General features: G+C 66.7%; 40 protein-coding genes and 3 pseudogenes. 29 read left to right on the top strand and 14 right to left on the bottom strand.

Going from position 1 to position 44,312, the window contains the following annotated elements:
- The 3 genes from N415_RS26705 to nudC all read left to right on the top strand — a co-directional run.
- Positions 1-1,999, top strand: a 1,999-nt coding sequence (locus N415_RS26705; RefSeq protein ID WP_161630359.1) for a 3'-5' exonuclease, incomplete at its 5' end; no start/stop codon positions are given.
- A 5-nt stretch (positions 2,000-2,004) separates the two neighbouring features.
- Positions 2,005-3,075 (top strand): potassium channel family protein, encoded by a 1,071-nt coding sequence (locus N415_RS26700; RefSeq protein WP_068188149.1) that lies wholly within the window; start codon positions 2,005-2,007, stop codon positions 3,073-3,075.
- Positions 3,076-3,081: 6 nt separating this feature from the next.
- Complete coding sequence (gene nudC, locus N415_RS26695; protein WP_068188147.1) at positions 3,082-4,005, top strand: NAD(+) diphosphatase; 924 nt, start codon at positions 3,082-3,084, stop codon at positions 4,003-4,005.
- A gap of 6 nt (positions 4,006-4,011) precedes the next feature.
- Here nudC and mrx1 read toward each other — a convergent pair whose 3' ends face one another.
- On the bottom strand, positions 4,012-4,263 hold the full coding sequence (gene mrx1 / locus N415_RS26690) for a mycoredoxin Mrx1 (RefSeq protein ID WP_161630358.1): 252 nt from the start codon (positions 4,261-4,263) through the stop codon (positions 4,012-4,014).
- 152 nt (positions 4,264-4,415) lie between these two features.
- Here mrx1 and N415_RS26685 point away from each other — a divergent pair, with 152 nt between their 5' ends.
- The 3 genes from N415_RS26685 to N415_RS26680 all read left to right on the top strand — a co-directional run bounded on the left by N415_RS26685 (position 4,416) and on the right by N415_RS26680 (position 7,193).
- On the top strand, positions 4,416-6,527 hold the full coding sequence (locus N415_RS26685) for an ATP-dependent DNA helicase UvrD2 (protein WP_161630360.1): 2,112 nt from the start codon (positions 4,416-4,418) through the stop codon (positions 6,525-6,527).
- Positions 6,528-6,628: 101 nt separating this feature from the next.
- Positions 6,629-6,790 carry a hypothetical protein gene (locus N415_RS32980; RefSeq protein WP_239645712.1) on the top strand — a complete coding sequence of 54 codons (162 nt, stop codon included), beginning with the start codon at positions 6,629-6,631 and terminating at the stop codon, positions 6,788-6,790.
- A gap of 136 nt (positions 6,791-6,926) precedes the next feature.
- Complete coding sequence (locus N415_RS26680) at positions 6,927-7,193, top strand: WhiB family transcriptional regulator (protein WP_068135074.1); 267 nt, start codon at positions 6,927-6,929, stop codon at positions 7,191-7,193.
- Positions 7,194-7,269: 76 nt separating this feature from the next.
- On the opposite strand, the gene N415_RS26675 is transcribed toward N415_RS26680, so the two are convergent.
- Together N415_RS26675 and N415_RS26670 are read right to left on the bottom strand one after the other, a co-directional pair.
- Positions 7,270-8,613, bottom strand: a complete 1,344-nt coding sequence (locus tag N415_RS26675; protein WP_068188178.1) for an AarF/ABC1/UbiB kinase family protein — start codon at positions 8,611-8,613, stop codon at positions 7,270-7,272.
- Positions 8,614-8,675: 62 nt separating this feature from the next.
- Positions 8,676-9,536: a cyclodehydratase gene (locus N415_RS26670; protein ID WP_068188142.1), complete on the bottom strand. Its 861-nt coding sequence runs from the start codon at positions 9,534-9,536 to the stop codon at positions 8,676-8,678.
- A 267-nt stretch (positions 9,537-9,803) separates the two neighbouring features.
- On the opposite strand from N415_RS26670, the gene N415_RS26665 reads away from it, so the two are divergent.
- Positions 9,804-10,310 (top strand): PE family protein, encoded by a 507-nt coding sequence (locus tag N415_RS26665; RefSeq protein ID WP_081665542.1) that lies wholly within the window; start codon positions 9,804-9,806, stop codon positions 10,308-10,310.
- 44 nt (positions 10,311-10,354) lie between these two features.
- On the opposite strand, the gene N415_RS31725 is transcribed toward N415_RS26665, so the two are convergent.
- The 4 genes from N415_RS31725 to N415_RS26650 form a co-directional block, all read right to left on the bottom strand.
- A complete protein-coding gene (locus N415_RS31725) occupies positions 10,355-10,618 on the bottom strand; it encodes a hypothetical protein (RefSeq protein ID WP_152531597.1) in 264 nt (87 codons plus the stop codon).
- Positions 10,619-10,673: 55 nt separating this feature from the next.
- A complete protein-coding gene (locus tag N415_RS26660) occupies positions 10,674-11,471 on the bottom strand; it encodes a hypothetical protein (RefSeq protein ID WP_193376510.1) in 798 nt (265 codons plus the stop codon).
- 218 nt (positions 11,472-11,689) lie between these two features.
- Complete coding sequence (locus N415_RS26655; protein ID WP_068188131.1) at positions 11,690-12,430, bottom strand: C39 family peptidase; 741 nt, start codon at positions 12,428-12,430, stop codon at positions 11,690-11,692.
- Positions 12,431-12,505: 75 nt separating this feature from the next.
- Entirely contained in the window at positions 12,506-13,888 is a 1,383-nt protein-coding gene (locus N415_RS26650) for a zinc-dependent metalloprotease (RefSeq protein ID WP_152531596.1), read from the bottom strand.
- Positions 13,889-13,965: 77 nt separating this feature from the next.
- On the opposite strand from N415_RS26650, the gene N415_RS26645 reads away from it, so the two are divergent.
- Positions 13,966-14,988 (top strand): PDZ domain-containing protein, encoded by a 1,023-nt coding sequence (locus N415_RS26645; protein WP_068188125.1) that lies wholly within the window; start codon positions 13,966-13,968, stop codon positions 14,986-14,988.
- Here the strand turns inward: N415_RS26645 and N415_RS26640 are convergent.
- Positions 14,985-15,491 carry a hypothetical protein gene (locus N415_RS26640; protein ID WP_081665541.1) on the bottom strand — a complete coding sequence of 169 codons (507 nt, stop codon included), beginning with the start codon at positions 15,489-15,491 and terminating at the stop codon, positions 14,985-14,987. The two genes, N415_RS26645 and N415_RS26640, sit on opposite strands and share 4 nt — an antisense overlap.
- A gap of 98 nt (positions 15,492-15,589) precedes the next feature.
- Here N415_RS26640 and N415_RS26635 point away from each other — a divergent pair, with 98 nt between their 5' ends.
- The 4 genes from N415_RS26635 (at position 15,590) to N415_RS26620 (ending at position 22,446) form a co-directional block, all read left to right on the top strand.
- Positions 15,590-18,595 carry a UPF0182 family protein gene (locus N415_RS26635; protein WP_068188123.1) on the top strand — a complete coding sequence of 1,002 codons (3,006 nt, stop codon included), beginning with the start codon at positions 15,590-15,592 and terminating at the stop codon, positions 18,593-18,595.
- A gap of 48 nt (positions 18,596-18,643) precedes the next feature.
- Positions 18,644-19,333 carry a helix-turn-helix domain-containing protein gene (locus N415_RS26630; RefSeq protein ID WP_152531595.1) on the top strand — a complete coding sequence of 230 codons (690 nt, stop codon included), beginning with the start codon at positions 18,644-18,646 and terminating at the stop codon, positions 19,331-19,333.
- A gap of 76 nt (positions 19,334-19,409) precedes the next feature.
- Positions 19,410-21,107, top strand: coding sequence for a thiamine pyrophosphate-dependent enzyme (locus N415_RS26625; protein ID WP_068188119.1), 1,698 nt, complete (start codon positions 19,410-19,412; stop codon positions 21,105-21,107).
- A gap of 7 nt (positions 21,108-21,114) precedes the next feature.
- Positions 21,115-22,446, top strand: coding sequence for an FAD-dependent oxidoreductase (locus N415_RS26620; RefSeq protein WP_068188115.1), 1,332 nt, complete (start codon positions 21,115-21,117; stop codon positions 22,444-22,446).
- A gap of 19 nt (positions 22,447-22,465) precedes the next feature.
- Here N415_RS26620 and N415_RS26615 read toward each other — a convergent pair whose 3' ends face one another.
- The 3 genes from N415_RS26615 to N415_RS26605 all read right to left on the bottom strand — a co-directional run bounded on the left by N415_RS26615 (position 22,466) and on the right by N415_RS26605 (position 25,246).
- Entirely contained in the window at positions 22,466-23,482 is a 1,017-nt protein-coding gene (locus N415_RS26615; RefSeq protein ID WP_068188168.1) for a TIGR03617 family F420-dependent LLM class oxidoreductase, read from the bottom strand.
- A gap of 24 nt (positions 23,483-23,506) precedes the next feature.
- Positions 23,507-24,481 carry a GlxA family transcriptional regulator gene (locus tag N415_RS26610; RefSeq protein ID WP_081665539.1) on the bottom strand — a complete coding sequence of 325 codons (975 nt, stop codon included), beginning with the start codon at positions 24,479-24,481 and terminating at the stop codon, positions 23,507-23,509.
- 222 nt (positions 24,482-24,703) lie between these two features.
- Positions 24,704-25,246, bottom strand: a complete 543-nt coding sequence (locus tag N415_RS26605; RefSeq protein WP_068188113.1) for a carboxymuconolactone decarboxylase family protein — start codon at positions 25,244-25,246, stop codon at positions 24,704-24,706.
- 20 nt (positions 25,247-25,266) lie between these two features.
- On the opposite strand from N415_RS26605, the pseudogene N415_RS26600 reads away from it, so the two are divergent.
- Positions 25,267-25,761 (top strand): annotated as a pseudogene (locus N415_RS26600) (LuxR C-terminal-related transcriptional regulator); the annotation flags it as partial.
- 399 nt (positions 25,762-26,160) lie between these two features.
- Here N415_RS26600 and N415_RS26590 read toward each other — a convergent pair.
- Both N415_RS26590 and N415_RS31720 read right to left on the bottom strand, forming a co-directional pair.
- Positions 26,161-27,789 (bottom strand): PE family protein, encoded by a 1,629-nt coding sequence (locus tag N415_RS26590; RefSeq protein ID WP_161630357.1) that lies wholly within the window; start codon positions 27,787-27,789, stop codon positions 26,161-26,163.
- A 308-nt stretch (positions 27,790-28,097) separates the two neighbouring features.
- Positions 28,098-28,346 carry a hypothetical protein gene (locus N415_RS31720; RefSeq protein WP_152531593.1) on the bottom strand — a complete coding sequence of 83 codons (249 nt, stop codon included), beginning with the start codon at positions 28,344-28,346 and terminating at the stop codon, positions 28,098-28,100.
- Positions 28,347-28,542: 196 nt separating this feature from the next.
- Here N415_RS31720 and N415_RS26580 point away from each other — a divergent pair, with 196 nt between their 5' ends.
- From N415_RS26580 to N415_RS26510, 16 genes and pseudogenes are all read left to right on the top strand, one after another.
- The gene (locus N415_RS26580; RefSeq protein ID WP_068188097.1) at positions 28,543-29,193 is read left to right on the top strand and encodes an HD domain-containing protein; all 651 of its coding nucleotides are present in this window, start codon (positions 28,543-28,545) and stop codon (positions 29,191-29,193) included.
- An 88-nt stretch (positions 29,194-29,281) separates the two neighbouring features.
- A pseudogene (locus N415_RS31715) lies at positions 29,282-29,446 on the top strand (FAD-dependent oxidoreductase); the annotation flags it as partial.
- Positions 29,447-29,606: 160 nt separating this feature from the next.
- On the top strand, positions 29,607-30,305 hold the full coding sequence (locus N415_RS26575) for an alpha/beta hydrolase (RefSeq protein ID WP_239645711.1): 699 nt from the start codon (positions 29,607-29,609) through the stop codon (positions 30,303-30,305).
- Between the two features lie 118 nt (positions 30,306-30,423).
- Positions 30,424-31,074 carry an HD domain-containing protein gene (locus N415_RS26570; RefSeq protein ID WP_068188161.1) on the top strand — a complete coding sequence of 217 codons (651 nt, stop codon included), beginning with the start codon at positions 30,424-30,426 and terminating at the stop codon, positions 31,072-31,074.
- 17 nt (positions 31,075-31,091) lie between these two features.
- Positions 31,092-31,796, top strand: coding sequence for a nitroreductase family protein (locus N415_RS26565; RefSeq protein ID WP_068188096.1), 705 nt, complete (start codon positions 31,092-31,094; stop codon positions 31,794-31,796).
- A 43-nt stretch (positions 31,797-31,839) separates the two neighbouring features.
- Positions 31,840-32,325: a cupin domain-containing protein gene (locus N415_RS26560; RefSeq protein ID WP_239645710.1), complete on the top strand. Its 486-nt coding sequence runs from the start codon at positions 31,840-31,842 to the stop codon at positions 32,323-32,325.
- A gap of 980 nt (positions 32,326-33,305) precedes the next feature.
- Entirely contained in the window at positions 33,306-33,950 is a 645-nt protein-coding gene (locus N415_RS26555) for a UbiX family flavin prenyltransferase (protein WP_068188094.1), read from the top strand.
- 59 nt (positions 33,951-34,009) lie between these two features.
- Complete coding sequence (locus tag N415_RS26550; protein ID WP_068188092.1) at positions 34,010-35,602, top strand: UbiD family decarboxylase; 1,593 nt, start codon at positions 34,010-34,012, stop codon at positions 35,600-35,602.
- Positions 35,603-35,626: 24 nt separating this feature from the next.
- The gene (locus N415_RS26545) at positions 35,627-36,613 is read left to right on the top strand and encodes an alpha/beta hydrolase (RefSeq protein WP_068188090.1); all 987 of its coding nucleotides are present in this window, start codon (positions 35,627-35,629) and stop codon (positions 36,611-36,613) included.
- A 2-nt stretch (positions 36,614-36,615) separates the two neighbouring features.
- Entirely contained in the window at positions 36,616-37,629 is a 1,014-nt protein-coding gene (locus N415_RS26540) for an LLM class flavin-dependent oxidoreductase (RefSeq protein WP_068188088.1), read from the top strand.
- Between the two features lie 406 nt (positions 37,630-38,035).
- Positions 38,036-39,862, top strand: coding sequence for an amidohydrolase (locus tag N415_RS26535; RefSeq protein ID WP_204366843.1), 1,827 nt, complete (start codon positions 38,036-38,038; stop codon positions 39,860-39,862).
- A 62-nt stretch (positions 39,863-39,924) separates the two neighbouring features.
- Positions 39,925-40,590 (top strand): hydrolase, encoded by a 666-nt coding sequence (locus N415_RS26530; RefSeq protein WP_204366842.1) that lies wholly within the window; start codon positions 39,925-39,927, stop codon positions 40,588-40,590.
- 146 nt (positions 40,591-40,736) lie between these two features.
- Positions 40,737-41,699 carry a zinc-binding alcohol dehydrogenase family protein gene (locus tag N415_RS26525; protein WP_204366841.1) on the top strand — a complete coding sequence of 321 codons (963 nt, stop codon included), beginning with the start codon at positions 40,737-40,739 and terminating at the stop codon, positions 41,697-41,699.
- A 40-nt stretch (positions 41,700-41,739) separates the two neighbouring features.
- Entirely contained in the window at positions 41,740-42,621 is an 882-nt protein-coding gene (locus tag N415_RS26520) for a dioxygenase (RefSeq protein WP_068188084.1), read from the top strand.
- Positions 42,622-42,634: 13 nt separating this feature from the next.
- Positions 42,635-43,168 carry a carboxymuconolactone decarboxylase family protein gene (locus tag N415_RS26515; protein ID WP_068188081.1) on the top strand — a complete coding sequence of 178 codons (534 nt, stop codon included), beginning with the start codon at positions 42,635-42,637 and terminating at the stop codon, positions 43,166-43,168.
- Positions 43,169-43,180: 12 nt separating this feature from the next.
- Positions 43,181-43,723 (top strand): carboxymuconolactone decarboxylase family protein, encoded by a 543-nt coding sequence (locus N415_RS26510; protein WP_068188078.1) that lies wholly within the window; start codon positions 43,181-43,183, stop codon positions 43,721-43,723.
- Positions 43,724-43,772: 49 nt separating this feature from the next.
- Here the strand turns inward: N415_RS26510 and N415_RS31065 are convergent.
- Positions 43,773-44,312: pseudogene (locus N415_RS31065) on the bottom strand (hypothetical protein); the annotation flags it as partial.

Raw genomic sequence — 44,312 nt, 5'->3', positions numbered from 1 at the left:
CGCCGACGCGGCGCCCATCGCCGACGCGCTTCGCGCGCGCGGAATCCCGGTCGAGGTGGTGGGTTTGGCCGGCCTGTTGTCCATCCCCGAGGTCGCCGACGTGGTGGCCATGCTGCGGCTGGTGGCCGACCCGACGGCCGGAGCGGCGGCGATGCGGGTGCTGACGGGCCCGCGCTGGCGCCTCGGCGGTCGCGATATCGCCGCGCTGTGGCAGCGCGCGCTGGCCCTCGCCGGGGAACGCTCGGGCCCGGCGTCGCCCGAGTCGATCGCGATGGCGGCCGGGCCCGATCCCGATACGGCCTGCCTGGCCGACGCGATCAGCGATCCCGGCCCGGCCGGCGCGTATTCGCCCACGGGCTATCGGCGCATCACCGCGCTGGCCGCCGAGCTGCGCGCCCTGCGCGGCCACCTCGGTCATTCGTTGCCCGACCTGGTTGCCGAGGTGCGCCGCGCGCTGGGTGTCGACTGCGAAGTCCGCGCCGGCGCGGCGATCCCGGCCGGCTGGACCGGCGCCGAACACCTCGACGCGTTCGCCGACGTGGTCGCCGGCTACGCCGAGCGAACACGGGTGGCGACCGACCAGTCGGTGACGGCATCGGTCGCCGGCCTGCTGGCCTACCTCGACGTCGCCGAGACCGTGGAGAACGGTCTGCCGCCCGCCCCGGCGGCGGTCGCGCGCGACCGCGTCCAGATCCTCACCGTGCATTCGGCGAAGGGTCTGGAGTGGCAGGTCGTCGCGGTCGCGCACCTGTCGGGCGGCATCTTCCCGTCGACCGCGTCGCGCAGCAGCTGGCTCACCGACGCCGCCGAGCTGCCGCCGCTGCTTCGCGGCGACCGCGCCTCGGCGGGCTCGCTGGGCGTCCCGGTGCTGGACACGTCGGACGTCACGAATCGAAAGCAGCTGTCGGACAAGATCTTCGAGCACCGCCGCCAACTCGAGCAGCGGCGCGTCGACGAGGAACGCCGGCTGCTGTACGTGGCGATCACCCGGGCCGAGGACACGCTGCTGGTGTCCGGCCATCAATGGGGATCCACCGGGGTCAAACCGCGCGGCCCGTCGGAGTTCCTCTGTGAGCTCAAGGACATCATCGACCGCTCGGCCGCCGACGGCGATCCGTGCGGGGTGGTGGAACACTGGGCACCCGATCCCGCCGACGGTGAACGAAATCCGATGCGCGACAACGTCGTCGAGGCGGTCTGGCCCGCCGACCCGTTGGCCGCACGGCGCGCCGCCGTGGAAGCCGGGGCCGCGCTGGTGACCGGGGCCATGGCGGGCGATCCGGACGAGACCGGGGCCGACGTCGACGGGTGGGCGGCCGACGTCGACGCGTTGCTGGCCGAGCGGGCAAGGGCGGCCGGCCCGGGCCCGCACGCCCTGCCCAGCCAGGTCTCCGTCAGCGGCCTGGTGGACCTGGCGCGTGACCCGGTGGCCGCGGCGCAGCGGCTGGTGCACCGGCTGCCCACCCGCCCGGACCCGCATGCCTTGCTGGGCAACGCCTTTCACGCCTGGGTCCAGCGGTTCTACGGCGCCGACTCGCTGTTCGACCTCGGCGACCTGCCGGGCGCGGCCGACTCCGAGGTCGGCGACACCCGCGAATTGGCCGCGCTGCAGGAAGCGTTCGCCAAATCGGGGTGGGCGGCGCGCACGCCGGTGGCCGTCGAGGTGCCGTTCGAGATGCCGATCGGCGAGACCGTGGTGCGTGGCCGCATCGACGCCGTGTTCGCCGACCCCGACGGCGGGGCGACCGTCGTCGACTGGAAGACCGGCGAGCCACCGCGCGGGCCCGAAGCCATGCGGCAGGCCGCGGTCCAGCTCGCGGTCTACCGCTTGGCCTGGGCCGCGTTGTCGCAACTCCCGGAGTCGTCGGTGCGCACCGCGTTCTACTACGTGCGCACCGGCGCCACCGTGACGCCCGAGGAACTGCCGGATCCCGACGAGTTGGCCGCGTTGCTCGGCGACCGTCCACCTGATGGCAGGCTCGCCAGCGTGGTTACATAGGACTCGTGGGCAACGGTAGGGCGCGCAAACTCAGCGGCCTGGACGAAACCCTGACCGCCCAGCCCGGTCACCAGTTGGTCGGCGTGCTGCGCATCCCCGAAGACCCCGCGAGCCCCACCCGCGTCATCACCCGCCGGGTCGCGATCGCGCTGCTGGTGTTGTTGGCCGCCACCGTCGTCGTGTACCTGGATCGCGGCGGTTACCGCGACGTGCGGGGCGCGCCACTGACGTTCCTGGACTGCCTGTACTTCTCCGCGGTGTCGCTGTCGACCACCGGTTACGGCGACATCACCGCCTACTCGGAAACCGCGCGCCTGGTCAACACGGTGGTCTTCACGCCGCTGCGGATCGCGTTCCTGGCGGTGCTGGTCGGCACCACGCTCGAGGTGCTCTCGGAGCGGTCCCGGCAAGCGTGGAAGATTCAGCGTTGGAGGAGCAAAGTGCGCAACCACACGATCGTGATCGGGTACGGCACCAAGGGCAAAACGGCGGTCGGCGCGATCCTCGGCGACGAGGCCTCGCAGGGCGAGGTCGTCGTCGTCGACATGGATCCGTCCGCCCTCGAGCACGCCGCGACGGCCGGGCTGGTCACCGTCCGCGGCGACGCCACCCGGTCCGACGTGCTGCGGCTGGCCGGCGCGCAGCACGCGGCGTCGATCGTTGTCGCCACCAGCCGCGACGACACCGCCGTGCTGGTGACGCTGACGGCGCGGGAGATCGCGCCCAAGGCCAAGATCGTGGCGTCCATCCGCGAGGCCGAGAACCAGCATCTGTTGCAGCAGTCGGGCGCCGACTCGGTGGTGGTCTCCTCGGAAACCGCCGGCCGGCTGCTCGGCCTTGCCACCAGCACGCCCAGCGTGGTGGAGATGATCGAGGATCTGCTGACCCCCGACGCCGGGTTGGCCATCGCCGAACGCGAGGTCGAGCAGACCGAAATCGGTGGCTCCCCAAGGCATTTGCGCGACATCGTGCTCGGCGTGGTGCGCGATGGCCACCTGCTGCGCATCGGCGCCCCCGAGGTGGACGCGATCGAGGCCACCGACCGGCTGCTCTACATCCGGCACGCGGGGCACTAGGCGATCGTGGACTTCCAGCTGCAGAGTGTCCCGCTGCTGTCGCGCGTCGGCGCCGACCGCGCCGACCAGCTACGCACCGACGTCGACGCCGCGACGGCGGGGTGGGCGGATGCGGCGCTGCTGCGGGTGGATTCGCGCAACCAAGTTCTGGTCGCCGACGGCCGGGTGGTGCTCGGCGCCGCGTCCGCGCTGGGCGACAAGCCGCCGCCCGAGGCGGTGTTCCTGGGCCGCATCGACGGCGGTCGCCATGTCTGGGCCGTCCGCGCCGCGCTGCAGGCGCCCGAGGACCCCGACGTCAAGACGGAGGTGCTGAACCTGCGCAGCCTCGGCCCGATCTTCGACGACACCAGCAGCCAACTGGTGTCGTCGGCCATCGCGCTGCTCAATTGGCATGACAGCGCGCGATTCAGCGCGCTCGACGGCTCACCGACGCGCCCGGCGCGGGGCGGCTGGGCGCGGGTCAACCCGGTCACCGGCCACGAGGAGTTCCCGCGCATCGACCCGGCGGTCATCTGCCTCGTCCATGACGGCGGCGACCGGGCGGTGCTCGCCCGCCAGGCGGTGTGGCCCGAGCGGATGTTCTCGTTGCTCGCCGGGTTCGTCGAGGCCGGTGAGTCGTTCGAGGTGTGCGTCGCTCGGGAGATCCGGGAGGAAATCGGGCTGACCGTGCGCGACGTGCGCTACCTGGGTAGCCAGCCGTGGCCGTTCCCGCGCTCGCTGATGGTCGGCTTCCACGCCGTGGCCGACCCGAGCGAGGAGTTCTCGTTCAACGACGGCGAGATCGCCGAGGCGAAATGGTTCACCCGCGACGAGGTGCGCGCGGCGCTTGCTGTCGGCGATTGGAGCAGCGCCTCGGATTCCAAACTCCTATTGCCCGGCTCGATCTCGATCGCCCGAGTGATCATCGAGTCCTGGGCCGTGCTCGACTGAGCTCCGTCAGCCGACTTCGGCCAGCTTCGCTTTGATCTGGGCCGCACTCGGATTGGTCAGCGTCGACCCGTCGGCGAACTTCACCGTCGGGACCGTCCGATTGCCGCCGTTGACCGAGCTGACGAACTCCGCCGCGGCGGGGTCTCGCTCGATGTCGACCTCGTCGTAGGGGATGCCGTCGGAGCGCAGCACCGTCTTGAGCCGGTGGCAAAAGCCACACCAGGAGGTCGTGTACATGGTCAGCGAGGACATGATCAATTCAACGTAGCGCGACGACGATGGATTCCGCGCAGCGGGATGCTGAGGAGTTGGGCAATCGGGGAGCGGAGCGGGCCACGAATTCCGAAGCGACCCGATTCACACGTGGCGCCGCACCCGGTTTGTCGGCCATCGCTGACAAGATGGACGCCATGCCGATGGTCGCCGACGCACTGACCGCCGAGCTGGACGACGAGCAGCGCGAAGCGGTGCTGGCGCCGCGCGGACCGGTCTGCGTGCTCGCGGGCGCCGGAACAGGCAAGACGCGCACCATCACCCACCGCATCGCCCAGCTCGTCGCGGGCGGTCACGTCGCGGCCGGCCAGGTCCTGGCGGTCACGTTCACCCAGCGTGCGGCGGGGGAGATGCGCTCCCGGTTGCGCACGCTCGCCAACGCCGGGCACGCGGGTCCCGGGGTCGGCGCCGTGCAGGCCCTGACCTTCCACGCCGCCGCGCACCGCCAGCTGCGGTACTTCTGGCCGCGCGTCGTCGGCGACACCGGCTGGCAGCTGCTCGACAGCAAGTTCGCCGTCGTCGCCCGCGCGGCCAGCCGCTGCCGGATGAACGTCAGCACCGACGACGTCCGCGACCTCGCCGGGGAGATCGAGTGGGCCAAGGCGTCGCTGATCGGCCCCGAGGAGTACGCGCCCGCCGTGGCCGACGCCGGTCGGGACGTCCCGATGGACGCCAAGCAGATCGCCGCCGTCTACGACGCCTACGAGGCGCTGAAGGTCCGCGACGAATCGGTGACCCTGCTGGACTTCGACGACCTGCTGCTGCACACGGCCGCCGCCATCGAAAACGACGCGGCCGTCGCCGACGAGTTCCGCGGGCGCTACCGCTGCTTCGTCGTCGACGAGTACCAGGACGTCACCCCGCTGCAGCAGCGCGTGCTCGCGGCCTGGCTGGGCGACCGCGACGACCTGACCGTCGTCGGCGACGCCAACCAGACCATCTACTCGTTCACCGGGGCCACGCCGCGGTTCCTGCTCGACTTCTCGCGGCGGTTCCCGGACGCCACCGTGGTGCGCCTGGAGCGCGACTACCGGTCCACGCCGCAGGTGGTGTCGCTGGCCAATCAGGTGATCGCCGCCGCGCGGGGCCGCGTCGCCGGCAGCAAGCTGCAGCTGTCCGGCCAGCGCGCGCCCGGCCCGGTGCCGTCGTTTCACGAGCACCCCGACGAAACCGCCGAGGCCGCCGCGGTCGCCAAATCGATCGCCCGGCTGATCGAATCCGGCACGGCGCCATCGGAGATCGCGGTGCTCTACCGGGTCAACGCGCAGTCCGAGGTCTACGAGGAGGCCCTGACCGAGGCCGGCATCACCTACCAGATCCGCGGCGGCGAGGGATTTTTCAACCGTCAGGAGATCAAGCAGGCGCTGTTGGCGCTGCAGCGCGCGGCCGGCCGGGGCGACGCAGATCCGGCAGCCCCCTTGCCCGAGGTCGTCCGCGCGGTCCTCGAGCCGCTGGGCCTGACGGCCGAGGAACCGACCGGCGCCCGGGCCCGGGATCGCTGGGAGGCGCTGGCGGGGCTGGCCGAGCTGGTCGACGACGAGGTAGCGCAGCGCCCGCAGCTCGACCTGCCCGGGCTGCTGGCCGAGCTGCGGATGCGCGCCGACTCCCGTCACCCGCCGGTGGTCCAGGGCGTCACGCTGGCCTCGCTGCACGCCGCGAAGGGGCTTGAGTGGGACGCGGTGTTCCTGGTCGGGCTGGCCGACGGCACGCTACCGATCTCGCACGCGCTGGCGCATGGCCCCGAAAGTGAGGCCGTCGAGGAGGAGCGCCGGCTGCTCTACGTCGGAATCACCAGGGCGCGAATACATTTGGCGCTCAGCTGGGCGCTGGCCCGCAGCCCCGGCGGGCGGCAGAGCCGCAAGCCGTCGCGGTTCCTCAACGGCATCGCGCCGCAGACGCGCGCCGACGCCGCGCCGGCCAAGTCCCGGCGCAATCGGGGGACGGCGACGCGCTGCCGGATCTGCAACAACGACCTGACCACCCCGGCGGCCATCATGTTGCGGCGCTGCACGACGTGCGCCGGCGACGTCAACGAGGACTTGTTGCTCAAGCTCAAGGCGTGGCGGCTGAACGTCGCCACCGAACAGAAGATGCCGCCGTACATCGTCTTTTCCGACAACACCCTGATCGCGATCGCTGAGCTGCTTCCCGACGACGAGACGGCGCTGATCGCGATCCCGGGCATCGGCGCGCGAAAGCTCGAACAGTACGGGCCCGACGTGCTCGAGCTGGTACGGCAGGCCCGCTGAGGCGCCGAATCCGCAGGTCAGAAAATCGGTTGTGGGCGGCGTCCGCTACCATTTACCCTCGAAGCCGCAGACCGCTGCCAGCTGAGAGGAGGCCCGCCCCGATGATTACCAACGCGTTCGGTGTATGCGCGCCCGCCTCGGTGCTCGCTGAAGGCCGCTCCAAGTCCACCTCCCACGCCGCCCATGCCGCCGTGTCGGCGGCCGCGGTGAAGCACCGTGTCGCCGCCGCGACCGACGCGTCCGTGAATCGGGGCTATACCTAACTAGCCCGGATTTGCCCAGATGGCCACGGACCCGAAGTCAACAGGATCCGTGGCCACAGTTATTGGGAAGCCTCCCAACCTGGTCCGGATCACCGCGAAGGATAGCCACCCCGACCAGGAAGCAGGTGAACAGGACATGTCGGCACTGTCAGTCCCAAGACCGAGGTTGCCGGAATTGCCTTGTCACGTCGATGATCCCGACCTGTGGTTCGCCGAGGCCCCGGCCGACCTCGAACGCGCCAAGACGCTTTGCGCTGGCTGCCCCGTCCGGCGCCAGTGCCTGACGGCGGCGCTGGAGCGGGCCGAACCTTGGGGCGTCTGGGGCGGCGAGATTTTCGAGCGGGGATCGATCGTCAGCCGCAAACGACCGCGCGGACGTCCGCGCAAAGATGTCGCCGCCTAGGGAAACCTAAGCCGCGAAAGTGCAACTGGCGACGCGTTTCTCGAGAGAGGGCGTCGGTAGTTGCACCCTCGTGGAGTTAGACGACTGCGGTGTCGGGCTCGGCGAAGCCGGGGATCAGTTCCTCCGAGAGCGCCTTGATCGGCACGTGCGCGTCCAGCTGGCACAGGATCGCGGCGACGGACGCGATGACGCGCATCGGTATCGCCAGCTTGGGCGGCAAGTCCATCTGCCGGGCCGTCCGGATCTGAGAAACCGACCGGTCCATCTGAACCAGGGTCATCTTCTGCAGCCACTTGCGGGTGTAGTGGAAGACGTCGACCTGGATGGGCTCGACGTACTGGCGCAGCATTTCGTCGATGTCGCGGACCGACACCTGCTGGCCCTTCTGGATGAAGCCGACCTTCTCCATGGTCGGCAACAGCAGGTCGTAATTCTTGTCGCGCGCCAACCGGATCGTCATCCCGAGCTCGACGGGATACCCGCCCGGCAGGGGCGCGACCGCGCCGAAGTCGATGACGCCCATCCGGCCGTCGGGCATCAGCATGAAGTTTCCGGGGTGCGCGTCGCCATGCAGCATGCCCAGCCGGCGCGGCGCGTCGAAGGTGAGCTCGAGCAGGCGGGTGCCGATCAGGTCGCGCTGCTCGCGGGTCCCGTTGCGGATGATCTCCGCCATGTGGATCCCCTCGATCCACTCCTGGACCACCACCTTCGGCGCGCTGGCCACGACGTGCGGCACCAGGAAGTGCGGGCTGTCGTGATACGCCTTGGCAAACTTGCGCTGGTTGTCGGCCTCCAGCCGGTAGTCGAGCTCCATCTCGGTGCGCTCGATCAGCTCGTCGACCACGCCCTGGACGTCGGCGCCGGGGGAGAGCTGTTTGACGACGCCGACCATCCGCTGCATGGTCTTCAGGTCGGCGCGCAGCGCCTCGTCGGCGCCCGGGTACTGGATCTTGACGGCGACCTCGCGGCCGTCGGACCACACCGCCTTGTGCACCTGGCCGATGCTGGCCGAGGCGATGGGGGTGTCATCGAACGAGCTGAACCGGTCCCGCCACTTGGTGCCGAGCTGGGCGTCCAGCACCCGGTGCACCTTGGCGGCGGGCAGCGGCGGGGCGTCCTTCTGCAGCTTGGTCAGCGCCTCGCGGTAGGGCTCGCCGTACTCCTCTGGGATGGCGGCCTCCATCACCGACAGGGCCTGGCCGACCTTCATCGCCCCGCCCTTGAGCTCACCCAGCACGGTGAACAACTGGTTGGCGGCCTTCTCGAGCATCTCGGCCTGGACTTCGTCCTTGGACTTGCCCGTCAGCCGCTTGCCGAAGCCCAGGGCCGCCCGGCCGGCGAAGCCGACGGGGATGCTGGCCAGCTTCGCGTTGCGCGCAGCGCGTCCGCGTTTGATGTCTGCCACGTCTCCATCATCCACGACGCTCGGCGCGTGGGGCCCGTGATCCGGACCATAGGTTGTCTTTGCACGGGGCGGCTTGGTCAGCACGTGCACAGCGGGTGCTTGGTCCACTGGCGCGCGACGATCGAGCCGGCGCCCAGGTCGAACTCCAACGTCGCGTTGAGCGCCGGCGGCGGCGCGGGGTCGGGCACCGCCTGCTGGCCGCGCACCGCCGCAATCACCCGGTTCACCTGGCTGAGCGCCAGGGCCGCGGTCGCGAGCAGGGTGGCCCGGTCGGCCACGCCGACGGTGTCGCGCAGCTGGGCGGCGATGGCCGGCCAGGCGGCGTCGCGGTCGCTGCGGTGCAGGTCGGCACACCCGAGGCAGCTGGTCACGCCGGGGATGACCAGCGGGCCTACCAGACCGGTGCCGTCGCGGATGCGAACGGGAAGGTGCGGAACGCCGCGGGCGTGCAGCTCGCGCACCATGCGCGGGTCGGCGACCAGGTAGTCCGACAGCACGACGAGGTCGACGTCGCCGGGGGACACGGCGGCGTGGGGCTGGCTGCTGTGCGCGACGCGAGCCCCCGAGCAGCGCAGCGATTCCACCATCAGCTCGGACAGCGGCCCGCGCCCGTGCACGCGGATCGATGCCGACCGGCCCCGGGACCGCCGGCACTCGGTCGCGACGCCCGCCCCCACCAGTTGCGCGACGAGGTGGGTCAGGCCGTCACCGTCCTGCAATCCGCGGTCGACGGCCTGGCGCCGCAGCTCGGATAACGGCATCGGCGACCGCATGGACCGCAGCAGCGTGGCCAGCTCGGCGGCGGCCAGTCCGCACGGCGGGCGGACCAGCACGGCGCGGCGCGGATCCCAGCCGACCTGCACGGCGCCGTCGGGCCGCAGCAACACCGGCATCCCGGGGTCCAGCGCGTACAGCGAAACCGTGGCGGCCTGGGTCATGGGTTGAGAATGTGCCAGGCCGACGGGCGACGCCGCGCTCGGTTATCCACAGCGCCGCCTCTGGGCGAAAGGCGTTTAACGACAACCCGAGACGGCCTTCAATTTTCTGTTCTGACGGTGGAGGACGCCGGGCCAAGGCCGGGAAGTGCAGTATTCGGTTACTTAATGCCGCGCCGCAGCAACGCCATACGCTGGACATTCCTGTTCTGACGGGCGAAAGGACCGCCAGGACTCGTGATAGCCAGGGGCTAGCTAGTAGGTGGACCAATGTCGCAGGTAATGGTCACGCCGGAGGCGTTGCACACGGCGGCGGCGAATCTGGCCAATATCGGCCTGAACGTCGAGGCCGCGCACAAGGTGGCGGCGGCGCCGACCACGGCGATAGTGCCGGCGGCGGCCGATGAGGTGTCCGGTGCGATCGCCAAGGTGTTCTCTCACCACGCCGCGAACTATCAGGCGCTAGCCGGTCAGGCAGCGGCGTTCAACGACCAGTTCGTGCAGCACCTGACTGCCGGTGCGTTCTCGTACACCGACATCGAGGCCGCCCTCGCCTCGTTTCTGCAGAACTTGCAGGAATTGCCTGCGGAGGCGAGCGGGCTGGTCAGCGCGATCGCCGCCGACCCGCAGGTCCTCGCGACCTTCCTGTTCTTGGGTTTTGTCGGGCCACCGTTCGTTCTGTTTGTCGCCTTTTGGCTAGCAGCGATCGTTAGCCTGATAATTCTTTTACAACTCAGCCAGCAATTCGCCCCGCTATTAGCAGCGTTCGGTATCTAACGAGACGGCTTTCGAGACACAGGCCCACCGGCGCCCAACGAACGTCAGGGGCTCTCGACAGAGGCTGCGGGCACCCCAACAATCCCATTGACCGCATTGACGCCATTAACCCCGTTGACCCCATTGACGGGTCCCTCTTGTGGTTGGGTGGGCGTGGGCGACCTCACCGCTGCGCCCACCAAGATCAGTGCCGCGGCGGTATTCGGATCCACCTCCCATTGCGACCCTCTGCTGTAGCTGAGCAATTTGTCGCGGGATTCGATATCCGTAATGAACATGATCCAGACGTCATCCGGGTTGTTATCCATTGCAAGACCTTTGAGATTTTCGGATTGGGATTGTCGACGCCCGACGATGGGGATGTCAGGCGACCTCAGAACGGCTAGGGCGGATTAGTTGGTTGTGATTGGTGGTGATCCACTTCGGATGAACGGGATCGACCCGACCGCGGCGGTATAACTCGTGGAGGAGGTACTTCGTCTCGACGATGGTCTTGGCAATCTGATCTGGTTCCGCGTGGTTAAAGAAATCACGCCGGTTCCACCACATCATCTTGGTTCGGTAGCGTTCGTCCGGATAGGGAGTCGCCGGAATGGCGGCCACCACTCCGCCAGAAGAACGCCACCGATTCAGAATGGTTGTCGGGGCTGTGGCCATACAAAATTGCGAATCAAGGATGACCATCATGTGGAAACCGCTGCGGGCTATAGCGCGGGTAAGACTACGTTTCCGGTCCGAATTGTCGACTGCCCAGGCCGACTTCATCTCCAGAATCCCGGACGGTATGCGGTCGGCGATCATATTTCGGACGGCCTGTTCGCCAGGTTGACCCGCCCACTCAGCGACCGCATGCGCATCCTCAATCGACCTCAGTGGGCCCTTGGCTCGCACGCCGGCCACGACCCGTCCGTCATCGTCGATGACGGCGAAGAACATGGTGGTGTCGGCTCCGCTGCGCAGCGCTTCGATGTCGAGAGCGCACTCCACACCATGCCTGCGATAGCTGGACTGGGCGCCCGCTGCGTACTCGGACCACAAGTCAGGATCTGCCGACGGCTGCGAAACAACCAGCGTGCAGCCGATGTCCGGATCACGCCAGCTAAGGCCATGCCCAAGAGAAAACTCGTCGCGGACTGCAGGGCTTAGTGAAAGTGCACTCATTGGCTTCCTTCCGTCGCCAAACCTTAGGTAGACCATTAGGCGAGCAATGCATACCTATAGTATCGAGCGTACGGATGAACCATACGTCAAGTCCTTCGATCTGGCAATAATGCCGACACACCGCAGGCCTACTTCGCGGAATCGAGGGATGGCGGGAGCCTGTGCCAAGCCGACGGGCGACCCCGGGCTCAGTTATCCACAGCGCCGCGGCCGCACGTTCAACCGGTGACGACGATCGATTTCTGCCCGACCTTCCAGGCCGTCATGAAGCGCTTGATGCTGACCTTCGTGTTGGCGTGGTCGGCGTAGGGGTCGTTGAGGTGCACGGTGTCGTTGTTGGTGTCGACCCCGGTGACCACCAGCAAGTGATCGGGCGAGGTGCGCTGGTCGTCGCTGTTCAAAATGGTTCCGCCGTTGACCCACGCAATCACCTTGCGGCCGGAACCGAGGTACTGCTCCAGCGCCGACAACCCGGTCTGGTCCGGCTGCGTGTCGTAGATCATGCGCGATTTGATGCCGTAGTGCTCGAGCAGCACGACGGTGTCGGCCATGTCGATGCCACCGGCTTCGGTCTCGTGGCCCGGGTCGCCGGTGGGCAAATAGATCGGGCCGTCGCGGATCACCGAGGGCGTGCTCTGGGCCAGCTTGATGATCTGCTGCTCCGTCGGGGGGTTGCCGGTGACCTCACCGACCACGTCGGCCACCGAAGCCAACCCACAGGTGTCCTCCAGCGACTGCTGAACCCAGTACTTGGCCGCCGCATCCGGGTCGCCGTACACGCCGTCGGCGGTCGTCCTCGCCGGCGCGGGCGGGCTGGCCGAGGCGGCAGCGGTGGGAGCCGACGGCGTCGCCCGTGTCGAGGGCGGCGCCGCGCCGCACCCGGATACCAGCAAAACGCCGGCCATACCGATGCAGGCTTCCGCCAGGGCGGTGCGCATCGCGCTGGCAATCCTGACCATGTTCGCTCGCAAAGAGTCGGCCCGACATTCGACTGGTGTGCAACGTAGCACCGCCAGCAAACGGCCGCGAGCTGATCAGCTGTCGCCGGCGTCGCCGGCAGAGCCTTCAGCATCGGGGCCTTCCTCTAATTTCGCGATGGCCTCGTCGATGCCGCTGGTGTCCCCGCCGATGACCCGGTCGATGAAGCCGGCCGGCTCGTCGAGGTCCTCGGCGCCGGGCAGCAGGTCCGGGTGCTGCCAGACGGCGTCGCGCGCGTCGGCCCCGGCGGCCTCCGTCAGCCGCTCCCAGAGGGCGGCGGCCTCGCGCAGCTTGCGCGGCCGCAGCTCGAGGCCGACCAGCGTCGCGAACGTCTGCTCGGCCGGCCCGCCGCTGGCCCGGCGGCGGCGCAGCGTCTCGCTGAGCGCGGCGGTGCCCGGGATCCGGTCACCCAGGGCCGCGGTGACCACCACCTGCACCCAGCCGTCGATCAATGCGAGCAGCGTCTCGAGCCGTTCCAGCGCCTGCTTTTGCGCCGGTGTGGCTTTCGGCTCGAAAACCCCCTGCCCGAGCAGCTCCTCGATGGCCGCCGGATCGGACAACGACGCGGGATTGAAGTCGCGCGCCAGCTCCTCGATCCCGGACATGTCGATCTTCATGCCGCTGGCGTAGGCCTCGACCGCGCCCAGCAACTGGCTGGACAGCCACGGCACGTGGCTGAACAGCCGGTGGTGCGCCGCCTCGCGGGCGGCCAGGAACGTCAGGATCTCGCTGCGCGGCTGCTCGAGTCCGGAGGCGAACGAGTCGACGGCGTCCGGCAGTATCGCGGCCACCCCCTTGGGGCCGAGCGGCAGACCGATGTCGGTCGACGTCAGCACCTCGCGGGACAACCGTCCCAGCGCCTGGCCGAGCTGCGAGCCGAACGCCATGCCGCCCATCTGCGACATCATCGCCATCAGCGGGCCGGCCATGCTCTTGGCCTCTTCGGGCAGCGAGGACGCCCACACCGTCGCGATCTGCTCGGCCATCGGATCGCATAGCCGCTTCCACGTCTCCAGCGTGTTGTCGACCCAGTCGCTGGGGCTCCAGCCGACCGCCTTCGACGTGCCCGCGGGCAGTGCCGTCGCGCCGTCCAGCCACGTCTCGGCGAGGTGGACCGCGTCGGCGATCGCCTTGGTCGTCGAGGCGGGAATGGGCGCGACAAAACCGATCGAGCTCGACGCGACCCGGCGCGCCAACTCGTAGTTCACCGGCCCGGATGACTTGCCGCCGGCCATGACGGTGCCCGCGCTGGAAAACATCTGGCCCAGCTGGGTGAAGATCTGGCCCAGGTCGCCCATGCCGAATTCCCCGCCCATGCCGAAGGCGCCCATAGGATCGGATCCCCCCGAACCGGAACCGGGATCTTTCTTCTCGCGCTCCGGGTCGTCGCCGGAGGAGAAGCCGAATGGCAGGTCAGGCATAACGTCAACGGTACTCACCGCGGGGACGCAACGCGCCATCTGTGGTCACGCTCGTAGCTGAACGAGCCTGAGCAGGCGCCGGATAGGGTAGGCGCGTGAACAGGCGGATTCTCACGTTGATCGTCGCGCTGGTGCCGATCGTGGTCTTCGGCGTGCTGCTCGCGGTGGTGACGGTGCCGTTTGTGTCCCTGGGCCCGGGCCCGACGTTCGACACGCTCGGTGAGGTCGACGGCAAGCAGGTGGTCGCGATCGAGGGCACCGAGACGCACCCGACGACCGGCCACCTCAACATGACGACGGTGTCCCAGCGCGACGACCTCACCCTCGGGGAAGCGCTGACGCTGTGGCTTTCGGGACAGGAACAGCTGATCCCGCGCGATCTCGTCTACCCGCCGGGCAAGTCGCGCGAGGACGTCGACAAGGCCAACAACGCCGACTTCAAGCAGTCCGAGGACAGCGCCGCCTACGCCGCGCTGGGCTTCTTGAAGTACCCGGTCGCGGTCACCGTCGCGACCGTCACCGACCCCGGTCCGTCGGCGGGCAAGCTGAAGTCCGGCGACGCGATCGACGCGGTCAACGGCACCCCGGTCGCCAGCGTCGAGCAGTTCACCGGGTTCCTGAAGAACACCAAGCCCGGTCAGGTCGTGACGATCGATTACCGCCGCAAGAACGAGCCCGCCGGGGTCGCGCAAATTACGCTGGGAACGAACAAGGATCGTGACTACGGCTTCATGGGGGTGGCGGTGCTCGACGCGCCGTGGGCGCCGTTCGTCGTCGACTTCAACCTCGCCAACGTGGGCGGGCCGTCGGCCGGGCTGATGTTCAGCCTCGCGGTCGTCGACAAGCTCACCACCGGCGACCTGGCCGGCTCGACGTTCATCGCGGGGACGGGGACCATCTCGGTCGACGGCAAGGTCGGCCAGATCGGCGGCATCACCCACAAGATGGCCGCCGCGCACTCGGCTGGCGCCACAGTGTTTTTGGTGCCGGCGAAGAACTGCTACGAGGCCACCTCCGACAACCCGTCCGGGTTGCGCCTGGTCAAGGTCGAGACCCTCGCGCAGGCGGTGGACGCGCTGCACGCGATCAAGGCGGGCGGTCAGACCCCGAGCTGTTAGCCCCCCGGTCGGTCTGCGTAGTCCCGCCGGTCGAAGCTGAGCCCGCCTCGTTCCGAGACGGAGAGCCGCTGCTGCGGGCTGCGGACGGGCGGGCGGCGCAGGTATTGGGTGAAACCGGGGGCGCACAGCGCGAGGGTGAACTCGTGGCCGACGAGGGTCCACTGGAACGCGTCGTGCTCGTCCGGACCGGACCGCTCGAGCGTTTCGAGCGACAGCTCGAAGCTGAAACCCCGCAGGTTGACGTCGCCGACGAGGTCCCACGCCTCGTCGAACACCAGGGTGGCGGGGCAGAGCCAGAAGCTGAAGGTGTCTTCCGGCGGGGTGGGGCGCACCCATTCGACGATGTAGTCGAGGTCGACGAGCAGCCGGCCGGGATGCGGCGGCGCGGGCTCGACCGCAACCGCGTGCACGGCACAGTCGTGCCAGCTCATCTGATCGAAGTCCGCCTCGGTCCACACCGCCTTGGCAACCGTCGGCCCGGCGCGTCCGCTCTGTTCCAGCACCGCCCAAGCAGAACACACCCGGCGTCCGGCAATGCGTAGAGTTGTGACCGTTCTAGAAAATCTCTAGCACCGGGCAGCGAGATCAGGGAGCGTAGCCAGTGGGGATGCGGCCCACCGCACGGATGCCGAAGCTGACTCGGCGTAGCCGGATTCTGATCCTGATCGCACTCGGTGTGATCGTGTTGCTGCTCGCCGGTCCGCGGCTGATCGACGCCTACGTCGACTGGCTGTGGTTCGGGGAGCTGGGCTACCGCTCGGTGTTCACCACCGTGCTGGTCACCCGCATCGTGGTGTTCCTGGTCGCGGGACTGCTGGTCGGCGGCATCGTGTTCACCGGGCTCGCGTTGGCCTACCGCGCCCGTCCGGTGTTCGTGCCGAGCAACACCAACGATCCCGTGGCCCGCTACCGCGCCGTCGTCGTGTCGCGCCTGCGGCTGGTGGGCATCGGAATCCCCGCGGCCGTCGGCCTGCTGGCGGGCATCATCGCGCAGAGCTACTGGGTGCGCGTTCAGCTGTTCATCCATGGCGGAACCTTCGGCATCAGGGATCCCCAGTTCGGCAAGGACCTCGGGTTCTACGCGTTCGAGCTGCCGTTCTACCGGCTGCTGCTGTCCTACATGTTCGTGGCGGTGTTCCTGGCTTTCCTGGCGAACATCTTGGCGCACTACATCTTTGGCGGCATCCGGCTGTCCGGCCGCACCGGGGCGCTGAGCCGCTCGGCGCGCATCCAGCTGGTCAGCCTGGTCGGCGTGCTGGTGCTGCTCAAAGCCGTCGCCTACTGGCTGGACCGCTACGAGCTGCTGTCGCACACCCGCGGCGGCAAGCCGTTCACCGGTGCCGGTTACACCGACATCAACGCCGTGCTGCCGGCCAAGCTGATCCTGATGGCGATCGCCCTGATCTGCGCCGCCGCGGTGTTCTCGGCAATCGTGCTGCGCGACTTGCGGATTCCGGCCATCGGCCTGGTTCTGCTGCTGCTGTCGTCGCTGATCGTGGGAGCCGGGTGGCCGTTGATCGTCGAACAGATCAGCGTCCGGCCCAACGCCGCGCAGAAGGAAAGCGAATACATCAGCCGCAGCATCACCGCGACGCGCCAGGCCTACGGCCTGACCTCCGAGCAGGTGAGCTACCGCAACTACACCGGCGACGGGCAGGCCACCGCCCAGCAGGTCGCCGCCGACCGCGCGACGACCTCGAACATCCGGCTGCTCGACCCGACGATCGTCAGCCCGGCGTTCACGCAGTTCCAGCAGGGCAAGAACTTCTACTTCTTCCCCGACCAGCTCTCCATCGACCGCTACCTCGACCGCAACGGGGCGTTGCGCGACTATGTCGTCGCGGCCCGGGAGCTCAACCCGGATCGGCTGATCGACAACCAGCGCGACTGGATCAACCGGCACAGCGTCTACACCCACGGCAACGGGTTCATCGCGTCGCCGGCCAACACGGTGCGCGGAATCGCCAACGACCCCAACCAAAACGGTGGCTACCCCGAGTTCCTCGTCAACGTCGTCGGCGCCAACGGCAGCGTGGTGTCCGACGGGCCGGCGCCGCTGGACCAGCCGCGCATCTACTACGGGCCCGTCATCTCGAACACGTCCGCCGACTACGCGATCGTCGGGAAGAACGGCAACGACCGCGAATACGACTACGAGACCAGCGCCGAAACCAAGAACTACACCTACAGCGGGCTCGGGGGAGTCCCGATCGGCAGCTGGATCTCCCGCAGCGTGTTCGCCGCCAAGTTCGCCGAGCGAAACTTCTTGTTCTCCAACGTGATCGGCTCCAACAGCAAGATCCTGTTCAACCGGGATCCCGCGCGCCGGGTGGAGGCGGTGGCGCCGTGGCTGACCACCGACAGCGCGGTGTACCCGGCGATCGTGAACAAGCGGCTGGTGTGGATCATCGACGGCTACACCACCCTGGACAACTACCCGTACTCGGAGCTGACCTCCCTGGAGTCCGCCACCGCCGACTCCACCGAGGTGGCGTTCAACCGCCTGGCGCCCGACAAGAAGGTCTCCTACATCCGAAACTCGGTGAAGGCCACCGTCGACGCCTATGACGGCACCGTCACGCTCTACCAGCAGGACGAATCGGATCCGGTCCTCAAGGCCTGGATGCAGGTATTCCCCGGCACGGTGAAACCCAAGAGCGACATCACCCCCGAGCTTTCCGAACACCTGCGTTATCCCGAGGACCTGTTCAAGGTGCAGCGGATGCTGCTGGCCAAGTACCACGTCAACGACCCGGTGACGTTCTTCTCCACGTCGGACTTCTGGGACGTGCCGCTGGATCCGAACCCCACCGCCAGCAGCTACCAGCCGCCGTACTACATCGTCGCGAAAAACATTGCCAAGAACGATAATTCGGCGTCATACCAGTTGATCAGCGCGATGAACCGGTTCAAGCGGGACTACCTGGCCGCCTACATCAGCGCCAGCTCCGACCCGGCGACGTACGGCAAGCTCACCGTGCTGACCATTCCGGGTCAGGTCAACGGCCCGAAGCTGGCCAACAACGCGATCACCACCGATCCGGCGGTGTCCCAGGACCTCGGCGTCATCGGGCGCGACAACCAGAACCGGATCCGGTGGGGCAACCTGCTCACGCTGCCGGTGGGCCAGGGTGGGCTGCTCTACGTCGAACCCGTCTACGCCTCGCCCGGCGCCAGCGACGCCGCCTCGTCGTATCCGCGGTTGATCCGGGTGGCGATGATGTACAACGACAAGATCGGATACGGCCCGACGGTGGGTGACGCCCTCAACGGGCTGTTCGGCCCGGGCGCGGGCGCGACCGCGACCGGGATAGTGCCCACCGAGCCCGGCGCCGCCCCGAACCCGACGCCGCCCGCCAGCCCCGCCGGCCCGGCCAGCCCCCCGGTGCCCGCCGCGCCCCCGGGGCCGCCGCCGCCCACCGCGGTCGTGCCGCCGTCGCCGGACGGCTCGACGACGCTGTCGCCGGCCAAGGCGGCTGCGCTGCAGGAGATCCAGGCGGCGCTCGGCGCGGCGAAAGACGCCCAGAAGAAGGGCGATTTCGCCGGCTACGGCGCCGCGCTGCAGCGGCTGGACGACGCGATCAACAAGTACAACGCCACCAAGTAGCGGCGGTGTGATGTCGATGGCGACAACGGCAGGCTAAAGGAGCTGGTGGTGGTCCAGTCCGAGCCGGATCGTATGGCCGTGGGTAAGCGCGCGGGCGCGACCGGCGGCTCGTCTCGCCACGACGGTCGCGGGGTCATCGAGAGCGCATTCGAACTGCTGGAACACGTGGGCGCGTTGGAACCGGTGCGGCTGCTCGACTTGGCGAACGCAAGCGGCATCCCTCGGGAGACGGTCCGTCGACTGCTGCAGCAGTTGATCGCAGTCGGGGCGGTCAGGCGTGAAGGCACTCGCTACCGACTCGGCGCGAGCCTGTTGGGGTTGGGTTCACGGGTGAGCCCCGAACGTCAACTGCGGGTGGTCGCCCGTCGACCGATCGCCGAACTCGCAACCGCCACGGGGGCCGCGGTTCAGTTGTCTGCCCTAATCGGCGGTGAACCGGTGTTCCTGGACGCGGTGGACGCCCGCGTCCCAGGGGTATTCACGGCGGAGCTCGGAGCCAAGGTGCCGTCGGGCACGGCGGCCGCTCGCGCCTACGCCGAAATAGGCCGCACCGCACCAATAGTGGATGCTGGCGGCGTACAGGCGAATCTCAGCTGTGTTGCCATAGCGATTCCTCTCGGCGGCGATGCGGCGGCTGCCGTGTCGACGGTCGTCGCCCAACGGCGCCCTCCGCTCGGACTACTGGCTGCTACCAGGGCCACCGGAACCCGGATCGTCAGCCTGCTTCACGCACTGTGAAAGGGTAACCGGCGGAAAAACCCACTGAGTGGGCACACGCTGGCCGTGGTCCCCGTCGCTTCATAACGTCACAAGCGTGACGGGGGATGCACCCAAGACGGGCGCCGAAGTATTGCTGGCGCAGTTGGAATCGCAGGGCGTGGACTGCATTTTCGCCTCTCCCATCGCCGTGATGGCGCCGGTGTGGGAAGCGCTCGCCCGGCGGGCCGCTGACATGACGCCGCGCTACTTCCGTTGTCGTCATGAGTTGCTGGCCGTGAGCCTGGCATCGGGCTACTACAAGGCCAGCGGCCGAAGCCAGATCGTCTTCCTGCCGACATCGCTGGGAGTTCAAAACGCGTCGATGGCCCTGGGCACCGCGCTGCAGGAGCGCACACCCATGACGGTGCTGTCACCTGACACGCTCAGCTACGGTGATGACCCTGACGGCGATCCCGGTGCCGAATGGCCCTCGCTGCTGACCGATCATGCTGGCCCGGCGCGCCACGGCGAAGCCGTCGTCAAGTGGGCGAAGCGCGCACGCACGCGTTCCGACCTGGTTCATGAACTCTGGCGCGCCTGCTTCATCGCCGAGTCCGTCCCAACGGGACCAACATTGCTGGAGGTTCCGTTTCAGTTGTTGATGGCCGACGGTCACGCTGATGTCCCCGCGTGGGTTTCCCCTGCACCGATCGTCGCGACACCAGAACATATCGACCGGGTGGCCGAAACTCTTCTGGGCGCCACCAATCCCATCATCATCACCGAACACGGCGGGCGCACCGACGCTGACCGCAACGCCCTCGTAGGCATTGCCGAGGCGCTGTCGGCGCCCGTCTTCGAATTCTGGAATCCGGCCTATCACAACTTCCCGCGGTCACATCCGCTCTACGGGGCGGGGCCGGTGGAAGCGGTGCTCGGCGAAGCCGACGCCGTACTCATGGCCGGCTGCAACGGACCCTGGCACCCGCCAAATACGGTGCTACGCCCAGGATGCGCCGTCATCCACCTCGAGCAAGACCCGCTGCGCCCGCGAGCCGCCTACTGGGGGTATCCCACCACCGAGGCGGTTGCGGGAGACCTCTCGCTCAACCTGGGTGCCCTCGCGTCCAATTTGCGAACGCGGTCGGCTGCGCGATCCCAGGCTACCGAGCGGTGGGCCGGCTATACGCAAACCGTCCGCGCCAACGGTATCGAAGAAGCCCGCCAGTTGGCTTCGCAGGCAACTGATTTCGTGCCGGCAGCCAGCTTATTCGGTGCGTTGCACGACGCACTCCCCGAGAACGCGATCTGTGTCGACGAGATCACATCCCAAGTGCCGCAGATGATTCAGTTCCTCTACGCCCGCAAGCCTTTCCAGCAGTATCGCGGGTGGGCAGGGGCACTGGGCACCGGGCTGGGCACCGCGCTCGGCGTCAAACTGGCGCGCCCGGGGCAGCCGGTCGTCTCCATCGTCGGCGACGGAGCCTGGCACTACAATCCCGTTCCGGCTGCCCTCGGATTCGCACAGGAATACGGCGTCCCGCTGTTCATCGTGCTGTGCAACAACCGGCAATACGCATCCCAAACCCGGAATCTCCTCAAGTACTACCCCGACAGCGATGCGGTCCGCGAAGAGAACTTCGTCGGCAACGTAATTGGGCCGACGCCCGACTACGTGAAGCAGGCCGAAGCCTACGGAGGCACGGGTGAACGCGTGCAGAAACCCGACGAGCTGGCCGGGGCAGTGGAGCGTGCGCTCGAAGCCGTCGCGTCGGGACGGACCTTCTTGCTCGACGTCATCGTCCAACCGTAGGAGCAAAATGAGTACGACCGATGCGATAGGCGCGGCCGCCAACGGTGCGCCGTTGATCTGGAACGGGGCGGTGCAACATCGTCCGGCATTGATCGTGCGAGCCGAGTCAGCGGGCGACGTACAACAAACCGTCCGTGTGGCGCGCGACCGCGGGATGCGGCTCTCGGTGCTCGGAGGCGGCCACGACTGGGCGGGTCGCGCTGTGTGCCACGGCGGTCTGGTGATCGACATGTCCGGGATGCGAAGTGTCACAGTCGATACCAGGTCCCGGGTCGCAACGGTGGGTGGGGGTGTCACCGCGGCCGACTTGATCGACGCGGTCGCGCCGTACGGGCTGGTGGCCGTTACTGGCAACTGCGGTGGCGTTGGCATCACCGGCTTGACACTCGGCGGGGGCTACGGACCGCTCAACGGGCGGTTCGGCCTTGCATCGGACAACCTGCTCGGCGCCGAGGTTGTCCTGGCGGACGGCCGGATCGTGTCGGCCGACGCGACTCACGAGCCGGAGCTTTTCTGGGCATTGCGCGGTGGTGGCGGCAACTTCGGCGTCGTCACTTCAATGCGCGTCCAATTGCATCCGCTCGACAGGTTGATCGGCGGAATGATCCTGTTTCCGTTGTCGCAGGGTGCGACGGTGTGGCGTGGTCTGGATGCGCTGTTGTCGACGGCGCCGGACGAGTTGACCGTGCAAAGCGGAGTGATGTCCGGCCCGGACGGCACTCCGGCGGTTTTTCTAGCCCCGGCCTGGAGCGGCGATCTTCTTTCCGGCCAAACCGCCGTCGATGCGCTCACTAAGCTTGGAAAGCCGCTGAGCGCCCAAGTCGCGCCCATGACGTACCGCGAATGGCCGAGTCTGTTCGCCGCGTGGGACGTCCGTGGACACTGTTGGGCGATTCGCACCCGCACGATCGCGGGTTACACGCCACAGGTCATCGATACTCTCCTCGAGATCGGCCGGACACTGACCACCCCTAGCGGCATCTCCATTCACCACTGTCACGGCGCGTCGACCCTGGTCGCCCCGGACCAGACCGCGTTCGCGAACCGACGCCCACATTTCGTCGTCGAGATCGTCGCCGGTTGGGAGGGCGAGGACGGCGCCCGATCTAGCGCCTGGGCCGACGCGGCCTCGGCCGCACTTGGTCCGCACGCGCTTCCGGGCGGCTACGCCAACCTGCTAGGGCCCGACGACCACGGGCTGATCGCAAATGCGTACGGCGAGAACGCCATCCGACTCGTCGCCGCCAAGAAGCACTACGACCCCGACGGCGTTTTCACCGCCATTCCACTTCCCAGCGTCAGCGAGGACAAGGGATCCAATGTCGGAAATCGCCGCTAGTCGGGCGCGGTGCCCACCCTTACCGCCCCTGGATACGCCGAGCCACCTCGCCGTAGCGTTCGAAGCGCTCATGGTTGCCCTGGGCGTTATAGAACACGAGGCGCGTCGCGATCCCGCCATACTTCGCGGTCAGCGCATCGGCCAGGCCGTCCCACGTCGACTCGGTGGCGAAGGCGGCGATGTGCTCGTCGCTGATCTGGGCCGCCATGCCGGCGAAGTCCCCCGCCTTCTGCCTCTCGCGAATGCGCGCCGTCGTCCCCTCGAACCCGGCCTCGTCCCAGATGAACGCGTAATTCGGTGTGCTGCCGTAGAAGGACATGCTGGCGCGCACCGACTCCCGTTCACTGTCGCGCTCCTCGTCGGTGTCGCCGACGATCGTCATCACCGGCACGATCATCGCGATGTCCGACGCCGAGCGCCCCGCCTTCGCCGCCCCGTCCGCGATGTTGGGCACGACGTGACGGGCGAGGTACCCCGGCTCGCCGAGCGGGTGGACGTGCACGCCGTCGGCCACCTCGCCCGCCATCCGCAGCATCCACGGATTGACCGCCGCCACATCGACTTTCGGATCCGGCGCGTCGATGGGTCCGGCGCTCCACTGCGGGCTGATGAAGTCGAGATCGTAGAATTCGCCATGGTGGTCGAGCTTGCCCGTCCGGAAGGCGGTGAAGCACGCCTTCACCGCGAGCACGTAGTCGCGCAGCCGCGGGCCGGGGTGCTCGAAGGCCATGCCGTATCGCCGCACGACGTGCGTGCGAACCTGCGTACCGAGACCGAGCCGGAACTTCCCGCCGGTCGCCTCCTGAAGCTCCCACGCGGTGGCGGCCGTGATGAAGGGACTCCGCGGGAATGCGACCGCGACCCCGGTCGACAGCTCCAGGCCGGGCGCGGCCTGCGAGACGACGGCGGCGTTGAGGTAGGGCGTGCGCCCGGTCTCGGTCAACAGCAGGCCGGAGAACCCCGCGGCCTGGGTGCGGCGTGCCAGCTCACCGACCCGGTCCAACGGTTGCGGCACCGCCATCAGATCAATGTGCATGGCGGAACAGTATGCCCTCGCCATTCAGCCGCGGGACGCGGTGCGAAATCTGTCCCGGTACGCCTTCGGCGAGACGCCGAGGTGGTCGACGAACACGCGCCGGAGGGTTTCGGCGCTGCCGAACCCGGCGATGCGGGCCGTGTCGGCGACGCTGCGGCCGGCGTCGAGCGCGGCGCGGGCGGCGTCGATGCGCACCATCTCGACATAGCGGGCCGGCGTCGTGCCGAGTTCGGACTGGAATAGCCGGGTCAGCTGCCGCGTGCTCAGAGACGCTTGCGCGGCAAGCGTTTTCACGCTGTGGTTGGCCGCCGGGTCGGCCGCGATCGCCTCGGTGACCTTGCGCAGCGGGGACTGCGGCGGGGGCTCGGCCTCGACCAGCGTCGAGAATTGCGATTGACCGCCCGCGCGCTTGAGGTAGACGACCAGCCACCGGGCTACGTCGCGGACCAGCTCGGTGCCGTGATCCATTTCGACGAGCGCCAGCGCAAGGTCGATGCCCGACGACACCCCGGCCGAGGTGAAGACGTCGCCGTCGCGGACGAACAGCGCGTCCGGTTCAACGGCGATGTCGGGAAAGGCCCGGGCGAACAGCCGGGCGTCATGCCAATGCGTGGTGGCGCGCCGGCCGTCGAGCAGGCCGGCCTGCGCCAGGATGAACGAACCCGTGCAGATCGACGCCAGGCGCCGCGTGCGCCCCGCGGCCGACTTGACCGCGTCGACAAGCGCGGGATCGATCGCCCGCCGCGGCAGGTCGTCGCTCCCGGCGACCATGATGATGTCGGCCGACTCGATCGACGAAAGCGCGTCCGTCACGCCCAACCGGGTGCCGATCGAGGTGGTGACGTCGCGGCCGTCCACCGACGCGATCTTCAGCTCATAGTCGGCGCCGAATCGGTTGGCCTCGGCGAAGACCTCACCCGCCCCCGCGACGTCCAGCATCGTCACGTCGTCGAAGACGACGATCACCACGACCCGCGACCGCGCACCGGCTTCCGCCACGGGCCCATTGTCGCAATCTGGGGTAAAGACGGCTCAATCGCCATGGGTGGATGCAGCTCGGTGCACCATACTGGTCGCCAACAACCCGGCGGATATCAGTCTGACCGAGCGCCGCCAGCCGACAAGCTCACCCCACGGGTTCGGGAGAAGGCAACGAGGCGCCGTCGGGCGAGCTCCCCGGACCCTGCCGCCCCATGCCCAATTGACGAAGTTCTCGAAATATCAGGCGCGGGGAATCGATATTCGGGCGTTCGTGTCCAGGTCTACGTCGAGCGCATTGAGCATGAGCGCCAACCCGGACCACCGGTTTATCAGCATCAGCACTTCTACGGTCGCCTGGCTTCCCAAGGCGTTGTGCACCTCGTCGAACAGCGCGCCCGTCACGCCCTTGGTGGTCACCAATTCGGTTGTCAGACGCAGCACCGAAAGTTCCACTCCGCCAAACACATCGGTGCTTGTTTGCCATGCGGAGCCCAGGCCGGCGATCTCGCGCGGACTGACGTCAGCTCTGCTGGCCGCGGTCGTGTGCTGTCCGATCTCGTACAGCGATTCCATCAAGTACGCGGTTCGCAGGATGACAAGCTCCCGCAGTCTCGGACTGACCACGGAACTGACCAGAGCGCTGCGGCCCGCCACCATCCATCCGGTGAACATGTTTTTAGCGTTGGCCAGGGCACGGTAGACGTTGAGATTGCCCCGCTCGAGGGTAAGTTCGCGGGCCGACTCGCTCATTTGCGTAGGCGTAACGTAGGCAATGCGCGTCATGAGAGTTCCTGTTCATACCCGCACTGGGGGTCGAAGCACGTTCAAGAGCACTACTAAGCGAGAACTCCGAGGCCGAGTGGTTGTACCGCGAGGCGATCGAGCGGCTGGGCCGGACCCGCATGCGTACAGAACTGGCACGGGCCCACCTGCTCTACGGCGAATGGCTGCGGCGGGCGCAGCGCACGACCGAAGCCCGAACGCAGCTGCGAAGCGCCCACGACATGTTCGACACATTCGGAATGGACGGATTCGCCGACCGCGCCCGCCGAGAGCTTGCGGCCTCCGGCGACAGCATTCATGTGCGCGCCGAGGCCATCGGCGGTCCACAGCTCACGGCGCAGGAAGGCCAGATTGCCCGGTTAGCTCGTGATGGACTGTCAAATCAGGAAATTGGTGCGCGACTGTTCATTAGTGGCCGAACGGTCCAGTACCACCTTCACAAGGTCTTCACCAAGCTCGGCATCAGCTCCCGCAGCGAACTCGACGAAGCCTTGCTATCCGAACGATCGCCTTGAATGCGGGCAAGGAAATACCCGGTGGACCGCCGTAGTCGACGGTGCCGAACGCCATGTCGGTCGCTGTCAGACCGCTCACGGCGGCGAATGGTGTGCGTAATCCGCGGTGGCTCAGAATGATTCGCGCCATACCGACGTTCCGGGGTCAGCTGATGATGATGTAGGCGCGTTGACGCCGCCGTGCAGCAGTTTGAGGTGGTGTGCGGAGTCCAACGCGTCGGCCACGCGGTCATCACAGTGATTGCCTCGTCGTTGGGCATCCAGCCACATAGTGCGTGCCCAGCAGTCCGTGAGGTCCGAGCCGTCGATGTAGTCCACCGCGAAACACAACTGTCGGTCGTGCCCACCGCGGTCGCCGACAGCGACCATGATGTGTGGATGCAAAGCGATCTCCACGACTCAGGCGTGAGCTCCAATCGCCGCGGCCAGCTCGGACCTGAGGAGCAGCAGGCCCGGAATTAAGCCACCGATCGGGGTCCCCGGCACCGAACCTAGGCCACCGGCCAGGACCACCGGACTAAGCGGCGTTAGCAGCCCGCCCAGCGGAAGTTCAGCCGTCGGACTAATTGTCGTCACCGGGGCCCCGTCGACTGTGATGGTCCCCGTCAAGGGCGGCAGGCTGATCAAAGTCTGACCGTTTAGGAAGCCGTTCGTAACAACGGCGGGCGCATCGATCAAAGCCGCCGCCGCACCGAGCGGATCGCCAGTCTGTACGGCTGTGGCAAACGCGACCGCGCTGGAGTTTAGGGCGATCACCGCGTTGACGGGCGCGCCCACCCCGTCGAAAACGACCTGCAACGGCAAGCCGAAGTTGATCGCGAGGTTGCCGGGGTTGAACGTCGCCCCGAAATCCGTGACCGTCTCTACCAGGTTGGTGATGTGCTGGGAGATCTGGGCGGGGATAGACCCCACTGGCAGCAGGTTGGTGAAGTTTTGGGCCATCTGGCCGGGGATGGCGAGGATGGGTGCCAAGTCCCCGAGGGGGCCGAGTGGAACGACGGGCAGCGGCGTCGCCGTGGGCGATCCCACTTCACTGAAGTCAAAACTCAACGGTTGGAACCCGGGAAGTAAGACGTTTTCCGCGCCTTGCGCGAAGGCGTTCCAGACCCCTTGGACATCGCCGGCTGCAAGCGCCTGACCCGCGGTCTGGAAGGTCGCCGGCAATCCGGCCAATCCGATACCGAGGTCGCGCACGGTTGCCTGGAGTCCCGTGCCGATCGTCTGCGCGTAGGTGATCTGGTTGTTGACGAGCTGCTGGATGGCGGCGCCCGGGTCGGGGAACGTAAGACCTTGAATGCCGGCCTGAACGCTCGCCGGCAGGGCGGCCAGCCCGGTGGGTAGATTTTGTATGCCGGTCGCGAGCGAGGAGGCGATGGTTTGCGCGTAGCCGACCTGGTTGGTGGCCAGCTGGTGCACGAACGGGAAGGGGTCGGCCAAGAGGGTCGTCCTGATGGCTAGCAGGTTCGTGGCAGTGTTCGACACCAGCGCCCGGTATGGCGCGGCCACGGTGGCACCGAACGAGCCAAGATCGTCGACGAAAGCGGATGCTCCACCCGGCTGCAGCGTCCCTAAAGCGATGGGTGCGCTTGCGGTCGCGTTCGACATCGCTTGCGCGCCAGCCTGAATCTCGCCACCGAGGAGTGCGCCTACGCTGCTGTTCTGCAGCGCAGACACCGCCCCACCCACATAGGAATCGACGGATCCGAGCACGGTGTCGAGTCCCTCGCCCAGCAGGACCTGGCTGACGTTCTCGACTTCCGCGCTCGCGTAGGCACCCGCTCCGGCATCCAGCAGCCCGAGGAACCGCTCGTGGAATGCCTGCGCCCGCGCGTTTAAGGTCTGGAATTGCTGACCGAAGTTGCCGAATATCGAAGCGATGGCAATCGAAACCTCATCCTGAGCCGCCACCGCGATCCCCGTGGTGGGACCAGCCGCGCCGCTGGCGGCCTCGGCTAGCGACGAACCAATGCCCGCTAGATTCGCGGTCGCGCTCTCGACCAGATCCGGCGTCGCGATCACAAATGACATCTGCATCCTCTTTCCTGGGGCCACCGCGGGGTAACCGGGTGACCCAATCTATTTGACATGCAGCACAATAGAGATTTCGCGCAGGGCGTACGCGAAATCGGTTGCCTCCCTTTGCTGCTGGTTAATCGCCCGGAATTTACCCGGCGGTAACCAAGGCGGGCCTGAGCCTAACCGGGCATCGCCGCGCGTCCAAATACAACTAGTGTTTTCACAGGTTCGTTACCGATCCGGCTGAGCGCCAACGAGGCTCCCGGGCCCGAGCACGATGGTTCGGCCGCCGGCCAAACCAAAGAAAGCGCAACCGAGGTTCATCGAGCGCAACCGCCCGTCGACGCTGCGCTTCCGAGGTGGACAACTCGAACGCAGCCCGTCAGTTCCCGGTGCGACAAAGCGTCGACAAAGCCGACGCCGACAAACCGTGGCTGAGCATCGCGCTGCGCACCACGACGAGGATCCTCGAATTCGTCGAGCCGAATCGCCTTTGCGACAGCGCGTTTCGAGACGATGTCCTGCGCATCGACAGCGACGACCTTTCCCCAGACGCTCGCCGCGTTCACGACCGCCCATCCGCGCCCTGACTTCAAGCGGTGCGCCATGGGGGCCTCCAACGACGTCTTGAAGCGTCGAATGGTGTTGCCTGCTCAAAAAACTCTGCCGTCCATGTCGGATTCTGTGGGATAGATGGCTGATATGACGCGGTTGCGCACTCGCGCATCGCCTCAGAATGAGCCCAAGACAAAAGGAGACGCGATCATGTTTACTCAGCCGATGGAAACCATCGCCGACATCGTCGTACCCGACACCCCGCTAGTGCGCGAGGTCACCGAGTACATTCGCGACGCCGAAGACGATCTGCTCTTCGACCATTCCCGCCGGGTCTTCCTGTTCGGCGCGCTGCAGGGCCGCCGCCGGGGGCTGCAACCGGACCTGGAACTGCTCTACGCCGGCGCGATGTTTCACGACATCGGCCTGACCGAGCGCTACCGCACGTCCACCCTGCGCTTCGAGGTGGACAGCGCCAACGCGGCGCGCGATTTCCTGCTGCAGCACGGCGTCGACGAGGCCGATGCCCACAAGGTGTGGCTGGGCATCGCCCTGCACACCACGCCCGGCATCCCCGAGTTCCTCGAGCCCGAAATCGCCTTGGTCACAGCGGGTGTCGAAACCGACGTCCTGGGCATCGGCCGCGACGACCTGTCGCCCGACGCGCTCGCCGCCGTCACCGCCGCCCATCCCCGGCCGGACTTCAAGAACCGCATCCTGGCCGCCTTCAACGACGGCATGAAGCACCGCCCGCACAGCACGTTCGGCACAGTCAACGCCGATGTGCTCGAGCGCTTCGACCCGACGTTCGCCCGCGACAACTTCGTCGACATCATTCTGGGCAACACCTGGCCCGAATAGGCGCCAATTCTTCCGATTCCGATGCGCCCGCCTACGCGGGCGCATCGCCACGCCAGCAATGTTCCGTCGGTGAAATCAAGGAGGCAGCTTGTCGACGCACTCGTCCGAATCTAGAGGCAGTGCAATAGTTCTCGGGGCCAGCATCACCGGTTTGCTGGCGCGGGTGCTCGCCGATTTCTACGACACCGTGACCGTGGTCAAACGCGATCTTCTCGCGGACGGACCGCTCACCCGTCACGGAGTGCCGCAGGGAGGTCTGCCGCACATCTCGGCGGCCCGGCTGACCGGGATTCTGGACCAGCCATGGTCCAGAGGTTCCTGCGGATGATGAACATGGTCGGGCCTCGCAGGGAGTTGTACCGCCCGTCGACCATGTTTCGCATGGCCGCGAAACCACGAATTGCATTGCCTCGGTGACGTATGTGCTGGTCCCCGGCGCCTGGCATGGAGCGTGGTCCTGGCGACCGGTCGCCGAGCGGCTTCGCGCGGCGGGCCACCGGGCTATCACCCTGACGCTGCCCGGAATGAACGACGGCGACGACCCTTCCGGGTACCAATTACGAGACGCGATCGAACACATTGCCCAGGAGGTTCGACGGCTGACAGCGGGCAACGTCGTCTTGGTCGCACACAGTTGGGGCGGCTTTCCCGCCACCGGCGCCGCGCGGGTGCTGGCCGGGCGTGTCGACAAACTCGTCTACTACAACGGGCATGTGCCGCTTCGCGGCCGGTCACTGATCGACGAGAACCCGCCCGACCAGCGCCTGTCGGCGCTGCGGTCGATCAGGGAATCGCCGGTGGGCGCCGTCCGGGCGACCAGGGCATACCTCGAGCGGGAGTTGATGCAAGGCGTCTCGCCCGACCTACAGCGGTTGGTGGCCGATCTGTTGACGCTCCAGCCCGGCGGCTACTTCCTTGGCGCCCTCGACATCGGCGCGGCCGATCTCGGCATTCCGATGGCCTACATCACCGGCGCCGACGATGTGGCGATGCCGCGGCCGGCGGCCGAATCCGCCGCCCGGATCGGGGTCCGGCCCGTCGTGGTACCCGGGACGCACAATGGATTGCTGACCCACCCCGACGAGGTCGCCACGGCAATCCTCGCCGCTTGACCGGCCGCCTGAATACCGCCGCCGACGTCGGATTCTGTGGGAAAGAGGGCACGAACGGCACCGGTGAATGGCCGCTCGGCGCCGGAAGATGGACCTAGTCCACAAAGGAGAAGCGGTCATGGTAATCCAGTCCATCGAGACCATAGCCGGCATCGTCATCCCCGACACCGCCGTCGCCCGGGACGCCACCGACTTCATCCGAAGCGTCGAAGACGACGTCCTCTTCCACCATTCACGGCGGGTGTTCCTGTTCGGCGCGCTGCACGGGCTCCGGCTCGGCCTTTCGCCCGACCCGGAGCTGCTGTACGTGGGCGCGATGTTCCACGACCTGGGCCTCACCGGGCGCTACGGCACGTCGACCCAGCGCTTCGAGATGGACGGCGCCGACGCGGCGTGTGAGTTCCTGCTCGAGCACGGCGTCGGACAGGCCGACGCCGACAAGGTTTGGCTCGGCATCGCCCTGCACTCGACGCCCGAGGTTCCCGCGCGCCTCGACCCCGTAACCGCTTTGCTGGCAGCCGGTGTCAAGACCGACGTGGTCGGCGCGGGGCTCGAGGCCCTGGACCCGGAAGCGGTCGACGCGGTGACCGCCGCCCATCCCCGTCCGGACTTCAAGAACCGCATCCTGGCGGCCTTCAACGACGGCATGAAGCATCGCCCCGACACGACTTTCGGGACGATGAACGCCGACGTGCTGGCGCACTTCGACCCCACGTTCAAGCCGGGGAACATGGTCGACTTCGTTCTCAACAGCAATTGGCCCGAATAATGGAAGGGAGCGGACAAATGGAAATCCACGAGGCGCTGTACACCACCAGGATGATGCGGCGGTTGCGGCCGGACCCGGTCCCGCTGGACGTGCAGGCCCGCATTCTCGATGCGGCCGTGCGGGCACCCAACGGCGGCAACACCCAACGCTGGCACTTTGTCGCCGTCGACGATCCACAACTCATCCACGAGTTCGGCGAACTGTTCCGGCAGGCCCGCGCCCTCGAATACGAGAAGTTCAGCACGGGGCAGGGACCGATGGTGGTGCCGGGGCCCGGCGCGGACCTCGCCGCTCACGCCGAGACGATGCGCCGGATCAAGGGCTCCGGCAACTACCTGGCCGACCACTTCGACGAGGTTCCCCTGTTGCTCTTCGTGTTCGCGATCGACGATCTTGGCGGCGCCAACATCTACCCCGCGATCTGGAGCGCCCTGCTCGCCGCCCGGGCCGAGGGCGTCGGCGGCGTCATGACGATGGTGCTCAACAATTTCCGCGACAAGGTGAACGAGATGCTGGGCGTGCCCGTCGAGGAGGGCTGGAAGATGTCGGCCATGCTGACCCTCGGCTATCCCCTGGGCAAGTGGGGCGTGGCCGCCAATCGCCGCCCCGTGCACGAGGTTTCGTCCCGCAACCACTGGGATGCGCCGTTCGGTGTCGAGGTGCCGGAGCCGCTGTGGTCGCCTCAAGAGGCGCCGACAGCCGGATTGGCCGCGGTCGGATAGTGCGGCGGCCGAACCGTTCCGTCGCCTGGACCGTGAGGACAGCGTGACAACAACCAACATTGCGGAAGCGGTCGAAGTCTTCGGACCCGTCGTGGAGTTCATGACTCCGCCCGAGGAAGAGCAGTTCTGCGTCATGCGCGCGGTCATCCCACCCGGGGTGGTGGTCCCACTGCACAGCCACAACGACTTCGAGGATTTCTACATCCTGGCGGGCAGCCACCAGGTGCTTGCCGAGGGAGCTGGCGGCCTTCAATGGCGCGATGCCCACGCCGGAGATTACGTCCGGGTGCCGGGCGACGTCCCGCACGCGCACCGCAACGTCTCGCAGGAACCCGCAGTCGACCTGATCATCACGACGGCGCGCATGGGCAGATTTTTTCGCGAGGTAGGCCGGCCGGTGAGCTCGCCGCCACCGACCGCCCGAGAGGTGGCGCGCTTCGTCGAGGTTGCGGGGCGGTACGGCTACCGGCTGGCGACGCCGGACGAAAACGCTGCGGTCGGCATCACCGTGCCCGTGTTCTCGGGGTGACGGGGCGGGAAACAGGCGGCGTGCCCGCGTAAGTCGAAAACCGGTATAAACAGGTCCGGGAGGTGGGTCGCATGGCCGGTGCGGGTGAAACCGTGGTCACGGTCGTCCAGCCCGGGGAGGGTGATTACGTAGCTGGGCTGCTGCTGCCGAGATGCAGCAAAGAGCTAGGTGTCAGGTCGCCGGCTTCAGTTGGATGCTGTCGGTGTAGTTGGTTTTGCATGCCCGATTGTCCGCAACGTTCCGTAGTGTTGTAGGTGACTTGACCCGTGCCCGCGAGCGTGTTCGGATTCCACGAATAGTGAGCGCTCGCGACGACGGTCGGATCGCGGTGGCCTCGATACGAAGATCAGCGAGATTCGTTACGTCCATTGCCCATTGGCCGTTGATGAACCGGGCCTGTGACGAGGTCTGATTACCTCCGTTTCCGCCCACCATGTTTACTTTGGCACACCCGTCGCCGCACGGGGTCATGTACCTGTCGTCTTCAACAGAGTGGCCCACCGAGTTGGTTTCTGTTTTGACGTAGTGGCCATTCACCGCGTGTGGGAGCCGTCGAAGTGGCCGCTGAAGGGCTTGAAGAAGGAGCTGGCTAGGCCGGCGGAAAGAGAACGGTTGCGGCGAAGTTCCTTGCGGCATGCATGATTTGTCCGTTCCGTCGAGTCTTGAGCTGTTGGTGTGTCGGGTGCTGCTGGCGGTTGTATCACGGGCGACGTTGAGGTTGGTAGGGATTTGCCAACGCCGTTTGCCGCCGGGTGGCGCTTTCTCACAGGTCCCGACAGCTACTAGCTAGCTGCTCCTGCGAAAAAGTAGTCGCTGGGTCGCTGCGCAGAGTTGTCGGTGCTTAGTTCATCCCTCTCGGTCCGCGTAAACATCCCCCGGCGGGTGATGGCAGGGCACAGACGAGCGTGTGACAGTTAGTGGAGCCAAGACGCGTTTCACCGAGAACCTAATTCAGCGCTTTCCGGCTCCGAGGAGGACGCATGCGTTTAGTGGTCGCGATTACGGGCGCGACGGGCGCCGCTCTCGGCGTTCGTCTGCTGGAGGTTCTCGGGCAACTGGGCGTCGAGACCCATCTCATCCTCAGTGACTGGGCCCGGGCCACGATCAAGCTGGAAACCGACGTCAGCGTCGATGCAGTGCGGGCGCTGGCCTCACACGTCTACAGCGCCCGCGATCTGGCGGCAGCCATCTCGAGTGGCTCGTTCCGCACAGATGGGATGGTCGTGTGCCCTTGCAGCATGAAGACGTTGAGCGCTATCCGGGTCGGATATAGCGACAATCTGATCACTCGGGCTGCCGATGTGACGCTCAAGGAACGCCGCCGACTGGTGCTGGTTGCGCGGGAGGCGCCCTTGAGCCCCATTCATCTGGACAACATGCACTATCTGGCAACCCTTGGGGTCGTGATCTTCCCCCCGACGGTGGCCTATTACTCGCGGCCAACATCGGTCACGGAGGTCACCGACTACGTGGTGGGCCGGGTCGTCGATCAGCTCGGGATCGACCACAGTCTAATCAGCCGCTGGAAAGACGATCAGCGGCCAGTCGAAACGAACGGCGGCAAACAACTTAAGGACGCCAACGAGCTACTCGCAGAACTGGAATCGATTTCGACCCGGCCGTGAACGCGGCCAACCGTCGAGAACCGTAAGACAAAAAGATTTACCCCAATGAGGAGCACGACATGAGCACGGGAACGGAACTGACGGACACCTCGGCGGCACAGAACGGCCAGGACCCGGGGCCCGACCAGCGCAGTTGGATTGCGACGCTGGAGGCCGCCGGCCAATTGGCACGAGTCACCGTCCCCGTGGACTGGAACGAGGAGATCGGCGCGATCACCCGCGCGAACCTCGCCCTCGGCGGTCCGGCGCTACTCTTCGAAAATATCATCGGGCATGAAAACACCCGAGGCACCAAGCTTTTGACATCCGCAATCGGCAATCGGCGCCAGGTCCAGCTAATGCTGGGGCTACCCGAAGGGACCGGCGACTCGGCCATCGTGCGTCACCTGCGGGAGGCGTTCAAGAAGCCGATCCTGCCCCGCGTGGTCGAGACCGGGCCGGTCAAGGAGAACATCCTCGAAGGCGACGACATCGACCTGTTCCAATTTCCGGCGCCCAAGTGGCATGGCGAGGACGGCGGACGCTACATCGACACGTTCTGCGGTGTGGTCACCCAGGACAAGTACACCGGACGCGAAAACATCGGCTGCTACCGCGGCATGATCGTCGGCCGCGACAAAATAGCGAAATTACTGGTGCCCAGCCAGGGTTGGGGCGGCCACATGTCTGAGTACAAACCCGAGCCCATGCCGGTCGCCGTCGTCTACGGATGGCACGACGTGCTCGGATTTTGCGCGGGCAGCCCGTTCCCGAAAGCCGTGTGCGAATGGGACATGATGGGCGCGCTGCTGGGCCGCCCCGTCGATTTGGTGCCCTGCGAAACGGTGCCGTTGCTTGTACCCGCGAGCGCTGAGATCGTCGTGGAAGGCTTCATCGACCCCGACCCCGCCACTTTCGAAATGGAAGGCCCGTTTGCCGAATACCCCGGCTTCATCGGGGGCGCCGCACCGAACCCCGTTCTCAAGGTCACGCGGATCACCCATCGCAACGACCCGGTGTTGCGTGGCACCCTCGAGGGAATCCGCCCCGGCTTCTACAACGAAGACAGCATCACCAATTTCGCGCGCTCGGCCATCACCTGGAACACGCTCGACGACCTCGGAATCGGCGGCATCACCGATTTATGGATGACGGAGGTCAGCAACGGCCAAAACACGAACGTTCAGATCCACAAGAACTACCGAGGTCATGCGCAGCAGATTGCCGCCGCCTTGTGGGGTACCGGTGGAGCGGTCTGGTTTCACAAGAACGTGATGGTCGTGGAGGAAGACGTCGACATCCACGACCCGGTCGCGCTGGACTGGGCAATGTCGTATCGGGTGAACGCCGGGGTCGGCGACATCCACGTCTATGGGCCATCGATGGGCTCGCCGCTGGACCCGTCCACCGCACCAGCCAAGAACGATGCGGCCAAATACGGTGCGGGGGAATGGCACCGGGTGCTGATCGACGCCACCCGCAGCTGGGAATTCGAACCTCGGCCCGAGTGGGGCGGTCGGCACTTCCCGCCGATCGACAAGATCCATCCGCAACTGGAGTCCCGCGTTGCCGACCGGTGGGCCGAGTACGGGATAGGGATCCCCTACCTCAACGATGACCAGCGGAACCTGCTCACCATGGAAGAGCTGAGTAAGCGGCTATCCGAGGTCTGATCGTCACCCGAGAGAGCCATCCCCGTGACCGAGTATGCCCTTGAAAGGGCTGCGGCCGAGTTCGCCGCGGCTGCCGCCCGCTCGCCCCAGGTGTACGAGCTCACTCCCGATGCGGCGCGCGCCGGCCTGGAGGAGGTCCAGTCGGCGCCGGTTGACAAGCCAGATGTCGACAGCTCGTGGACGCCCGTCGTGGTCCGCGGCACCGAGGTTCCCCTTCGTATCGTCAAACCGCTTGGCGCCGTGGGCCTCTTGCCCGTCGTGCTCTACTTGCACGGCGGGGGGTGGGTGCTGGGCAGCGCCGCGACTCACGATCGCCTGGTGCGGGAGTTGTCGGTCGGCGCCGACGCGGCGGTCGTGTTCGTCGATTACGACCGCGCGCCGGAGGTGCGTTACCCCGAAACCATCGAGCAAGCCTATGCCGCCGCGCGGTGGGTCTGCCGTCACGGCGCGAGCGCGAACCTCGATGCCACCCGAATGGCGGTCGCCGGGGACTCTGCTGGCGGTAATCTCGCTGCGGCTCTGGCCATCCTGGCCCACCGCCGCGGCGACGTCACCTTCGTCCGCCAGTTGCTGTTCTACCCGGTGACCGATGCGGCGCAAAACACAGCCAGCTATTGCGAATTCAGCGACGGCCCGCATCTGACCGCGAAGGCCATGGCGTGGTTCTGGGACGCCTACCTTCCTGATCGGGACCGCCGAAATGAGGTGCTCGCGTCGCCATTGCGGGCCGCCGTCAAAGAACTAGTGGGGCTGCCGGAGGCATTCGTCGTGGTGGCCGAATGCGACGCGCTGCGTGACGAAGGCGAAGCCTACGCCCGCAAGCTGAGCGCCGCGGGAGTGCGCTGCACAAGTGTCCGCTACAACGCGACCATCCACGATTTCATGATGCTGAACGCGTTGCGAGGAACGGCCGCCTCGACAGCGGCGATACGACAGGCCGTCGCCGTGTTGCGTCAGGCCTTCCACCGCACCGAGGCCGCAGTACAACCGAACGCGATCAGAAAGGCGTAGCGATGACCGACATCGATGTGAGCATGGCGTTGCCGCCCTCGTACGAGGCGGCGCAGCACATTGCCACGGCGGAAGGGCTCGGGTACCGCGCGGCCTACCTGTACGACACGCCGTTCGAAGGCGATGACGTCTGGGTGGACTTACACCGAGCGGCCGAGCTCACCACGACGATCGAACTCGGGCCGGCAGTGCTGATTCCGACGCAGCGACACCCGCTGGTGAACGCTGCGCAGACGGCATCCCTGCATCGGTGGGCGCCCGGCCGGGTCGTGACGTCGTTCGGCACCGGGTTCTCCAGCCGGGCGGCGATCGGTCAACCTCCGGTCCGGTGGTCTTACATGGAGGCCTACGTCCGGGCGTACCAGGCGCTGTTGGCCGGGGAAGTCGTCGAGTGGGAGGGAGCGCCCGTGAAGCTGATGCTCACCTCCGGTGCCGCGGGCATCCTGCCGTTGCGAATACCGTTGCTGATCGCGGCTATCGGACCCAAGGGTGCCGGGGTCGCGAAGCGACTGGGTGCCGATGGTCTCATGTCCATGTTCAACGTGGTCCCCGGGCAGCGCGAGTTCCCGCGGGCAGCGGTGGCGACGATGGGCACCGTACTCGACGACGGGGAAGATCTGGCGGCCGAACGAGTCCGCGCGGCGGTCGGCGCCCCATGGGCGGCGGGCCTGCATTACACGTACACCGTCAAAGGTGCTGAGGCCGTATGGGAGATGCCCGGCGGGACCGCGTGGCTCGACGTGATCGAGAAGGTGCCAGAACGTGTGCGGCATCTGTCCGTTCACCAGGGCCATATGGTGGAGATGAACGACGCGGACCTGGCAGCGTGGCATGCCGGTGGTTATGCGTCGATTCCGGCGACCACGCTGACGGGACCCGCCGAAACGGTGCGCAAGGCCGTTGCCGCGATGGCCGAAGCCGGCGCCACCGAAATTATCTTCGAACCTTCAGGTCCCGACATCGCACGGGAATTGGAGGCTTTCATGTCAGCCGTGCGTCCGTCCGCCCGACGGTAGGTCGCGACAGCCTTCGCAGGCAGACAGTTCGACGCGAGGGCGCGGCCGCGACACCGTCGACACCCGCCTATGCAATCGGGTCGGCCAGACGTCCATCCGGTCTGAATGAAATAATCGGCATCCGTCGGCCAGGAATCGTTATGCAGCAATGGTATTCGCGGATTTGCCGCGCGCCCGCGGGGCACCTCGGGGGAGGAGCACACCCCTCAAGCATCCCCCGAACCGCCATAAAAGATCACCCAGCGTGCGATGGTCCGCCACACGCATATGAGCGAGAGTTGTCTTGCGCGAAGGCCCACCAGGTGGGCGCGGAGCCGCACTAATTGGAGGTAATGCCATGAGTTCGATGCCCGTACAAGGCATTCAACCGGCGCCACGCCCGGTCGGCCAGCCGGCCGACGTTGTATTGCGCAACGGCAAGATCTACACGGGGGATCCTGCCCTGCCGCACGCGTCGGCCCTTGCCATCACAAATGGGCATGTCACAGACGTCGGGGACGACGCAACGATTCTGTCCTGTGTTGGCGAATCGACGTCCGTCATCGATGTGCAAGGGAGGCGGGTCATCCCGGGACTGAACGACTCGCACCTGCACGTGATCCGCGGCGGGCTCAACTACGTGCTCGAATTGCGTTGGGACGGCGTTCCATCCCTAGCACTCGCGCTGCAGATGCTGCGCGACCAGGCCGCCGCCACACCCGCCGGGCACTGGGTGCGCGTCGTGGGCGGATTCTGCAAGGAACAGTTCGTCGAGCGCCGGCTCCCCACCCTGCACGAACTGAACGACGCGGCGCCCGACACGCCGGTGTTCGTGCTTAACCTGTATCAGTCCGCGTTGATGAACCGCGCGGCCGTCCGTGCGTCGGGCTACACCAAGAGCACTCCGGATCCCAACGGCGGGAAGATCGTTCGCGGTCGCGACGGTGAGCCGACGGGCATGCTGCTCGCAGCCCCGGCAGCGACACTTCTTTACCTCACCCTCGCGAAGGCGCCGAATCTCGATCCCGACGAACAGTTGCTTTCCACGCGGCACTACCTGCGTGAGCTCAACCGCTTCGGTTTGACATCGGCGATCGACGCAGCCGGCGGTTTCCAGAACTTCCCCGAGAACTACGCCGCCGTTCGCACGCTCGCCGAGCGCAATCAGCTGACCATGCGCATCGCCTACCATCTGTTCCCGCAAGTCGGCGGCCAGGAGGTGGCCGACATCCAGCGGTGGGTCCAGACGGTGACCCCCGGTGATGGTGACGAGTACCTGCGACTGAACGGTGCCGGCGAGAATCTCACCTGGGCCGCAGGAGATTTCGAGAACTTCAGCGAACCACGCCCGGAGTTGGCCGAAGACTACGAACAGGAGTTTGAGAAAGCGGTGCGCCTGCTGTGCGAACACGGCTGGGGATTCCGGTTGCACGCAACCTATGACGAGACGATCCAGCGCGACCTCGCGGTGTTCGAAAAACTCTCCGCCGAGGGCCTTTTTCCCGGGCCGGGCCGATGGTTCTTCGACCATGCCGAAACGGTCAGCCAGAGCAGTATCGAGCGTATCGTCGCCCTCGGCGGCGCCGTCTCGGTACAGAACCGAATGTCTTTCCAGGGAGAGGCGTTCGTTTCCCGGTACGGCACCACCGCGGCACAGAGCAGTCCACCGTTGCGGGCCATGCTGTCCGCCGGTTTGACCGTCGCCGCCGGCACGGACGCAACGCGCGTGTCTTCTTACAACCCGTGGGTGGCGTTGCACTGGATGATCAGTGGGCGCACCTTGGGAAACACCATCCTCTATCCGGTCGAGAATCGCCTCACCCGCGAGGAGGCGCTCGAGCGGTATACCGTCGCCGGCGCCACGCTCAGCGGTGAAGCCGACACCAAGGGAATCTTGCGGCCCGGCTACCTCGCCGACCTGGCCGTCTTAACCGACGACTATTTCGCCGTCGAGGAGTCAGACATCCCCCACATCGAAGCGGTGCTCACCATGGTCGGCGGCGAAGTGGTTTACGCCACAGCCGAATTCGAAGGCCTCGACCAGTCGCTGCAACCAATCGAACCGGCGTGGAGCCCCGTTGCCCGCTTCGGCGGCTACTACGCCACCCCGCCGCCCAGCCGGCGCGGCGCCGCGCAAGCCGCCGCGCTCGTTGACGCGGCCCTGGATTCCCGCGCGGAAGCTGCCTGGCGGTCCCGGCGCGGCGAACAGCTTGCCGTCGCGGCGGCCGACACCTTCGAAACGCACCGACACTGACACCACCACTGCTCGCAGGACTTTGGCGTTCGGAAACGTCAACAGAAAAGAAAGGAACCACAGTGTCCATCTCCACCATCAGCCAGGCCACCCCGACGCCCGGCAAAGCACTATTGACACCGGACAATTCGGTGTTCGTGTTCGCCGACCATCAGCCGCAGATGTTCTTCGCGACCGGCAGTGACGACCGCACGTCGATCATCAACGCGGCGGTAGGTTTGGGCAGGGCGGCCAAGATCTTCAATGTCCCAGTCATCTTGACGACCGTCGCCGCCGATACCTTCGCCGGACATCTGATGCCGCAGCTGCACGCGGAGTTCCCCGATCACCCGATCCTCGACCGCACCACGATGAACCCCTGGGAAGACAGCGCGGTCGTGGAGGCGATTAAGGCCACGGGCCGGCGCAAGCTCGTCCTGTCGGGTCTGTGGACCGAGGTCTGTGTGGTCCTTCCGGCGCTGTCCGCTCTTGAGCAAGGCTTCGAGGTCTATGTCGTGGCCGATGCGTCCGGCGGATTCACGCCCGCCGCGCATCAGCATGCGATGGAACGCATGATCCAAGCCGGCGCGTACCCCGTCACCTGGATCCAGGTACTGCTCGAGCTGCAACGCGACTGGGCCCGCCTCCAGACGTACGACCAAGTGGGCGATCTCATGCGGCAGCGCGGCGGGGTGTACGGCCAAGGCCTGTACTACGCCAACGACTTCGTCGGCGTCCACGCCAGCTAACCGAGTGGCCTCGTTCGAGCCAATTTCATGCGCCGTGGCGCTGCAAAGGACGCAAATCCCTTGCAGCCCACGGCGCGCCAAAGGGCTCTCGTCCGCCACCCGCCCCCGGTGCGAATGAATCAAGGGAGGTCGTAGCAATGCGTGCGTTGCGTTTCGAGCAGTTCGGCGCCCCCGACGTCCTGCAGCTCGCCGATGTGCCGGACCCCGTGGCGACGGCGCAGGAAGCGGTCGTGCGCGTGTCGGCGGCATCGGTGAACCCGTCCGACGTAAAGAACGTCGCCGGCACGATGGAAGGCACGGTACTGCCGCGCATACCCGGACGCGACTACGCCGGGGTGGTCGTCAGCGGACCGAAGCACTGGCAAGGCGTTGCGGTCTGGGGCACCGGCGGAGACGTCGGATTCACTCGTGACGGCTCGCACGCCGAACTCATGTCCGTGCCGGTTGAAGCACTGGCCCCCAAACCCGAGTCACTGACTTTTGACGAAGCCTCCACCGTCGGCGTCAACTTCGTAGTCGGCTGGTACGGCGCCGTCGAGACGGCGCAACTATCCGAGGGCGAAACCATTGTTGTCTTTGGCGTTTCCGGCGGCGTCGGAGGAGCGGTTGCCCAAATCGGACGCGCGCGCCACGCAACGGTGATCGGAGTGGACCGCAGGCCGCCTGGAGTCGACACTCCTGCGGCGGCGGTCATCGACCACTTCCTTGAGCTCGACCCGGCCGTCGACGTCGCGGGCGAGATCAAACGGCTCACCGGAGGCAAGGGCGCAGAGGTCGTCTACGACGCCGTCGGTGGGGTCACCACCGCCGCCGCCCTGGCTTGTCTCGCACGGCGAGGCAGGCTGGTTGTGATCAACGCTGTTGGTTCCGGCACGGTGGAAATCAATCTGCGGGATCTCTACCACAACGAGACCTCGATTCTTGGTGCGGACAGCCGAAAACTCGATGTCGTCGACTCGGCGCGTCGCCTGGCCCACATCGCTTCCTATTTCGAATCGTCGGAATTCCGGCCGCTGCCCATCACCGCGAGCTATCCGCTCGACAAGGGGGCCGTGGCATATCAAGCCGTCGCCGACCATACGGCCGGTCGCATCGTCATCCACCCCTGAACCGACAGGGGCCCAGCCACCGAACACCCAAGGAGGGACAATGGCTATCAACTACACCGAAGAAACGATCACCGAAGCCGTTCAGCGGACTTTCGACAACTCCAAGGACGACCGTTTCAAGGAGCTGTTCGTCCACCTGATCGCTCATATGCACGATTTCGCGCGCGAAACCCGCCTGACCGGCGACGAATGGTACTCCGCAATGGATTTCCTCGAGCGGGTCGGAAAGATCTCCGGTCCCACTCGGCAGGAGTATGTGCTGCTATCAGACATCCTCGGTCTGAGCATGCTGGTCGACATCATGAGCCACCACAATGGCTCCTCGGCCACCGACTCGGCCCTGCTCGGTCCGTTCTACGTCGAGGGCCGGCCCAAGGTGGACAACGGCGCCGACATCTCCGGCGGCGTCGCGGGCACACCGATGTTCGTCGACGGCCGAGTCGTCAACGAGCATGGTGACCCGATCGCGGGCGTCCTCGTGGACACCTGGCACAGCGACGGCAACGGATACTACGACGTTCAGCAGCTCGACAAGCTGAACAACCACTTGGCGATGCGAGCCCTGCTCACCACCGACGCGGACGGCCGATTCTGGTACCGCTCGATCGAGCCACGCTACTACCCAGTACCGACCGACGGTCCGTGCGGCGAAATCCTGCGCGCCGCAGACCGATCCATCATGCGACCGCAGCATGTCCATTTCCAGTTCCATGCCGAGGGATACCACCCACTGATCACCCAGCTGTTCCTGCGAGACGACCCGTACATCGACCGCGATGCGGTGTTCGCGGCCCAGGACTCGCTGGAGGCGGACTTTGTCCGGCACGAGCCCGGTGTGGCGCCCGACGGAACCAGCGTCGACGAGCCCTTCGTGACCCTGCAGTGGACCTTCCGGCTCGCGCCGAACACCGAGCAGAACTGAAAGGGACGAGCGAATGTCGCGAGTTCCTCTCGCCGGCGTCGGCGATCAACCGGAAGAGATTCGTCAGTTCATGACCCGCCACGGTGAACTGAACGTATTCCGGTTGATCGCCAATGCGCCCGAGGTCTTCATCGGGTGGGCTCAGATGGTCGATGAAATGCTGGGCAGCCCAACGCTTGGCGCGCGAATGCGGGAACTGATCATCCTTCGCGTCGCGCACCTGCAGCAGTCGGCGTACGAGCTGAACCAACATTTGGGGCTTGGCCGCGCTGCCGGACTCGACGACCGGCAGATCGATGTTCTCGTGGGCGACGGTGATGCCGGCGTGGCCGGGTTCAGCCCAACCGAGCTCGCCGTGCTCGACGTGGTCAACGAACTCTGCCTCACCCATCGAGTGCGGCCACAAAGCTTCGCTCGCGCCCAAAGCGCCCTGGGCGACGAGGCACTGACCGAGGTGCTCATGGTAATCAGCTGCTACTACGGCCTGGCCCTGGTGGTCAACGCCGTCGAACTCGACATCGATGAGACAGCCCAGTTACGGGTGTGAACGGGAACTCCCATGACGCGAATCAAATACGTAGCGCCCGAGGACATGACGGCCGCAGCACGCGGACTCACCCTCGAAAGGGGGAACCTCAACGTCTACCGGACCCTTGCCAACGCGAAAAACATGTTCACCGGGTGGATGGTGGCCGGCCGTAACGCTTTGGTCAGCCCCGCCCTCAGCCCGAGGCTGAGGGAGCTCGTCATCCTGCGGACGGCCTACCTGATGACATCGCCCTACGAGATCGGTCAGCACACGACCGCGGCAAGCAAAGCGGGTGTCAGTCCACGGGAGATCGCGGCTCTGGGTTCCGCGTGGAAGACGAGCGCCGATGTGTTTGACGGCAGCGAGCTTTCGGTGCTGCGCCTGACGACCGAGCTGGTGACCACCAAGAAAGTGGCGGCGTCACTGTTCGACGAGGTGCACCACGCGTTGGGCACCCAGGCGACCATTGAAGTGCTGATGCTAATCAATCGGTGGTCCGGATTGGCGCTGATGCTCAACGCCCTCGACGTCGACCTGGACACGAACGCCCGCATATCGATTCCCCACGCGTAGTCGGGACGGCGTCGGCGGGCGCCAGTTCCGCGGCGTCCATGTCTTCCGCTCACGATTCGCTTGCTGGTTTGCTCTGTGCACCTTCGCTGCCTTGGGGTGCTCGTCGCGTCGTATTGTGTTCGAAGTCAGCACTTTTCACGCCCCGCCGAGTCGCTGTCATCAGCGCCGCCCCGCCGAACAACGGCATCGAGCCAAAGACGCTGTCGGAGACCGGGACAACGCCGGCAACGCTGGGGCGGGGCACAGCGGCAGCGGCAAGGCTGCCCGGCGCCGCGGTGGCCCAACCGGGCGGCACCGATAGTGCGTCGGCGAGCAGGGCCGAGTCGCCCATGCTTGCCGACGCCGGCGCGGGGCCGAGACCCAACGCCTCGCCCGTCGCAAAGTTCGCCAACGGGATCCCCGGCGCAGCGGCGGCGGCCGCCGGTGCCGCGGCGGGCGTTAAAGCCCAGCCGATGGCCGCGGACGACCACACCGACGACGTCACCACCGGGAAAATCAGTCCCGTGGAAAGCGCCTCGAGACTCGTCACAAGCGGAGGCGGCTGGAAGTTCAGGAGGTCGTGGAGGGTGGTGGGGAGGTTGGGGGTTGT

The organism is Mycobacterium sp. UM_CSW (assembly GCF_000455205.1).
Lineage (GTDB): Bacteria > Actinomycetota > Actinomycetes > Mycobacteriales > Mycobacteriaceae > Mycobacterium.
This window is presented reverse-complemented; position numbering and strand designations above follow the sequence as displayed.

Bases quoted from the DNA above. Each gene is read 5' to 3' on its own strand.
- N415_RS26660 (WP_193376510.1), bottom strand. From the start codon at position 11,471: ATGAGTGCACTTTCACTAAGCCCTGCAGTCCGCGACGAGTTTTCTCTT.
- N415_RS26580 (WP_068188097.1), top strand. From the start codon at position 28,543: ATGTTTACTCAGCCGATGGAAACCATCGCCGACATCGTCGTACCCGAC.
- N415_RS26590 (WP_161630357.1), bottom strand. From the start codon at position 27,789: ATGTCATTTGTGATCGCGACGCCGGATCTGGTCGAGAGCGCGACCGCG.
- N415_RS26605 (WP_068188113.1), bottom strand. From the start codon at position 25,246: ATGACGCGCATTGCCTACGTTACGCCTACGCAAATGAGCGAGTCGGCC.
- N415_RS26520 (WP_068188084.1), top strand. From the start codon at position 41,740: ATGGCTATCAACTACACCGAAGAAACGATCACCGAAGCCGTTCAGCGG.
- N415_RS26510 (WP_068188078.1), top strand. From the start codon at position 43,181: ATGACGCGAATCAAATACGTAGCGCCCGAGGACATGACGGCCGCAGCA.
- N415_RS32980 (WP_239645712.1), top strand. From the start codon at position 6,629: ATGATTACCAACGCGTTCGGTGTATGCGCGCCCGCCTCGGTGCTCGCT.
- N415_RS31725 (WP_152531597.1), bottom strand. From the start codon at position 10,618: ATGGATAACAACCCGGATGACGTCTGGATCATGTTCATTACGGATATC.
- N415_RS26615 (WP_068188168.1), bottom strand. From the start codon at position 23,482: ATGCACATTGATCTGATGGCGGTGCCGCAACCGTTGGACCGGGTCGGT.
- N415_RS26555 (WP_068188094.1), top strand. From the start codon at position 33,306: ATGCGTTTAGTGGTCGCGATTACGGGCGCGACGGGCGCCGCTCTCGGC.
- N415_RS26570 (WP_068188161.1), top strand. From the start codon at position 30,424: ATGGTAATCCAGTCCATCGAGACCATAGCCGGCATCGTCATCCCCGAC.
- N415_RS26680 (WP_068135074.1), top strand. From the start codon at position 6,927: ATGTCGGCACTGTCAGTCCCAAGACCGAGGTTGCCGGAATTGCCTTGT.
- N415_RS26515 (WP_068188081.1), top strand. From the start codon at position 42,635: ATGTCGCGAGTTCCTCTCGCCGGCGTCGGCGATCAACCGGAAGAGATT.
- N415_RS26620 (WP_068188115.1), top strand. From the start codon at position 21,115: ATGAGTACGACCGATGCGATAGGCGCGGCCGCCAACGGTGCGCCGTTG.
- N415_RS26670 (WP_068188142.1), bottom strand. From the start codon at position 9,536: ATGACCCAGGCCGCCACGGTTTCGCTGTACGCGCTGGACCCCGGGATG.
- N415_RS26665 (WP_081665542.1), top strand. From the start codon at position 9,804: ATGTCGCAGGTAATGGTCACGCCGGAGGCGTTGCACACGGCGGCGGCG.
- N415_RS26655 (WP_068188131.1), bottom strand. From the start codon at position 12,430: ATGGTCAGGATTGCCAGCGCGATGCGCACCGCCCTGGCGGAAGCCTGC.
- N415_RS26565 (WP_068188096.1), top strand. From the start codon at position 31,092: ATGGAAATCCACGAGGCGCTGTACACCACCAGGATGATGCGGCGGTTG.
- N415_RS26685 (WP_161630360.1), top strand. From the start codon at position 4,416: ATGCCGATGGTCGCCGACGCACTGACCGCCGAGCTGGACGACGAGCAG.
- N415_RS26550 (WP_068188092.1), top strand. From the start codon at position 34,010: ATGAGCACGGGAACGGAACTGACGGACACCTCGGCGGCACAGAACGGC.
- N415_RS26540 (WP_068188088.1), top strand. From the start codon at position 36,616: ATGACCGACATCGATGTGAGCATGGCGTTGCCGCCCTCGTACGAGGCG.